The sequence below is a fragment of the Pseudoxanthomonas japonensis genome, assembly GCF_010093445.1.
GTDB classification, from domain to species: domain Bacteria; phylum Pseudomonadota; class Gammaproteobacteria; order Xanthomonadales; family Xanthomonadaceae; genus Pseudoxanthomonas_A; species Pseudoxanthomonas_A japonensis.
Window position 1 is genome coordinate 1 of record NZ_PDWW01000016.1, and the last position, 55,812, is coordinate 55,812.

At 67.3% G+C, this 55,812-nt stretch carries 52 protein-coding genes, 1 tRNA gene and 1 pseudogene (1 of these 54 only partly in view); 34 read left to right on the plus strand and 20 right to left on the minus strand.

What is annotated here, in order from left to right; all coding sequences use genetic code 11:
- The first annotated feature begins 215 nt into the window (after positions 1-215).
- The 4 genes from CSC78_RS11715 (at position 216) to CSC78_RS11730 (ending at position 4,214) form a co-directional block, all read left to right on the plus strand.
- Positions 216-950 (plus strand): SDR family oxidoreductase, encoded by a 735-nt coding sequence (locus tag CSC78_RS11715; RefSeq protein ID WP_162338040.1) that lies wholly within the window; start codon positions 216-218, stop codon positions 948-950.
- A gap of 77 nt (positions 951-1,027) precedes the next feature.
- Positions 1,028-2,062, plus strand: coding sequence for an aldo/keto reductase (locus tag CSC78_RS11720; RefSeq protein WP_162338041.1), 1,035 nt, complete (start codon positions 1,028-1,030; stop codon positions 2,060-2,062).
- Positions 2,063-2,251: 189 nt separating this feature from the next.
- A complete protein-coding gene (locus tag CSC78_RS11725; RefSeq protein ID WP_162338042.1) occupies positions 2,252-3,547 on the plus strand; it encodes a Xaa-Pro dipeptidase in 1,296 nt (431 codons plus the stop codon).
- 10 nt (positions 3,548-3,557) lie between these two features.
- A complete protein-coding gene (locus tag CSC78_RS11730; RefSeq protein WP_162338043.1) occupies positions 3,558-4,214 on the plus strand; it encodes a DsbA family oxidoreductase in 657 nt (218 codons plus the stop codon).
- Here CSC78_RS11730 and CSC78_RS11735 read toward each other — a convergent pair.
- The 3 genes from CSC78_RS11735 to CSC78_RS11745 all read right to left on the minus strand — a co-directional run bounded on the left by CSC78_RS11735 (position 4,204) and on the right by CSC78_RS11745 (position 5,787).
- Positions 4,204-4,734 carry a DUF1579 domain-containing protein gene (locus CSC78_RS11735; protein WP_202924169.1) on the minus strand — a complete coding sequence of 177 codons (531 nt, stop codon included), beginning with the start codon at positions 4,732-4,734 and terminating at the stop codon, positions 4,204-4,206. The two genes, CSC78_RS11730 and CSC78_RS11735, sit on opposite strands and share 11 nt — an antisense overlap.
- A 60-nt stretch (positions 4,735-4,794) precedes the next feature.
- Positions 4,795-5,007, minus strand: a complete 213-nt coding sequence (locus CSC78_RS11740) for a hypothetical protein (RefSeq protein ID WP_162338044.1) — start codon at positions 5,005-5,007, stop codon at positions 4,795-4,797.
- A 135-nt stretch (positions 5,008-5,142) separates the two neighbouring features.
- Positions 5,143-5,787, minus strand: a complete 645-nt coding sequence (locus CSC78_RS11745) for an arylesterase (protein ID WP_162338045.1) — start codon at positions 5,785-5,787, stop codon at positions 5,143-5,145.
- A gap of 88 nt (positions 5,788-5,875) precedes the next feature.
- Between CSC78_RS11745 and CSC78_RS11750 the strand changes: the two genes are divergently transcribed.
- The 4 genes from CSC78_RS11750 (at position 5,876) to CSC78_RS11765 (ending at position 12,449) form a co-directional block, all read left to right on the plus strand.
- Positions 5,876-6,592: an ABC transporter ATP-binding protein gene (locus CSC78_RS11750; RefSeq protein WP_162338109.1), complete on the plus strand. Its 717-nt coding sequence runs from the start codon at positions 5,876-5,878 to the stop codon at positions 6,590-6,592.
- Positions 6,589-9,090, plus strand: a complete 2,502-nt coding sequence (locus tag CSC78_RS11755; protein ID WP_162338046.1) for an ABC transporter permease — start codon at positions 6,589-6,591, stop codon at positions 9,088-9,090. The genes CSC78_RS11750 and CSC78_RS11755 overlap by 4 nt, the downstream gene beginning before the upstream one ends.
- Positions 9,091-9,309: 219 nt before the next feature.
- Positions 9,310-10,380, plus strand: coding sequence for a hypothetical protein (locus CSC78_RS11760; RefSeq protein ID WP_238391254.1), 1,071 nt, complete (start codon positions 9,310-9,312; stop codon positions 10,378-10,380).
- Positions 10,381-10,466: 86 nt separating this feature from the next.
- Complete coding sequence (locus CSC78_RS11765; RefSeq protein ID WP_162338047.1) at positions 10,467-12,449, plus strand: BCCT family transporter; 1,983 nt, start codon at positions 10,467-10,469, stop codon at positions 12,447-12,449.
- Positions 12,450-12,498: 49 nt separating this feature from the next.
- On the opposite strand, the gene CSC78_RS11770 is transcribed toward CSC78_RS11765, so the two are convergent.
- The 4 genes from CSC78_RS11770 to CSC78_RS19195 all read right to left on the minus strand — a co-directional run bounded on the left by CSC78_RS11770 (position 12,499) and on the right by CSC78_RS19195 (position 16,052).
- Positions 12,499-13,722 (minus strand): RtcB family protein, encoded by a 1,224-nt coding sequence (locus tag CSC78_RS11770; protein WP_162338048.1) that lies wholly within the window; start codon positions 13,720-13,722, stop codon positions 12,499-12,501.
- Positions 13,723-13,867: 145 nt separating this feature from the next.
- Positions 13,868-14,986: a slipin family protein gene (locus CSC78_RS11775; RefSeq protein WP_162338049.1), complete on the minus strand. Its 1,119-nt coding sequence runs from the start codon at positions 14,984-14,986 to the stop codon at positions 13,868-13,870.
- A 444-nt stretch (positions 14,987-15,430) separates the two neighbouring features.
- A tRNA-Ser gene (locus CSC78_RS11780) sits at positions 15,431-15,499 on the minus strand.
- A 430-nt stretch (positions 15,500-15,929) separates the two neighbouring features.
- Complete coding sequence (locus CSC78_RS19195) at positions 15,930-16,052, minus strand: ubiquitin family protein (RefSeq protein WP_274379358.1); 123 nt, start codon at positions 16,050-16,052, stop codon at positions 15,930-15,932.
- Positions 16,053-16,270: 218 nt separating this feature from the next.
- On the opposite strand from CSC78_RS19195, the gene CSC78_RS11785 reads away from it, so the two are divergent.
- From CSC78_RS11785 to CSC78_RS11800, 4 genes are all read left to right on the plus strand, one after another.
- A complete protein-coding gene (locus CSC78_RS11785; protein WP_162338050.1) occupies positions 16,271-17,284 on the plus strand; it encodes a class I SAM-dependent methyltransferase in 1,014 nt (337 codons plus the stop codon).
- Between the two features lie 4 nt (positions 17,285-17,288).
- Positions 17,289-17,996 (plus strand): pseudouridine synthase, encoded by a 708-nt coding sequence (locus CSC78_RS11790; RefSeq protein WP_162338051.1) that lies wholly within the window; start codon positions 17,289-17,291, stop codon positions 17,994-17,996.
- A complete protein-coding gene (locus CSC78_RS11795) occupies positions 17,993-18,682 on the plus strand; it encodes an HAD family hydrolase (RefSeq protein WP_162338052.1) in 690 nt (229 codons plus the stop codon). Before CSC78_RS11790 ends, CSC78_RS11795 begins: the two co-directional genes overlap by 4 nt.
- Before the next feature lie 95 nt (positions 18,683-18,777).
- The gene (locus CSC78_RS11800; protein ID WP_162338053.1) at positions 18,778-19,269 is read left to right on the plus strand and encodes an REP-associated tyrosine transposase; all 492 of its coding nucleotides are present in this window, start codon (positions 18,778-18,780) and stop codon (positions 19,267-19,269) included.
- A gap of 67 nt (positions 19,270-19,336) precedes the next feature.
- Here the strand turns inward: CSC78_RS11800 and CSC78_RS11805 are convergent, their stop codons facing one another.
- Genes CSC78_RS11805 through CSC78_RS11815 form a run of 3 tightly spaced genes read right to left on the minus strand, consistent with a single transcriptional unit; the run spans position 19,337 to position 21,105 of the window.
- A complete protein-coding gene (locus CSC78_RS11805; protein WP_162338054.1) occupies positions 19,337-19,900 on the minus strand; it encodes a DUF1415 domain-containing protein in 564 nt (187 codons plus the stop codon).
- Complete coding sequence (locus CSC78_RS11810) at positions 19,893-20,375, minus strand: YajQ family cyclic di-GMP-binding protein (protein ID WP_056880778.1); 483 nt, start codon at positions 20,373-20,375, stop codon at positions 19,893-19,895. The genes CSC78_RS11805 and CSC78_RS11810 overlap by 8 nt, the downstream gene beginning before the upstream one ends.
- 31 nt (positions 20,376-20,406) lie before the next feature.
- A complete protein-coding gene (locus CSC78_RS11815; protein ID WP_162338055.1) occupies positions 20,407-21,105 on the minus strand; it encodes a DUF2306 domain-containing protein in 699 nt (232 codons plus the stop codon).
- Positions 21,106-21,182: 77 nt separating this feature from the next.
- On the opposite strand from CSC78_RS11815, the gene CSC78_RS11820 reads away from it, so the two are divergent.
- Positions 21,183-22,067, plus strand: a complete 885-nt coding sequence (locus CSC78_RS11820; protein ID WP_162338056.1) for a DMT family transporter — start codon at positions 21,183-21,185, stop codon at positions 22,065-22,067.
- A gap of 24 nt (positions 22,068-22,091) precedes the next feature.
- Entirely contained in the window at positions 22,092-22,640 is a 549-nt protein-coding gene (locus CSC78_RS11825) for a DUF4175 domain-containing protein (RefSeq protein ID WP_162338057.1), read from the plus strand.
- Between the two features lie 118 nt (positions 22,641-22,758).
- Here the strand turns inward: CSC78_RS11825 and CSC78_RS11830 are convergent, their stop codons facing one another.
- A complete protein-coding gene (locus tag CSC78_RS11830; protein ID WP_162338058.1) occupies positions 22,759-23,394 on the minus strand; it encodes an OmpW/AlkL family protein in 636 nt (211 codons plus the stop codon).
- Between the two features lie 333 nt (positions 23,395-23,727).
- Here CSC78_RS11830 and CSC78_RS11835 point away from each other — a divergent pair, with 333 nt between their 5' ends.
- From CSC78_RS11835 to CSC78_RS11865, 8 genes and pseudogenes are all read left to right on the plus strand, one after another.
- On the plus strand, positions 23,728-24,177 hold the full coding sequence (locus tag CSC78_RS11835; protein WP_162338059.1) for a DUF1801 domain-containing protein: 450 nt from the start codon (positions 23,728-23,730) through the stop codon (positions 24,175-24,177).
- 5 nt (positions 24,178-24,182) lie between these two features.
- Positions 24,183-25,217, plus strand: a complete 1,035-nt coding sequence (locus CSC78_RS11840; protein WP_338015136.1) for a LacI family DNA-binding transcriptional regulator — start codon at positions 24,183-24,185, stop codon at positions 25,215-25,217.
- A 331-nt stretch (positions 25,218-25,548) separates the two neighbouring features.
- Positions 25,549-27,534, plus strand: a pseudogene (locus tag CSC78_RS19295) (glycoside hydrolase family 65 protein); the annotation flags it as partial.
- The gene (gene pgmB / locus CSC78_RS19300; protein WP_379609018.1) at positions 27,532-28,470 is read left to right on the plus strand and encodes a beta-phosphoglucomutase; all 939 of its coding nucleotides are present in this window, start codon (positions 27,532-27,534) and stop codon (positions 28,468-28,470) included. The pseudogene CSC78_RS19295 and the gene pgmB, both read left to right, overlap by 3 nt.
- A 74-nt stretch (positions 28,471-28,544) precedes the next feature.
- Entirely contained in the window at positions 28,545-30,947 is a 2,403-nt protein-coding gene (locus CSC78_RS11850; protein ID WP_162338060.1) for a TonB-dependent receptor, read from the plus strand.
- Between the two features lie 140 nt (positions 30,948-31,087).
- Complete coding sequence (locus tag CSC78_RS11855; RefSeq protein ID WP_238391256.1) at positions 31,088-32,329, plus strand: MFS transporter; 1,242 nt, start codon at positions 31,088-31,090, stop codon at positions 32,327-32,329.
- Positions 32,330-32,402: 73 nt separating this feature from the next.
- Positions 32,403-32,858 carry a DMT family transporter gene (locus CSC78_RS11860; protein ID WP_162338061.1) on the plus strand — a complete coding sequence of 152 codons (456 nt, stop codon included), beginning with the start codon at positions 32,403-32,405 and terminating at the stop codon, positions 32,856-32,858.
- Complete coding sequence (locus CSC78_RS11865) at positions 32,855-33,418, plus strand: DNA-deoxyinosine glycosylase (protein ID WP_162338114.1); 564 nt, start codon at positions 32,855-32,857, stop codon at positions 33,416-33,418. Before CSC78_RS11860 ends, CSC78_RS11865 begins: the two co-directional genes overlap by 4 nt.
- Here CSC78_RS11865 and CSC78_RS11870 read toward each other — a convergent pair.
- Entirely contained in the window at positions 33,380-34,138 is a 759-nt protein-coding gene (locus CSC78_RS11870; protein WP_162338062.1) for a hypothetical protein, read from the minus strand. The two genes, CSC78_RS11865 and CSC78_RS11870, sit on opposite strands and share 39 nt — an antisense overlap.
- Before the next feature lie 276 nt (positions 34,139-34,414).
- On the opposite strand from CSC78_RS11870, the gene CSC78_RS11875 reads away from it, so the two are divergent.
- Both CSC78_RS11875 and lpdA read left to right on the plus strand, forming a co-directional pair.
- Complete coding sequence (locus CSC78_RS11875) at positions 34,415-35,842, plus strand: dihydrolipoyllysine-residue acetyltransferase (RefSeq protein WP_162338063.1); 1,428 nt, start codon at positions 34,415-34,417, stop codon at positions 35,840-35,842.
- A gap of 13 nt (positions 35,843-35,855) precedes the next feature.
- Positions 35,856-37,997 (plus strand): dihydrolipoyl dehydrogenase, encoded by a 2,142-nt coding sequence (gene lpdA / locus CSC78_RS11880; protein WP_162338064.1) that lies wholly within the window; start codon positions 35,856-35,858, stop codon positions 37,995-37,997.
- A 70-nt stretch (positions 37,998-38,067) separates the two neighbouring features.
- Here the strand turns inward: lpdA and CSC78_RS11885 are convergent, their stop codons facing one another.
- On the minus strand, positions 38,068-38,271 hold the full coding sequence (locus tag CSC78_RS11885) for a DUF2061 domain-containing protein (protein ID WP_162338065.1): 204 nt from the start codon (positions 38,269-38,271) through the stop codon (positions 38,068-38,070).
- Positions 38,272-38,377: 106 nt separating this feature from the next.
- Positions 38,378-39,319, minus strand: coding sequence for a hypothetical protein (locus CSC78_RS11890; protein ID WP_162338066.1), 942 nt, complete (start codon positions 39,317-39,319; stop codon positions 38,378-38,380).
- 415 nt (positions 39,320-39,734) lie between these two features.
- Here CSC78_RS11890 and CSC78_RS11895 point away from each other — a divergent pair, with 415 nt between their 5' ends.
- The 9 genes from CSC78_RS11895 (at position 39,735) to CSC78_RS11935 (ending at position 47,061) form a co-directional block, all read left to right on the plus strand.
- Positions 39,735-40,106, plus strand: a complete 372-nt coding sequence (locus CSC78_RS11895) for a hypothetical protein (protein ID WP_162338067.1) — start codon at positions 39,735-39,737, stop codon at positions 40,104-40,106.
- A 24-nt stretch (positions 40,107-40,130) separates the two neighbouring features.
- A complete protein-coding gene (gene atpB / locus CSC78_RS11900) occupies positions 40,131-40,928 on the plus strand; it encodes a F0F1 ATP synthase subunit A (RefSeq protein WP_162338068.1) in 798 nt (265 codons plus the stop codon).
- A 66-nt stretch (positions 40,929-40,994) separates the two neighbouring features.
- The gene (gene atpE, locus CSC78_RS11905; protein ID WP_055939490.1) at positions 40,995-41,294 is read left to right on the plus strand and encodes a F0F1 ATP synthase subunit C; all 300 of its coding nucleotides are present in this window, start codon (positions 40,995-40,997) and stop codon (positions 41,292-41,294) included.
- A 105-nt stretch (positions 41,295-41,399) separates the two neighbouring features.
- On the plus strand, positions 41,400-41,870 hold the full coding sequence (locus tag CSC78_RS11910; protein ID WP_162338069.1) for a F0F1 ATP synthase subunit B: 471 nt from the start codon (positions 41,400-41,402) through the stop codon (positions 41,868-41,870).
- 17 nt (positions 41,871-41,887) lie between these two features.
- Positions 41,888-42,415 carry a F0F1 ATP synthase subunit delta gene (locus CSC78_RS11915; RefSeq protein WP_162338070.1) on the plus strand — a complete coding sequence of 176 codons (528 nt, stop codon included), beginning with the start codon at positions 41,888-41,890 and terminating at the stop codon, positions 42,413-42,415.
- Positions 42,416-42,461: 46 nt separating this feature from the next.
- Positions 42,462-44,009, plus strand: coding sequence for a F0F1 ATP synthase subunit alpha (gene atpA, locus CSC78_RS11920; RefSeq protein ID WP_162338071.1), 1,548 nt, complete (start codon positions 42,462-42,464; stop codon positions 44,007-44,009).
- A 115-nt stretch (positions 44,010-44,124) separates the two neighbouring features.
- On the plus strand, positions 44,125-44,988 hold the full coding sequence (atpG, locus tag CSC78_RS11925; RefSeq protein ID WP_162338072.1) for a F0F1 ATP synthase subunit gamma: 864 nt from the start codon (positions 44,125-44,127) through the stop codon (positions 44,986-44,988).
- 123 nt (positions 44,989-45,111) lie between these two features.
- Entirely contained in the window at positions 45,112-46,518 is a 1,407-nt protein-coding gene (gene atpD, locus CSC78_RS11930) for a F0F1 ATP synthase subunit beta (protein WP_055939504.1), read from the plus strand.
- A 120-nt stretch (positions 46,519-46,638) separates the two neighbouring features.
- Positions 46,639-47,061 carry a F0F1 ATP synthase subunit epsilon gene (locus CSC78_RS11935; protein ID WP_162338073.1) on the plus strand — a complete coding sequence of 141 codons (423 nt, stop codon included), beginning with the start codon at positions 46,639-46,641 and terminating at the stop codon, positions 47,059-47,061.
- Positions 47,062-47,206: 145 nt separating this feature from the next.
- Here CSC78_RS11935 and CSC78_RS11940 read toward each other — a convergent pair whose 3' ends face one another.
- Entirely contained in the window at positions 47,207-47,611 is a 405-nt protein-coding gene (locus tag CSC78_RS11940; RefSeq protein ID WP_162338074.1) for a GtrA family protein, read from the minus strand.
- Between the two features lie 120 nt (positions 47,612-47,731).
- Here CSC78_RS11940 and glmU point away from each other — a divergent pair, with 120 nt between their 5' ends.
- Positions 47,732-49,099, plus strand: a complete 1,368-nt coding sequence (gene glmU / locus CSC78_RS11945) for a bifunctional UDP-N-acetylglucosamine diphosphorylase/glucosamine-1-phosphate N-acetyltransferase GlmU (protein WP_162338075.1) — start codon at positions 47,732-47,734, stop codon at positions 49,097-49,099.
- A gap of 169 nt (positions 49,100-49,268) precedes the next feature.
- On the opposite strand, the gene CSC78_RS11950 is transcribed toward glmU, so the two are convergent.
- The 5 genes from CSC78_RS11950 to CSC78_RS11970 all read right to left on the minus strand — a co-directional run.
- Positions 49,269-50,597, minus strand: coding sequence for a sensor histidine kinase (locus CSC78_RS11950; RefSeq protein WP_162338076.1), 1,329 nt, complete (start codon positions 50,595-50,597; stop codon positions 49,269-49,271).
- Positions 50,594-51,931 (minus strand): sigma-54-dependent transcriptional regulator, encoded by a 1,338-nt coding sequence (locus CSC78_RS11955; protein WP_162338077.1) that lies wholly within the window; start codon positions 51,929-51,931, stop codon positions 50,594-50,596. The genes CSC78_RS11950 and CSC78_RS11955 overlap by 4 nt, the downstream gene beginning before the upstream one ends.
- Before the next feature lie 3 nt (positions 51,932-51,934).
- Positions 51,935-53,146 (minus strand): ABC transporter permease, encoded by a 1,212-nt coding sequence (locus CSC78_RS11960; protein ID WP_162338078.1) that lies wholly within the window; start codon positions 53,144-53,146, stop codon positions 51,935-51,937.
- 58 nt (positions 53,147-53,204) lie between these two features.
- Positions 53,205-54,428 carry an ABC transporter permease gene (locus CSC78_RS11965; RefSeq protein WP_162338079.1) on the minus strand — a complete coding sequence of 408 codons (1,224 nt, stop codon included), beginning with the start codon at positions 54,426-54,428 and terminating at the stop codon, positions 53,205-53,207.
- Positions 54,429-54,564: 136 nt separating this feature from the next.
- Positions 54,565-55,812, minus strand: partial view of an ABC transporter permease gene (locus CSC78_RS11970; protein WP_162338080.1) — the 3' portion only. 63 nt of this gene lie beyond the right edge of the window; only the last 1,248 of its 1,311 coding nucleotides appear in the window; its start codon lies off the right edge, out of view; it ends in the stop codon at positions 54,565-54,567.

Genomic DNA, 55,812 nt, shown 5'->3' on the forward strand with positions numbered 1-55,812 from the left:
GGGGAGTGTGGGGCATGGGGCCTGCCTGTGGAACGGGCGAAGAGGATGGAAACGAGTCTACGCAGCGGGCGCGCGGATGGAACGGCTTGCGGCTGGCCTTGGCAGGATCGGGCAAGGATCGACGAGGAACCGGATATCGAGGCCGCGGGCCCGGCGCCCAGACTGCGCTCCGTCCCGGCGCACCCCGCGCCGTGCTTCCCCCAACGAGGTGTCCCATGTCCGGAATCGAAGGAAAAGTCATCGCCATCACCGGTGCCAGCAGCGGCATCGGCGAAGCCGCCGCCCGCGAACTCGCCCGCCGCGGCGCGAAGGTCTTGCTCGGCGCACGCCGCACCGACCGGCTCGAGCAGCTGGTCGCCGGGATCGAAGCCGCCGGCGGTACCGCCCGCCAGCGTGCGCTCGACGTCACCCGTCTCGACGACGTGCAGGCCTTCGTCGACTTCGCCCGCAACGAGTTCGGCCGGCTCGACGTGATCGTCAACAATGCAGGCGTGATGCCGCTGTCGCCGCTGGCTGCACTGAAGATCGACGAATGGAACCAGATGATCGACGTCAACCTCCGCGGCGTGCTGCACGGCATCGCCGCCGCGCTGCCGGTGATGCAGGCCCAGGGCGGCGGCCAGATCATCAACGTCGCCTCCACCGCCGGCCATCGCGTGTGGCCCAGCGCTGCGGTGTACTGCGCCACCAAGCATGCCGTGATCGCGCTGTCAGAAGGCCTGCGGCAGGAGCACGACAACCTGCGTGTCACCGTGGTGTCGCCGGGCGTGACCACCAGCGAACTGGCGGAGACCACCAGCGATACCGGCATCAAGGCATGGCTCGAGGACTTCCGCCAGGTCGCGATTCCCGCCGAGGCGATCGCGCGCGCCATCGCCTACGCGGTGGAGCAACCCGACGACGTGGATGTGAGCGAAGTCATCGTACGACCGGCGGCGAGCGCGAACTAAGCGTTCCATCGCGAGGGGTTGCCGTCGCGACGACGGGGGAGTGCAATGGTGCACTCCCCCGTTTCAGGATCCCTCCCATGGAATACCGCTATCTCGGCGCATCCGGCTTCCGCGTGCCCGTCCTCTCCTTCGGCACCGGCACCTTCGGAGGACAGGGTGCGTTGTTCAGCGCATGGGGGAGCACCGACGTCGCCGAGGCACGCCGCCTGGTCGACGTCTGCCTCGATGCCGGCCTCAACATGTTCGACAGCGCCGACGTCTATTCGAAGGGCGCGGCCGAGGAGATCCTCGGCGAAGCCATCAAGGGCAAGCCACGCGATGCGCTGATCATTTCCACCAAGGCGACCTTCCGCTTCGGCGACGGCGAAAACCAGGTCGGTTCCTCGCGCCATCACCTGATCAATGCCGTCGATGCCGCGCTGAAGCGGCTCGGTACCGACTACATCGACCTGTTCCAGCTGCATGGCTTCGACGCGCGCCCGCCGGTGGAGGAAGTACTGTCCACGCTGGATACGCTGGTGAAGGCCGGCAAGATCCGCTACCTCGGCGTCTCCAACTTCTCCGGCTGGCACCTGATGAAGTCGCTCGCCGCCGCCGACCGCCATGGCTGGACGCGCTACGTCGCGCACCAGGCGTACTACTCGCTGGTCGGCCGCGACTATGAGCACGAACTGATGCCGCTCGCCGCCGACCAGGGCGTCGGCGCCGTGGTGTGGAGCCCGCTGGGCTGGGGCCGCCTGACCGGCAAGATCCGTCGCGGCCAGCCGCTGCCCGAGAACAGCCGCCTGCAGTCGCAGACCGCGCAGGACGCCGGCCCGCAGGTCGATATCGACTACCTGTACGACGTGGTCGATGCACTGGACGAGATCGCGCAGGAAACCGGCAAGTCGATCCCGCAGGTCGCGCTGAACTGGCTGCTGCAGCGGCCGACCGTCAGCACCGTGGTGATCGGTGCGCGCAACGAGGAACAGCTGAAGCAGAACCTGGGCGCGGTCGGCTGGAACCTGACCGCGGAGCAGGTGGCGAAGCTGGATGCTGCCAGCCAGCGTCCGAAACCGTATCCGTACTGGCACCAGGCCGGCTTCGCCTACCGCAATCCCGCCCCGGTCTGACGGTCGCGTCGCACGATCCGTCGGCCTCGTGATCCTGTAGGAGCGCCCCATGGGCGCGATGCGCTGGGTGAAATCGCGAGAACGGCATCGCGCCCAAGGGGCGCTCCTACAAAATCAGCTGTCGAGGCCGACCCTCCCAAGCGGGAGGAATTGCTAGAGTCACGTCTCCTTGTTAGTCCCGGAGTTCCGATGCGCCTGCACGCCCGTGTGGTGAATGTCCTCGCCGCCGTCCTGTCCGTCGCCTGCGCGCCCGCGTTCGCGGCGACGACCTACGTCAAGGCGGGCCGCCTGCTGGATGTGGAATCGGGTCGCGTGCTGACCGATCAGGCCATCGTCATCGAGGACACGCGCATCACCGCCATCGGCCCGGCCGCGAGCACGCCCGTACCGGCCGGCGCGACGGTGCACGACCTGTCGACGAAGACCGTGCTGCCCGGGTTGATGGATGCGCACGTGCACCTGCATGGCGATGCCGACCTGCAGGGCTATCGTCGCTTGGCGATCTCGCTGCCGGCCGCCGCCATCAAGGGTGCGAAGAACGCACGCACCACGCTGCTCGCCGGCTTCACCACCGTGCGCGTGCCGGGATCGCCGGGCTACGCGGACGTGGCGTTGCGCGATGCGATCGCGAACGGTGAAGTGGAAGGGCCGCGCATCCTGGCGGGAGGCATCGCCATCGGCATCACCGGCGGCCACTGCAGCGACAACAACCTGCTGCCGGCCGAATACAAGGCGGTGGGCGAGGGCGTGGCCGACGGCCCGTGGGCCGTGCGCCAGAAGGTGCGGCAGGACGTGAAGTTCGGCGCCGACTTCATCAAGACGTGCTCGACCGGCGGCGTGCTGTCCAAGGGCACCGAAGTCGGCGCGCCCCAGTATTCGCTGGAAGAACTGAAGGCCCTCGTCGACGAAGCGCATGCGCTTGGCCGCAAGGTCGCCTCGCACGCGCACGGCGCCACCGGCATCCGCAATGCGCTGCTGGCCGGCGTGGACTCCATCGAGCACGCCAGCTTCATCGACGACGACGGCATCGCGCTGGCGAAGAAGCACGGCGCCGTGCTGGTGATGGACATCTACAACACCGAATACATCCTGGGCGAAGGCGAGAAAGCCGGCTTCCTGCCCGAATCGCTGGAGAAGGAGCGCCGCGTCGGCGCCACCCAGCGCGAGAACTTCCGCAAGGCCCACCAGGCCGGCGCCATCATGGGCTTCGGCACCGATGGCGGCGTCTATCCGCATGGCCTCAATGCGCGCCAGTTCTCGCGCATGGTGCAGTTCGGCATGACCCCGCTGCAGGCGATCCGCTCAGCCACCGTCGTCAACGCGCGCCTGTTCGGCATCGACAAGGACGTGGGCGTGCTGAAACCGGGCTACTCGGCCGACCTGATCGCCGTCGACGGCGACCCGCTGCAGGATGTCGCCGTGCTGGAGAACGTCGGCTTCGTGATGAAGCAGGGCCGCGTCTACAAGAACACCGCGAAGGAATGAGGCGCAGCGCATGTCCAAGCCTGTGAAGATCGATTTCGTCTCCGACGTCGCCTGTCCCTGGTGCGCGATCGGCTTGGCGGCGCTGGAGCGCGCCATCGCCAGCGTGGGTGGCGACCTGCAGGTGGAGCTGCACTTCCAGCCGTTCGAACTGAACCCCGACATGGTCGCCCAGGGCGAGTCCATCGCGGACCACCTCGGTCGCAAGTACGGGCTAAGCGCGGAGCAGCTGGCGCAGAACGGCGAAGCGCTGCGACAGCGCGGCGAAGCGCTCGGGGTGCGCATCGATCTGCAGAAGCGCGACCGCATCTACAACACCTTCGATGCGCACCGCCTGCTGCACTGGGCGGGCGAGCTCGGCGCGGCGCAGCAGCAGGCGCTCAAGCGCGCGCTGCTGCAGGCCTACCATGGCGACGGGCGCAACGTGTCCGACCGCGACACGCTGGTGGAGATCGCCGCGGCGGTCGGCCTGGATGCCGGCGAAGCGCGGCGCATCCTGGAGACGGACACCTATGCCGCCCAGGTTCGCGAACGCGAGCACTTCTACCAGCAGCACGGCATCCGCGCGGTGCCGTCGGTGATCTTCAACGATCGCCACCTGGTGCAGGGCGGCCAGCCACCCGAGGTGTTCGAACAGGCGCTTCGGCAGCTGGCCGGGATCAGCGGCTGACCCGGGTGTAGCGCGTCTCCACCGCCCGCATCTCCTCGCCCTGCGGGGTGATGTTGAACATGGTGATGACCAGCGTGTCCGGGTCGCGCTGATCCAGCGTTGTGCGCCAGCCCCAGCGCGGGCCGCCCTGACCGTCGCCATAACTGCCGAGTACATCGGCGCAAGGGGCACGGCCGCTGCCGGTCGAGAACATGATGCTGGTGCCGGTGCCGAAGCTTTCCACCCAGGCGGATTCCCAGTTCCCTTCGTCCAGGTGGTAGCCGTAAATCACGACGCCCTCGACAGGTTCGTCGTTGTAGCGGGTTTCGTATTCGTGGATCAGGAAGCGTCCGCCCAGCACGCTGCGGATGCGCCCGCGCTGCGGCGCTTCGCAGGCCAGTGCGTCAGGCGAGAACCACAAGCGGAAGCGGCCTTCCCAGTCGCCAACCATCTGCGCGAGTTGCCGGTGCCGGCCGGTCGCCAGCGATGCTTCGAATGCCTGTTTGCCCATGGCGTCGGTCTCCCGGTAGTGGGTGGGCATCATGACATCCACCCAAGGACACGCGCGTGGAGGGGTTTCCGTGTCGGAGAGCCCGGCGGCTCAGCCGTGGCGCGCCAGCAGGATGGCCTCGTTGCTCGGCATCTCGACGACCACAGCGGTCTGTATGCCATGGTGCTGGTGCAGGGTGGCGGCCAGCAGCTTGGCGCTTTCGCGCGCATCGCCGAGGTTGTCGAACCAGTCGCGACCGTACTGGCCTTCGTAGAGTTGCCAGCCTTTGTCGTTGGCGGCGATGGTGAACAGCAGGCGGGGCATGACGGACTCCAGTCAACACGCCGGGCAGGGAACCGGCGTGGGAACTGTGCGCGAATGTGTCACCTATCACATTCGGCGGACGCCCCGGATGTGCGTAGGAAAAATCCTACGCGGCTGTAGGACTGGTCCGTGGCGTCAGCGCAGGAGGGGCTCGAGGGCCTTCCACACGTGGTCGCGCAGTTTGGGTTGCGCACTGGCGACCGGGTGCAGGTTGTCGGCCTGGTAGGCACTGCGGTCGAGCGCGATGGGTTCCAGCAGGAACGGGAGCAGGGCGATGTCGTACTGCTTGGCGAGTGCGCTGAAGTTCTGCTCGAACCCGCGCGTGTAGTCGGGTCCGTAGTTCGGCGGCATGCGCATGCCGATCAGCAGCACCTTCGCCTTGCCGGCCTGCGCGGCCTTGACCATCTTCTCGAGGTTGGCGCGCGTCTGCGCCAGCGGCAGCCCCCGCAGACCATCGTTGGCGCCGAGCGCGATGACGACCACCGCAGGCGTGTGCCGCTGCAGTTCCGCCGCGATGCGTGCCGCACCGCCGGCGGTGGTCTCGCCGCTGATGCTCGCGTTGACGACGCGCCAGCCCGGCTTCGTCTTGCCGATGCGGTCCCCGGTCAGCGATACCCAGCCCTGTGCCGGCGCGAGACCATAGGCGGCGGACAGCGAATCGCCCATCACCAGGATGGTGCGCGCCCCCTTCGCCGGCGCGGCCGATGCCGTCTGCGCTGCGACGGGCCGTGCGAACAACGCGACGAGCAGCAGCAGCGACAGGCTCGCCAGCCATTGCATGCATGCGCGACGGGCCCCATACCTGTTCAAATTAAGAAACATTTAATCCGTGCTCCCGATGATCCACAAAATGACCGACGAGACGATCATGGCCGACGCCAGCAGACTCCCCACTGAAGCCGCCACCCGCCACGCCGTCCTGGACGTGGAGGGGCTCGGCAAGCATGTTCCACTGCCCGATGGCGACCTGACGATACTCGAGGACATCGGCTTCCGCATCGAACACGGCGACACCGTCGCCATCGTCGGCGCCTCGGGCTCGGGCAAGAGCACGCTGCTGTCGCTGCTGGCCGGCCTCGACGTGCCCAGCACGGGCGCAGTGACGCTGGACGGGGAGCGCCTGTCCGACCTGGATGAAGACGGCCGGGCGCGCGTGCGTGGCGACAAGGTCGGATTCGTGTTCCAGAGCTTCCAGTTGCTGCCGTCGCTGACCGCGCTGGAGAACGTCATGCTGCCACTGGAGTTGCGTGGCGATACCGATGTCGAAGGGCCGGCGCGGCAGATCCTGGAGAAGGTTGGTCTCGGCCAGCGCCTCGGTCATTACCCGCGCCAGCTGTCCGGTGGCGAACAGCAGCGCGTCGCGCTGGCGCGCGCGTTCGTCACGCGGCCGTCGCTGCTGTTCGCGGACGAGCCGACAGGCAATCTCGACACGCATACCGGGCAGGCGATCATCGAACTGCTGTTCGCGCTGAACGCCGATGCCGGTACCACGCTGGTGCTGGTCACGCATGACGACCACCTCGCGGCAAGATGCCGGCGCCTCATCCGGCTGGATGCCGGTCGCCTGCAAGGCGCCGCCGCATGATGACGCTGGCGCTGGCATGGCGCCAGTTGCGGCGCGACCTCGCCGCGGGGGATGTGCGCATCCTGTTCGCGGCGCTGGTGCTGGCCGTCGTCGCGGTGACTTCGGTCGGCTTCGTCCCCGATCGCGCGGAACGTGCGCTGGCGATCGAGGCGAACCGCCTGCTCGGCGGCGACGTGGTCGTGCGCGGCGATGCGCCGCCGACCGATGCCTTGCGCACGCTGGCCGCGGCGCCGGGCCTGCGCGCGACCGAGACGCAGGAGTTGCAGAGCATGATCCGCGCAGGCGAATCGCTCTCGCTGGGCGACTTGCGTGCACTGGGCGACGGCTTCCCGCTGCGCGGCAGCTTCCGCGTGGTCGACCGCACCGGCGGCGTCGAACGCGATGCCGGTGGCATTCCCGCGCCGGGCACGCTGTGGATCAGCCAGGCGGGCGCGGAGACGTTGGGCGCCAGGCCGGGCGACGAGATCGGCATCGGTACGCGCACGCTGAAACTGGCGGCGCTGGTGACGCAGGAGCCGGATGCGGCGCTCGACTACTTCAACGTCGCGCCGAAGGTGTTCCTCAATCTCGCCGATCTGCCGTCCACCGGCCTGGTGCAGGAAGGCAGCCGCCTGCGCTACCGCCTGGTCGTCGCCGGCGATGCCGCGGCCGTCGAGACCTTCACAGCGGGGGTCAAGCCACAGCTGGCGCGCGGCCAGCGCATGGAGACCATCCAGGATGCGCGGCCGGAAGTCCGCTCGGCGCTGGATCGCGCCAGCCGCTTCCTCGGCCTCGCCGCGCTGGTGTCGGTCGTGCTGGCGGCCGTCGCGGTGGCGATGGCCGCGCGCCGGCACAGCGAGCGGCATCTGTCCGGCACCGCGGTGATGCGCTGCCTGGGCGCGCAGCAGCGCACGCTGGTCGGCATCCATGTCGGTGAGCTGGTGCTGCTCGGGCTCGCTGCCTGTACGGTCGGCGTGCTGATCGCGTTCGGCCTGCAATGGGGCATCGGCAGTTGGCTGCAGCGATCGCTGGAGATCGATATTCCGCCGGCGGGGCTGATGCCCGCGCTGCAGGGCTATGGCGTGGGCATGATCGTGCTGCTCGCCTTCGGCGCGCCGCCGGTGCTGGCGCTGCGTCGCGTACCGGCGTTGCGCGTGCTGCGCCGCGACCTCGACCGTACCGAGCCGAGTGCGTGGCTGGTGGCATTGACCGGTTTCATCGGCCTCGGCGCGCTGCTGTGGTGGAAGGCGGGCTCGCCGACGCTGGGCACGGCGATGCTGGTCGGCATCGCCGGCACGCTCGCGGTGCTCGCACTGCTGGCGTGGATGCTGATCCTGCTGGTGCGGCGCGTGCGCTCGCGCCTGCGCGGCAGCCTGCGCTACGGCCTGGCGAACGTCAGTCGTCGCGCGGGCACGTCGATCGCGCAGGTGTCGGCGCTGGGCCTGGGCCTGATGGCGCTGCTGCTGCTGACCTTCGTGCGCACCGACCTGCTCGACCGCTGGCAGCTCGCGCTGTCGGCGAATGCGCCGAACCGTTTCATCATCAACGTGCAGCCGGACCAGGTGGATCCGGTAAAGAGCTTCATGCAGGGCCGTGGCCTGTCGGCGGTCGATCTCTACCCGATGATCCGTGGCCGCCTGGTCGAGCTCAACGGCAAGCCCACCAGTGGCGCCGACTACGAGGACGCCGACGAGCGCACCCAGCGCCGGGCCGACCGCGAGTTCAACCTGTCGATGGCGGCGACGCTGCGCGACGACAACAAGGTGACCGCCGGCGAATTCTGGACAGGTCGCACGCCAGCGTCGCCGGAGCTGTCGGTGGAGGAAGGTTTCGCTGACGGGTTGGGATGGAAACTTGGCGACCAGGTGGCCTTCGACATCGCCGGGCAGCGTTTCGAGGGTCGCATCACCAGCCTGCGCAGCGTCGACTGGGAAAGCTTTCGGCCGAACTTCTTCGTCGTCGCGTCGCCGGGCGCACTCGATGGCTACTCGGCCAGCTACATCACCGCGGTCAGCGTGCCGACGGGCGATACCGCCTTCACCCGCGAACTGGTCAACCAGTTCCCCAATCTGTCGGTGATCGACGTCGAGGCCGTGCTGAAGCAGGTGCGCAGCACGGCCGAGCAGGTCTCACAGGTGGTGCAGGTGGTGTTCTGGTTCTCGCTCGCGGCTGGCCTGCTGGTGCTGATGGCGGCGGTGAGCGCCAGCCAGGACGAACGCCTGCTGGAAGGTGGCGTGATGCGCGTACTCGGCGGCAGCCGCCGCCAGTTGCGCCTGGCGCAGGCATCGGAGTTCGCGGCGATCGGCTTGCTGGCTGGCTTGGTCGCGGCGATCGCCGCGTCCGTGCTGTCGGGCGTGGTGGCCACCCAGGTGTTCGAGTTGCCGTGGAAGGCTAACTGGCAGCTGGCTGCCATCGGCGGTGGCCTCGGCATGCTGGCCGCGCTGGCTGCGGGTCTGTTCGCGACGAGAAAAGTGCTGGATGCGCCGCCGTCGGTGACGCTGCGCGAGTTGCAATCCTGATCGGTTTTCAGCGCAAGCGCGGGCAGTGATGGACGCGCGCATGTCGCGCTTTTGAATCGTCCATGAACTTGCGAAACCCCTGCCACGGGTGGCTATCGCTCAAAAAAGGCTTGTTTTCAGCGCTTTTGTGATTTGCCGCGACGCATCATTGTCTTTACCCTGAATCGAATGGATGAATTTCGAAGGGGGTGGGGCCGCGTGTTCTTGCGTAGTGTTTTGATGACGTGCATCACCGGCGCAGCCGCGTTCGCGATGGCCACCGCACAGGCGGAGGAAGCGGGCGACGGTATCGATCTGGGTGGCGCGGTCAGGTTCAACTACGGCTGGCTCGATTACGGACCATCGAGTGGATTCGATCCCGAACTCGTGCGGATCGATGCGAAAGGCCGCGACGGCGACGCCTTCTTTTCCCTGCAGTATCGCTGGTACGACGGCTTCGACGCCGTCCACCATGCGTATGCCGGGTGGTCGCTAGACGACGATTCCGACATCCGTGTCGGCGTGCAGCAGGTGCCGTTCGGGCTGTTGCCCTACGCCTCGCAGAGTTTCTGGTTCGGTTCGGGTTATTACCTCGGCATCGAGGACGACTACGACCTGGGCCTGGTGTGGCAGCGCGGCGATGCGCGGCACCAGTGGCACGCCGGCGTGTTCGCCGGGGACGAGTACGGAACGGGCGGTCGTCCGGGCCGCTATTCGTTCGATGTCGCGACCACCGCTGCGCATCCGTACCGCGAGCGCGAGCGGATCAACCTGCGTTACCAGCATGTCCGCGACGTCGCCGGCGGCGAGATGGCGCTGGGTGCTTCGCTGTTCTCCGGACGCATCGAGGATCGCGGCAGCGGCGGGCATCATGGCCACCAGGGTGCGGCACTGCACGGACAATGGCGTCACGATGCGTGGACCGTGCAGGCGCAATGGGCGCGCTACCGGTACGACGTGCCGGGTGACCGCGTGTCGCTGTCGGCGTTCCTGTTCCCGTTCGACATTGCAGCTGAGGCCGATGTGCCGAGCCTCAACGTGGCCTATGCCGTGCCACGCAGCGGCTGGTTCGATGGCATCACCTGCTACAACAACCTCAGTACCACTCAGCCCACTGGAGGGGCAGGTCTGAAGCCCTCGTGGCAGAACGTCACCGGCTGCAGCTTCGCCAAGGACAGGATGTTCACCTACGTGGACTGGATCGCCGGCCGCAACATGTGGTTCGTCGGTGGGCCCGGCGTGGGCATCGAAGCACCCGGTTCGGAGCGCTGGCGCTCGCGCCTCAACATCAATGTCGGCTTCTATTTCTAGCGCAGGCGCCGTGCAGGCGCATTCGACGACGTATCCCTGCCTGCCCGCGGTATGCTGCGGTCGGGCTCTCGAGAAGGAGCATCATCATGACGGATGAAGTCATGCCACCCCGCGCACCGCGTGCGCGCATCCTCCCCCAGGTCTTCTACCCCTCGGCGGCCCTCGTGCTGGCGCTGGTGGCGTTCTCGCTGCTCGCGCCCGAGACCGCCGAACGCTATTTCGGCGTCGCCAAGACGTGGGTCGCCCAGGATGCAGGCTGGTTCACCGTGCTGGCGGTGGCCGGATTCCTGGTCTTCATCGTCGGCGTGGCGGTGAGCGGTTTCGGCCGGCTCAAGCTGGGCCCCGACCACAGCCAGCCGGACTACAACTACGCCACCTGGTTCGCCATGCTGTTCGCCGCCGGCATGGGCATCGGCCTGATGTACTTCGGCGTGGCCGAGCCGATCATGCATTTCGCCGATCCGCCGGTGGGCGACGCGCAGACGGTCGCGGCCGCGCGCCAGGCCATGCGCATCACCTTCTTCCATTGGGGCATCCACGCGTGGGCCATCTACGCGGTGGTCGCGTTGTCGCTGGCCTACTTCGCCTACCGCCACGGTCTGCCGCTGCGTATCCGGTCCTCGCTGTATCCGCTGATCGGCGAACGCATCCATGGCCCCATCGGCCATGCGGTCGATACCTTCGCAGTGCTGGGCACGATCTTCGGCCTGGCCACGTCGCTCGGCCTGGGCGTCATCCAGATCAACTCCGGCCTGCACTATCTGTTCGATGCGCCCGTGGGGACCGGGGTGCAGATCGCGCTGATCGCGGTCATTACCCTGGTGGCCACGGTGTCGGCGTTCACCGGACTGGATCGCGGCGTCCGCCGTCTGTCCGAGGTGAACATGCTGCTGGCCGTGCTGCTGCTGGCGTTCATCCTGCTGATGGGACCCACCGTGCACCTGCTGCAGGCGTTCGTGCAGAACACGGGCATGTACATCTCCAGCGTGTTCGGCATGACGTTCAACCTGTATGCCTACGAGCCGTCGGGCTGGATCGGCGGCTGGACGCTGTTCTACTGGGGCTGGTGGATCGCGTGGTCGCCGTTCGTGGGCATGTTCATCGCGCGCATCTCGCGTGGGCGCACGATCCGCGAGTTCGTCGTCGGCGTGCTGCTGGTGCCGCTGGGCTTCACCTTCCTGTGGATGACCATCTACGGCAACAGCGCGCTGCACATGGTCATGACCGAAGGCAAGGAAACGCTGGTACAGGCAGTGGCCAACGACAGCTCCGTCGCCATCTACCAGTTCCTGGAGGGCCTGCCGCTGGCCGGCGTCACCTCCGCGGTAGCGACGCTGCTGGTCGTCATCTTCTTCGTGACGTCGGCCGATTCGGGTGCGCTGGTGATCGACATGCTGTCGTCGAAGGGCGAAGAAGAGTCGCCGGTCTGGCAGCGCATCTTCTGGGCGCTGCTGGTGGGGGTGATCGCCATTGCGCTGCTGGCGGCCGGTGGCCTGACCTCGCTGCAGGCCGGCACGATCGCGGCCGCGCTGCCGTTCACCGTGGTCATGATCCTGATGTGCTGGGGCATGGTGCGCGCGATGCGTCTGGACGTGACCAGGCGGCAGGTGCTGCGGAGCGCGCGCGCGGCGCCGTTGGCGCTGGCCGGCGCGGATTGGAAGGGGCGCCTGCGTACGCTGGTGCATCAGCCGCGGCAGGCGGAAGTGAAGGCGTTCCTGTTGGAGAGCGTGCGCCCGGCGCTGGCCGAGGTTGCCGCCGAACTGCAGGCGCAGGGACTGACCGCTGGTGTCGGCGGTGGCGAGGACGGCCGCGTCTGGTTGGAGGTCGGCCACGGCGAGGAAATGGATTTCTTCTATTCGGTGCGGCCACAGCCTTACCAGCCGCCCGCGTTCGTGCTGGACGATCCGCGTCGCCATCGCGATGACGCATCCATGTACTACAGGGCCGAAGTCCACCTGCGCGAAGGCGGGCAGGATTACGACGTGATGGGGTGGCGCAAGCAGGACATCATCCACGACGTCCTGGACCAGTACCACCGTCACCTGCAGTTCCTCGATACGGTGCGCTGAAAAAAAGCGGGCCATCCATCCGGATGGCCCGCCTGGCCGGGGTGGCGCTTCACCCCTTGATGCACACCACCTGACGCAGCGTGTGGACGACTTCCACCAGGTCGGACTGCGCGGCCATCACCGCGTCGATGTCCTTGTAGGCCGCTGGCGATTCGTCGATCACTCCCGCATCCTTGCGGCATTCGACATGCGCCGTCGCCTCGCGATGCTGCGACAGCGTGATCTGCTGGCGCGCGGCGGTACGGCTCATCACGCGGCCGGCGCCGTGGCTGCAGCTGTGGAAGCTGTCCGCATTGCCCCTGCCGCGCACGATGAAGCTCTTCGCGCCCATGCTGCCGGGAATGATCCCCAGCTCGCCGGCACGCGCGCTCACCGCACCCTTGCGGGTCACCAGCAGGTCCACGCCACCGTGCGTCTCCTTCTGCACGTAGTTGTGGTGGCAGTTGACCGCCATCTTCTCCAACTGGAACTTCGGCAGACGATGGCGCATCTCGGCCAGCACGCGCGACATCATCGCCTCGCGGTTCTCGCGGGCATAGTCCTGCGCCCACGACACCGCTTCCACGTAGTCGTCGAACAACGGCTCGCCTTCCATGAAGAAAGCCAGGTCCTTGTCCGGCAAGTGGAAGCCCAGCACACGGTGCGCCAGCTGCTCGCGCGCCCGCTCGATGAAGTAGGTGCCGATCAGGTTGCCGGTGCCGCGCGAGCCGCTGTGCAGCATCACCCAGACGGCATCGCTTTCGTCGAGGCAGAGCTCGATGAAGTGGTTGCCGCCGCCCAGCGTGCCGATCTGGCAGCCAAGCTTGTCGGTGCGCACCTTGCGGTGCTTCTGCTTGATCACTTCGAGGCGCTCGACCAGTCCGGACTGCGCGATGCGCGTGCCGATGCTGTCGGGCAGCTTCCAGTGCTCGCCGCCCCGGCCGTTGCCGACCGGGACGCTGCGCTCGATGCCGGAACGCAGTTGCGCCAGGCTGTCGGGCAGGTCCTTCGCGCGCAGCGTGGTCCGCACCGCGGCCATGCCGCAGCCGATGTCCACGCCGACCGCCGCCGGGATGATCGCGCCGCGGGTCGGGATGACCGAACCCACCGTCGCACCCTTGCCCAGGTGCACGTCGGGCATCACCGCGACCCACGGCCCGACGAACGGGATGGAGGCGATGTGCTGCAATTGCTCGTGGGCCTGCTGCTCCAGCGGCACGCCGCGCACCCAGCCCTTGATCGGCGTGGTGCTGCCTTCTGCGTGCAGCAGTTCGAATTGGGTTTGCATGTTCATGTGATGTCCTAGTCCTTAATCTTTGTAGGAGCGCCCCATGGGCGCGATGCTCCTGCTTTCGCTTCTTCCCTGAAAAGCATCGCGCCCCTGGGGCGCTCCTACAGAAAGCCTGTCGCGGCGGATCCGTCCACCGCACAGGGCCTTGCTACTTCAATGTCACCAATTGCTTCAGCACGCCATCCAGACCGCCGAACACGGTGAGCTTGTCGATCTTCTCGGTGACTTTTTCCAAGGCCTCCAATTCCTTCAGGCGCATCAGCACCGGGGACTCGTCGATCAGCTTCGCGGTGTTCAGCAGGGAACGCGTGGCGTTCGCCTCCTCGCGACGGCGGATCACGTTGGCTTGCGCCTGCTTCTCCGCCTGCACCACCGCGTTGAGGATCTCCTTCATCTCGCCCGGCAGGATCACGTCCTTCACGCCCACGCCCAGCACCTCCACGCCGAGGCCGGTCAACTGGCCACGCACGTGCGCGAAGATGTCGGCGTCCAGCGAGGCCTTGTCGCCCAGCAGCTCGTCCAGCGTCTTGGCGGAAACCGCCTTGCGCAGGCCGTACTGCAGTTCGCGGTAGACGACGTCGCCGACCTTGGCCACCTTGGTGCGCGCCGCCACCACGTCGGTGACGCGGGTGCTGGCGGCCAGGTTCACGCGCAGGCTGACCTTGTCGCGGGTCAACAGCTCCTGACCCGATACTTCGATCGTCTGCACGCGCAGGTCGACCACATCCACCGCCACGTTCTTCTGGAAATTCCAGAAGGCGTAGGCGCCGGGCGCGAGCGTGCGCTCGAGCTTGCCGTCGACGAACACCAGGCCGGCGGACTCCGCCGGTACGTCGGCCACCACCGCCAGCTTCGACAGCGTGCCCAGCTGGCGCAGGCGCCGCGCGACGGCAGCGTCCACCTCCAGCGACGCCAGCGTCACCGCCTGCACCTCGACCTTCACCAGGCCGATCCAGTACAGGCGCCGCGAGCCGGGCGGCAGCACGTCTTCCAGCTTGCCGTTCTTCAGCACCAGGCCTACCTGGTCCACCCCGATATCGGCGTGCACGAAGGTCTCGCCCAGGCGGTTGCCCAGGCCGACGATCAGTGCGTCGACGTCGTGGCCGGCGTATTCCGGCACGGCGATGTTGAAGGTGCGCACCTCGGTCCGACCCATCGGGTCGAACCAGCGGTACACGCCGGGTGCGAGCACGCGCTCGAACCGACGGTTGCGATACACCAGGCCGCGCTCGCCGTCACCGATCACGACCCTCTTGGTCCAGAACATGGCGTTGTTCTCCTTGTTGGCTCTGGTGGTTCGATCCTGTTGTGGAACACCGTCGCGGAGGATCGAATGCCGCAGCGGTGGGGTGTCAACGGCACGTGCCGTCGACGGAAGAAGGTGGAAACGCCCCTGGACGGAGGCGGTGCGGACAGCCGGCGCTGTCGGCGGAGGCGTCGCCACGTTGCAGCGATCCGGAGATCGCAGCGACCGTGGCGTGCCTCCGCGTCGAGGGCGCGGTGCCGGCACCGTCCCCGCTGCAGTGCGCTGCCTTCCTGCATTCCATCGCGGAAAGACGACGCACCGCACGGGGTGTTTCCTGGGAGGGACTTTCGTCCCGGTGTCATGACGTGAAAGGTCATGTGCCCTTGCGGGCGTTGGAGCGGGAATCGAACCCGCGACCGTCGGAGTTAACGTCCGATGCTCTTCCCATCTGAGCTATCCAGTGGTGGCGTGCCGGAATCGAACCGGCGACTTCGGGCAGCGCCCGCTGCTCTATCCAACTCGAGCTAACGCCTTCGAGGAACACCGTCTCCCACGCTTCGGCATACGCCACGGCAGCGCCGCGCGCACCGGACGGGACACGAGCCCGTACCGCTGTAGCGTGTTCGATCGATGCTCCGCATTGCCGGCTGTCGCCAACCGGCAATCCGTTCGGGCGCAGTGCACCCTTGTGGTGTCCATTCCCCGCGCCGCTCGCGTCGAAGCATCACAACGCAGCGCACATGCGCCGGTCGCAGCCGCGCCCCTGCCTCGGGGCGCACGCGTGCGCTACCCGGATGCTCCAGGGCGGAAAGAAACTTCCGTGGTGGAATGGAAAGAACCTGGTCGATGCATGCGCATCCTCCGCGAACGCTGGAAACAAAACGCCCCCGGGACGTGCGACCCGAGGGCGTTCGCGTTCCTCGGGAGATCGGGGTGACCGATCTCCCAGGGAGTCAGTCGGATGTCAGAAGCGCAGGCACCGCGCGCGTTCGCTATCGCGCAGATAGCCGCCGTTCGCGTGCAGCACCATGCCGCAGCGCGATGGCTGCAGGGCGGGCTTGCTGTCGAAGGAATGGGCGGGCTTCATGAGAAAATTCGCTTGGTGAAAAAACGGCCACGGGGCCGACGGGCGCGGACAATACGCCGCTTGTTTGCGAAGCGCAACACTTTTTTAATTTTATTTTCGATGGCCGACCGGCGGCACCGGAAGGAAGCACCAGTGGCTGCCGCTAGAATGACGCACCTCATCCCCTCGCGCCTCGCACCGTGGCCTCAAAATTTTCCGACCCCGCGCTCGACGCGCTGATGCTGCCCTTTGCGCAGGGCCAACTCGCCTGGCCTGACGGACCGGCGCTGTTCCTGCGCGCACGCGACGGCGCCGCGTTGCGTCAGTTCCCGCTGGCGCAGCTGGTGTGCGAACAGAGCTTCCGCCCCGATGCTGAACTGCTGGAGCGCGCGGGGCTGCGCGTGGTGGCCGATGCCGCCAACGATGGCGCGCGCTATCCGCTGGTGCTGGTGCTACCGCCGCGTCAGCGCGAGGAAGCGCGCGCGTTGCTGGCACGCGCGGTGCAACTCGTCGCGCCCGGCGGCATCGTCGTCGCGGCGATGACCAACAACGAAGGCGCGAAATCGGGCGAGGCGGATCTGAAGCAGCTCACGGGTATCGCGGGCAGCTTGACCAAGTTCCATTGCCGCACGTTCTGGACGCGGCCGCTCGGCGAGACCGTCGACAGCGCCTTGCTGGCGCAGTGGTCGTCGCTGGACGCGCCGCGCCGGATCGAGGGCGGACGCTTCCTCAGCCGTCCCGGCGTGTTTGCCTGGAATCGCATCGATCCGGCGTCCGCCTTGCTGGTCGAATGCCTGCCGACCGATATCGCCGGTCATGGCGCGGACCTCGGTGCCGGGTGGGGCTTCCTGTCGCTGTCGCTGCTCGAGCGTTGCCCGGGCATCACCGCGCTGGATCTCTACGAGGCCGAGGCACGCGCGCTTACGCTGGCGAAGGGCAATCTGGGCAGCGTCACATCGTCTGCGCGCCTCGATTTCCGCTGGCACGACGTCACGGCCGGCCTGCCGGAACGCTACGACTTCATCGTCAGCAATCCGCCGTTCCATACGCAGAGTCGCGCGGATCGTCCGGATATCGGCCAGCGCTTCATCACCGCTGCGGCCGCTGCACTGAAGCCGGGGGGGCGCCTGTGGCTGGTGGCCAACCGTCATCTGCCGTACGAGCAGACCTTGAACGACAGCTTCGGCGAGATACGCGTGGCCGGTGAACGCGACGGCTTCAAGGTGATCGCTGCAACGAAGGCAAGGCGGTGAGCGCATGAAGATCGTCAAGCACATCGCCAACCTCGGCTACGGCAGCCGCAAGCAGGTGCAGTGGATGTTCCGCGAAGGGCGCATCACCGATGCGGACGGCGAGGTACTGTATGCCGACGATCCGGTCGACCACGACAACATCCGGGTGGATGGCGAACCGCTGGATCCGGCGCCCGGCCTGGCGATCCTGCTGCACAAGCCGGTCGGCTACACCTGTTCGACCAAGGACACGGGACGCATCGTCTACGACCTGTTCCCGCAACGCTTCCGCGAGCGCTCGCCGGTGCTGTCCACGGTCGGCCGACTGGATCGCGAGACGAGTGGGTTGCTGCTGCTCACCGACGACGGCGGGCTGCTGCACCGGATCATCTCGCCGAAAGCCAATCTGCCCAAGGTATACGACGCGACCTTTGCGGAAGACCTGCGCGGAGACGAGGCTGCGCTCTTCGCCAGCGGGACGATGATGCTGGAGTCGGAGCAGACGGCGCTCGCACCGGCGCAGCTGCATGTGATCGATCCGCGCCATGCGCAGCTGACGCTCACCGAAGGCCGTTACCACCAGGTGCGCCGCATGTTCGCCGCGGTCGGCAACCATGTGCAGGCGCTGCATCGCAGTCGCGTGGGTGGCCTGACCCTGGACGGACTGCCGGAGGGGCAGTGGCGGATCCTCGATGAAGGCGATCTGCGCCGGTTGTTTGGAGCAGGCGAATGACAGCACGGGGACTGCCGTTCACGCCCGCGGCGGTGATCTTCGACATGGATGGGCTGATGCTGGACAGCGAGCGCGCCATCATCGGCTGTCTGGCCGAAGCGGCGCGCGAAGCCGGCCACGACCTGCCCGAGGTGCTGTGGCTGTCGATGGTGGGTCATAGCGAAGCCGTGTGCCGGCATCTGCTGGACGAAGCGGTCGGCGAGGCGCAACGCGAGCTCATCCTGCAGCGCTCGCATGTGCTGTACGACGCCGTCGTCGCGGCAGGCGTGCCGCACCGCCCCGGCATCATCGCGATGCTGGATTTCCTGCAGACGCGCGGCATTCCCCGTGCCGTCGCCACGTCCACCCGGCGTCCGCTGGCACTGAAGAAGCTCGCGGCCTCTGGCCTGCTGCCGCATTTCGATGCGGTATGCACCAGCAGCGATGTCGAACACCCCAAGCCCGCTCCCGACGTCTACCTGCTGGCTGCGCATTCGCTGGGCGTCGAACCGGCGCAGTGCCTGGTGCTGGAGGACTCCCCGACCGGCGTGCGCGCTGCACTGGCGGCCGGCATGTATCCGGTCCAGATTCCGGATCTGCTCGAGCCCGATGATGCGGCGCGAGCGCTGGGTCACGTCATCCTGCCGTCGCTGGATGATGCAAGGCAGCTGCTGGAGCAGCAGTTGGCCGCCGACAGCCTTTTGTAGGAGCGACGTAAGTCGCGACCGCACGGCAAAACCTCACGCGCTCGCGCGCCATGTCCTGATGCCCCCAAGTCCAATGACTTCACAAGCTGTGCGTCATGGAAGACTTGTCAAGCAAAAGGATTTCAGGACACGCAGCGCTCCGGCGCGGGCGTACCTCGGTCGAAGGGCAGGTATACCTGGTTACTTTCGTCGTGCGCGATCGCAGGCCGCTGTTCCTTGATCCGGCTATCGCTCACGAGACCGCGCGAGCGATCGCGGACAGGCGCCTCTGGTATCGATCACGGCTGCTGGCCTGGGTGCTGATGCCGGACCATTGGCATGGCCTGATTGAACTGGGGGCTCTGGAAACCCTTTCCGTCTGCGTGCAAAGGTTGAAGGCCAATACGTCCCGTGCTTTCCGAGCGGAGCGGGGGCATGGCGGTGTATGGGCACCCGGTTTCCATGACCGTGCGATGCGGTCTTGCGACGATCTCAAGATGGCGGCGCGCTATGTGGTCGCGAATCCGTTACGCGCAGGATTGGTCGACGCGATCGGGAAGTACCCTTACTGGGATGCGGTGTGGTTGGGCGATGCGTGCCTTGGGTAAGGCTCCCGAGCGCGGAAGGCGTGCGGTCGCGACTTACGTCGCTCCTACAGAAGGGCGCGTCGCTCTGCTACTCCACGAACAGCTTCGCCCAGCCCGCATGCCCCAGTGCATCCAGCGTCTTCACGTTGCGCTCGACGATCACCTCGGGGTCCGGGAACGCGTCCACCGCGCGGTCGATGCTGGCTTCGCGCAGCAGGTGCAGGGTGGGGTAGGGCGAACGGTTGGTGTAGTTGCTGATGTCGTCCGGCATGGTACCGGCGAACTGGTAGTCGGGATGGAAGCTGGCGACCTGGATCTCGCCCTGCAGGTCGAGCGCCTCGACCGCCGCATCGGCGTTGTCGAGGAAGTCGTTGTAGTCCAGGAAATCGGTCAGCACGTCCGGATGCACGATCAGCGTGGTGTCGACCTGCTCCGGATCGGTGTCGCGTAGCAGCACCAGTTCTTCCGCCAGTTCCTCCAGCAGCGCTTCCGGCGTGCTGGCGTCGCTCAGCACGAAGCGGACCTGCTGCTTCACGTACACCGCCTTGGCGAACGGACACAGGTTCAGGCCGATCACCGCGCGTTCCACCCAGCGGCGGGTGGCATCGAGCGGATCGGGCGTGTCGCCGGGCGTGGTCGGTGCGTCAGTCACGGAAGTTGTCGAACTGCAGCGGCAGCTCGAACTCGGTCTTCTTCAGCAGGGCGATGACGTCCTGCAGGTCGTCGCGCTTCTTGCCGGTGACGCGCAGCTTGTCGCCATTGATCTGCGCCTCGACCTTCAGCTTGGCGTCCTTGATGGTGGAGACGATCTTCTTGGCCAGCTTCTGCTCGATGCCCTGCTGGACGGTGATCTTCTGGCGCGCGCCGGCCAGGTTGGTTTCCACGTCGCCGAAGTCCAGGCAGCGGGCATCGATCTGCCGTGCGATCAGGCGCGCGCGCAGGATGTCGGTCATCTGCTTGAGCTGGAAATCGCTGGGCGCGGACTGGGTGATCAGCTTCTCTTCCAGCACGAACTTGGCGTCCACGCCCTTGAAGTCGAAGCGGGTGGACAGTTCGCGGTTGGCCTGGTCCACGGCATTGGTCAGCTCGTGCACGTTGACTTCGGAGACGACGTCGAAGGAGGGCATGGAGAAAATCCTGTAGCGGGGCCGCGGAATTCTACCGCGCGTCGGGAAGCGGCACCGCACCGGCCGAAGCGCGAGCGCGTGCGGATCGCCGCAGACCCGCAAGGCGGCGGACGGCTTCGCACACCAGCAGGGGGACGATCCAGCTGCACCAGAGCAGCGTCGCGATCAGGGCCGGCGATGGCGCGAGTCCGCCGGCGATGGCAAGGGGCAGCGACAGGCGGAAGATGATCGGTGCCAGCGTCACCGCGTAGTTGCGGACCATCCAGCGACGGTGCCGCTCCACCGCGCCGCGCAGGATGGCGGCCAGTCCGGTGAGCGCCGTGGTGAGCCAGGCCAGCGCGGTGGCAGCGAACGCGGCGCGGATGGCGAACGGGGCGGGCGAGGTGGCGATCAGTCCGATGGCGCCCGTCGCGGCGACCAGCATGCCCACCAGATAGATGCGGCCGGTCAGGCGATGCAGGCGTGGCTGGCGCAGGCGCCACTGGGTCAGGAACTGCACCGGTCCGAGCAGGACGGTGGTGAGGCCGCCGGCAAGATGCAGCCACAGCCAGCCCCGTCGCGTCATGAACATGCCGTACGCGGCCGAATCGAGATGCCGGTACTTGCCGTAGGCGGCAAGCAGGAACTCGACACTGGCGATCGCGAGCAGCAGCCACAGGCCGGCCCAGGCCAGGCGCAGGGCAAGACGGGAAGGTGGTGAGGCGTCGGTACGCGGAGCGATCCCTGTCATCGGCCTGCCTGCGCGGGTGGGTGCGCGCAGGGTAGCGCACGCCGGTGCCACGCGGTCTTCCAGGGCGATAATGGCCCATGTCCGTCGCCCGTCCCTCGCTCGCTTCCGCCGTCCTGCTGATGCTGGCGGCCGTACTGATGTTCGCCCTGATGGATGCCGGCCTGAAGCTGCTGTCGGCGCACTACCCGCCGCTGCAGGTGGCGGCCCTGCGCGGCCTGTCGTCGCTGCCGCTGGTGACGGTGTGGGTGCTGGCAACGGTGCCCGCGCGTTCGCTGTTGCGCGTGCATTGGCCGCTGCACCTGCTGCGTGGCGCGCTGGGCGTGGCGATGATGGCCGGCTTCGTCTACGGGCTGCGCACGATGCCGCTCTCCACCGCGTATGCGATCACGTTCGTCGCGCCGCTGCTGGTCACCGCGATGGCGGGACCCTTGCTGAAGGAGAAGGTCGGCGCCGCGCGGTGGACCGCGATCGGTATCGGACTGGTCGGCGTGCTGGTGATCCTGCGGCCGACTGGTGAGGGCATGCTGACCGGTGGCGGTCTGGCGATCCTGGTCGCGGCGATCTGCTATGCGTTGGGCGCGATTACCGTACGCATGCTGGCGCAGCGCGACAGCACGCAGGCGATGGTGTTCTGGTTCGTCGTGCTGCTGTCGCTGGGCGCGTGGTTGCTGGCACTGCCGGCGTGGAAGCCGCTGCAGTCGCAGCATCTGTGGATCATCGCCGGCGTCGGCGTGTCCGGTTCGCTGGCGCAGGTGGCGCTGACCGAAGCCTTCCGCCGTGGCGAGGCGTCGCTGATCGCGCCGCTGGAGTACACCGCGCTGCTGTGGGGCGTGCTGCTGGACGTGGCGTTGTGGTCGGTACTGCCGGACGGCGTCACCTGGATCGGAGCGGGCATCATCGTGGCGAGCGGGCTCTACCTGTTGAGGCGCGAAAAGGTCCACGTGGAAGCCGAGCATCCTTGACGCGCATTGCGGCATGATGCGGGCATGCCGATCGTCCTCGTCCTGCTGTTCGTCTTCCTGTTGCTCGCCCTGTGGGTGGTGCTGCTGCCGCTCTCGCTTTGGCAGCGCTACCGCTACGGCCGCGCACGCCGCATGGCGCGACGCTGGCTGCTGACGCTCAATGCCTGGAGCCTGCTGGTGTCGGTCGCCATCTTCGTCGCGGTCAGCGCCTTCGGCCTGTTCTGGTGGCCGGACAGCCTGGTCGGCGCGGGCGTCGGGTTGCTGGCGGGCAGCGTGCTCGGTCTGCTCGGCGTCTGGCTGACGCGCTGGGAGGTGGCGCCGCAGGGCGTTTTCTACCAGCCCAACGCCTGGCTGGCGCTGCTGCTGGTCGCCATTGTCGCCGGCCGCATCGTGCTGGGCATGGTGCAGATGGTGCAGTACTGGCGCTCGGATGCCGCACCGGCGACGCACGCGTTGCTGAGCGGGCACGGCAGCCTGCTGGCGGTGGCGGGTCTGTTGCTGGGCTACTACCTGGTCTATGCGTGGTGCGTGAAGTGGCGCGTCGCCCGCCTGGAGCGGTTGCGCGGGCACTAGCTCGTCGCATGGTCGGTGTCGCGTCCGGCGCATTCCTGCGCAGCGGAGCGAGCTCCGCTCTACAAAGAGGCGGCGGGCCAGGAGGCCCGCCGCCGTATCGACGCGTTGGAGCGATGGATCAGAAGCGCGCGCCGATACCCACACCCACGACCCACGGGTCGATCGTCAGTTCTTCACCGGTGCCCTGGCCGCCGACGCGCACACCGGCGTCGCCCTTCATGTAGCGCGCATCGGCGCGGGCGAACCAGGTCTGGTTGATGTTGAAGTCCATGCCGGCGGTGGCCATGGCGCCCTTGGCGGTCTCCAGGCCCACGTGCGCACCGTCACCGCCGATGCTCTCGTTGCTGAAGTTGGACTCGTAGTAGCCCAGGCCCACGAACGGACGCATCACCTTGTCGGGCGCGCCGAAGTGGTACTGCCCGCTCAGCGCGATCGGTTGCTGGTCGACCGTGCCGATCTTGCCCGGGCCGTCGGCCTTCACGCGATGGTTGAACTTGTCGGCCGCACCCCACAGCTCCACGGCGATGTTGGGCGTGGCATACCAGCTGGCGCTGATGACCGGCGCCACATCCCCGTCGATCTTCAGGCCGGGTGCCGGATCGCGATCCGGCTTGAGGATGGCGGCGCCGCCGACCACGGCAAAGCGCTTGTCGTACGCGGAAGAGCCGGCGTCGCTGGACGCATCCTGTGCGAAGGCCGCGGGGGCGGCGGCAAGCGCGGCAAGGGCAATCGTGAGGGTTCGAATGGATTTCATGCAGGAATCTCCTGTGTTGTTTTCTTATGGTCCCGTCCCGTGATGCGTTGTGATGCGACATCGCCGTCAGGGCGAGCGCACCGTAACCACCCACGCATGAACGCCTCCCACGTCGCGACGTGAACGAAAAGGGAATCCGCGTCACCTTCGCGCCTGATCCGTCCGTATTTCACTGTGCTTGCATGTTGCTGACCGCATCGCTCTTCATCCTTCGCCGCGCACGTTTCGTTCGGCCCGCGACTCGCAGGACAGCGCGCGCCTGTCGACGGGCGGGTGCCGCCATGACGTTGCCCGCCGTGTTGCGCTACTGTGGCGGCCCGAGGGGAGGGCGCCATGGCCACCAGTACCGCCAAGACGGTCGACGAGTACCTGCAATCGCTGCCAGACGCGCGCCGCGCCGTGGTGTCGGCAGTACGCGAACTGGTCAACCGGCACCTGCCCGGCGGCTATGTCGAAACGATGAGCTGGGGGATGATCTGCTGGGAGATCCCGCTGTCGCGCTATCCGACCACCTACAACAAGCAGCCGCTGTCGTACGTCGCGCTGGCCGCGCAGAAGCAGTACTACGCGCTCTACCTGACCACGTGCCATGACAACTCCGCGCAGGACGTCGTGCTGCGCAATGCCTATGCCGATGCCGGCAAGCGGCTGGACATGGGCAAGAGCTGCCTGCGCTTCAAGGCGCTGGAGGACCTGCTGCCCGACGTGATCGGTGCGGTGATCGCTTCCACGCCGGTGGACGCGTACATCGCACACTACGAAGCCAGCCGCGCACGGAAGTGACCCGCATGCCTCCCGCCAAACGCAAGCTGCGCAGCAGGCGCGCCGTGACGGAACTGCCATCGCCCGGTGGCCACCTGACGATGGCGGACCTGGCGAAAGTGGCCGGCGTCTCCGCGATCACCGTCTCGCGCGCGCTGCGCGACAGTCCGCTGGTCAATGCGGAAACGCGCGAACGTGTGCGCCAGGTCGCGCAGCAGTACGGCTACGCGTTCAACGTCAGTGCCCGCAACCTCAAGCTCCGGCGCAGCATGACGGTGGCGGTGGTGGTGGAAATGAAGCCGACCGTCGAACGGCAGATGTCCGGGCCGTATCCGCTCGACCTGCTGGGCGGCATCACCCAGGAGCTCACGTCGACCGGCTACAGCGTGCTGCTGACGTCGCTGCAGGGCGGTGCATTGCCGAACGTGCAGGCGGCGGACGGCGTGATCCTGCTTGGCCAGGGCGCGCACGAGGACGCCATGCATGAAGTGCAGCGCTGGGGGCGGCCGATGGTCGTCTGGGGCGCGGTGAGCCGGCACGAATCGCAGATCGTGGTGGGCAGCGACAACCGGCGCGGCGGCGCGCTCGCCGCGGAGCGTTTCATCGCGCTCGGCCGGCGGCGCCCCGCCTTCCTCGGCGATCCGGCGCACGGTGAGTTCGCGGAACGGCTGGAAGGTTTCGCGGGTGCGCTGGCGCGGCACGACATCATGCCGCTGACGCCGACCGTCGGCAGTTTCACCGTCGGTGCCGGCGCGGAAGCCGTGCATGCGCTGCTGGACGCGAATCCGCAGGTCGACGCCCTGTTCGCCGCCAGCGACCTGCTGGCCATCGGCGCGATCCGCGCGCTGATAGAGCGCGGCCGCCGCGTGCCGGAGGACGTCTCGGTGATCGGCTACGACGACACCCCGCTGGGGGCCACCTATGTGCCGCCGCTCACGTCGGTGCACCAGAACTTCATCGATGCCGGCGTGCTGCTGGCGCGCAAGGTCCGCGCCCTGATCGAGGGCGAAGCGGCCACCTCCGAGACCCTGCCGACCCACCTGGTGGTCCGCGCCACCTGAGCGCAGGACGCTGCTGCATTGCAGCGTCCATCCGGTGGACATCCGCACCGGCAACGCGTGCCGCGATTCCACGTAACCATTTGATTCCGAAAATGATATCGGCGCATGGCACGCGCACGCAGAGGCTGCTCGACTCACTGTAGCGGTTGCCTGATATCGATAACTTGACATCGATAACAATGACTCCTAGCGTCGCCCCGCCATGGCGCCTGCCGTGGTGACCAGTGCAACGGGAGTCGGGATGTCGGTGGAACAGCAACGGGCGGCGGTGATGCGGACGGGCGAGGCCAACGGAGGCCGCACCGATCCGTGGCGACTCACCCAGCACGGCTTCGACGCCACCCGCGCCGCCCGCGACGAAACCCTGTTCGCGCTGGCCAACGGAACCCTGGGCGTCCGTGGGGCACTGGAAGAAGGCGACAGCACCAGCGACGGTACCTTCCTGTCGAGCGTGTTCGAACAGAACCCGATCCATTACCACGAGCGGTTCCCCGGCTTCACCCGCAGCACCGATACGCGCGTGCCGGTGGCCGAGGGCAAGCACATCCGCCTGCGCCTGGGCGACCAGCCGCTGCGGCTGGCGGAGGCCGACTGGCTCGATTTCGAACGCACCCTGGACCTCGCGGCCGGCGCGCTGGACCGTCGCCTGCGCCTGAAGACAGCGGAGGGGCATACGCTCGAGATCACCGCGCGCCGCGTGGTGCCGCTCGCCGAGCGCGCGCTGCTGGCGATCCGCTTCGAAGTGGCCTCCATCGACTACGAGGGCCCGCTGACGCTGGTCTCGTCCATCGAGACGGGACGCCAGGCGATCGAGCAGGGCGACGACCCCCGCATCGGCGTGCACGGCGGCAAGGACCTGCTGGTGTCGGACGAACACGCCGATGCCGACGGGGCCCAGCTCACCCAGCGCACGCACCACAGCGGCGTGGCACTGGTCTGCGCGCAGCGGCATCGCCTCTCGCCCGGTCTCATCTTCGAAGGCGCGGGGACCGGAACCGGCCGCGTCGAGCAGCGTTTCGTCGCCACGCTGACGCCGGGCGCGTCGGTGGTGATCGAGAAGTTCGTCGCTTACGACGATGGCAATGGCACCGCGGCCGACGGCGTCGATGCCGTGCTGGTGCGCGCGCTTGCGGCGGGTTTCGATGCCGTCGCCGTGGCACAGGCCGGCGCGATGCAGGCCTTCTGGCAGCACGCCGGTTTGTCGGTGGACGGCGATCCCGCCGCCGAGCTCGCGCTGCGCTTCAACCTGTTCCATCTGCTGCAGTCGGCCGGTCGCGACGGCATCACCGGCACGGCGGCCAAAGGCATCACCGGTGAGGGCTACGAGGGCCATTGCTTCTGGGATACCGAAGCCTTCGTGCTGCCGGTGATGGCGTTCACTGCGCCGGACGTGGCGCGCGCGATGCTGATGTACCGCTACCGCACGCTGAACGGCGCACGCGACACCGCGCGTGCGATGAACCATCCGCGTGGCGCGCTGTATCCATGGCGCACCATCGCCGGCCGCGAATGTTCCGCGCACTACCCCAGCGGTTCGGCGGCGTACCACATCAACGCCGCCATCGCGTACGGGATCGGGCTTTATCTCGACGCCAGCGATGATCTCGACTTCCTCAGCGAGGCTGGCGCCGAGATTCTTTTCGAGACCGCGCGCATCTGGCCGCAGGCCGGGCACTTCAATCCGCGGCGGGGCGGTGCGTTCTGCATCCATGAAGTGACCGGACCGGACGAGTACACCACGCTGGTCAACAACAACTGGTACACCAACCGCATGGCGCAGCGGCACCTGCAGCGTGCCGTGGAAGCCTGGTCGCGGTTGTCCGCCGAACGGCCGCAGGCGCTGGACGCGCTCGCGTCGCGCATCGGCCTGGACGCCGACGAAGTGGCCCTGTGGCAGCGCGCGGCCGACGCCATGTACCTGCCCGTTGACGACGCGCTGGGCATCCATCCGCAGGACGATGACTTCCTGGGCAAGCCGCGCTGGCCGTTTCCGAAGCGCGAAGGCGCGCACCGTCCGCTGCTGCTCGACTACCACCCGCTCACGCTGTACCGCCACCAGGTCTGCAAGCAGGCCGACGTGGTGATGGCGCTGGTGCTGGCGGGCGACGGCATCGACGCCGGCAGCAAGCGCCGCGACTTCGACTATTACGAGGCGGTCACCACCCACGATTCCACGCTGTCGGCGCCGGTGTTCGGCATCCTCGCCAGTGAGGTCGGGCAGGACGAGAAGGCGTGGCGCTATTTCGACGCCAGCCTGCGCGTGGACCTGGACGACCTGCACGGCAATACCGACCACGGCGTGCACATGGCCGCGATGGCCGGCAGCTGGCTTGGCCTGGTGCAGGGCTTCGGCGGCCTGCGCGTGGCGGCGGGCCGGCTGCAGTTCGCGCCCACGCTGCCGGCGGCGTGGAAGGGATACAGCTTCAACCTGCGCTGGCGCGGCTGTGCGCTGCGGGTGGACGTGGACGCGCGCGGCGTGCGCTACCGGCTGGACGAGGGCGACGCGCTCGCGTTCCGCCATGCCGGCAGCGAGGTGGTGCTGGCGCGGGGGCGCGAAGCCCTGTTGCCGCTGGCCGTGCCGGCGCCGCCGAAGGCCGTGTTCCCGCGCCCCTGCGATGCGCTGGTCTTCGACCTGGATGGCGTGCTGACCGACACCGCGCACACGCATTACCGTGCGTGGAAGCGGCTCGCCGACGGGATCGGCGTGCCGTTCGACCTGCAGGTCAACGAACGGCTGAAAGGCGTGGACCGGATGGCGTCGCTGGAGATCATCCTCGAGCGCGCGTCGCGCGCGTATTCCTCCGAGGAGAAGCGTGCGCTGGCCGACACCAAGAACGGTTACTACGTGCAGGAGATCGCCAACGTCGGGCCGCAGGACCTGTTCGATGGCGTGCGCGAGGTGCTGGACGCCGCACGCGCGGCCGGACTGAAGCTCGGTCTGGCCTCGGCCAGCCGCAATGCACCAGCGCTGCTGGACAAGCTGGGCATCGCCGACCGGTTCGATTACATCGCCGACGCGGGCCGCATCGTGCGTGCGAAACCCGATCCGGCCATCTTCCTGGATGTCGCGGCCGCGCTCGGTGTACCCGCGCACCGCTGCATCGGCGTGGAAGACGCCGCCGCCGGCATCGAGGCCATCCACGCCGCCGGCATGGCGGCGGTAGGCATCGGCGATGCGCGCGCGTTGCGCCATGCCGATGCCGTGATACCCCGCATCGCCGACTTCGATCTGAGGACGTTCGTTTCGCCTTGACCGTACGTGGCCACAGAAGCCGCGGCGGCAGCCTGTCACTACAACAACAAACGCACTACGTGGAGGGAGAGACCATGAAACACACCAAGCATCCGATGCGCTACGCCCTGTCGGCCGCCATCGCGCTGGCGCTCGCGCCGACGCTGGCCGCCGCCCAGGACGCCGCTCCCGCGGCCGCAAAGGACGACGCGACCACGCTGGACGCCGTCGTCGTCAGCGGTACCGCCAAATTCAAGGGCCTGCGCAAGCGCGACGCCAGCTTCTCGATCAGCACGGCCACGCCCGAGCAGATCCAGGAAACCGCGCCCACCAGCACCGCCGACCTGCTGAAGATCGTGCCGGGCGTGTGGGCGGAGGCCAGCGGCGGCGGTACCGGCGCCAACGTCTTCGTGCGCGGCATGCCCTCCGAAGGCGATGCGCCGTTCTTCACGCTGCAGCTCGATGGCTCGCCGATCTTCCCGCCGCCGACGCTGTCGTTCCTCGAGAACACCACGCTGTTCCGCATCGACGACACCATCGCCCGCGTCGAAGGCCTGCGTGGCGGTCCCAGCCCGATCTACTCGAACGGCCAGCCGGGCGTCACCGTCAACTTCATCCAGAAGAAGGGCGAAGACACGCCGGAAGGCCTGGTGCGCATGACGCTGGGCACCGACAGCCTGCGGCGGGTCGATTTCTACAGCGGTGGTCCGCTCAGCGCCGACAGCGGCTGGTACTACAGCGTGGGCGGCTTCTACCGCGAGACCGATGGCGTGCGCCAGACCGGGTTCCCGGTGGAGAAGGGCGGCCAGCTGAGTGCGACACTGACCAAACGCTGGGCCGAAGGCGAGTTCAACCTCTATGCGCGCCACACCGACGACCAGAACACCTTCTACACCGCGGTGCCGCTGGTCTCGCGCAACGACGGCAAGGACATTTCCAGCTTCCCCGGCCTGGACGCCACCACCGGCACGCTGGTCGGCGACGACTTCCGCCGGGTGACGCTGCCCACCGGCGTGGGCAACCAGACGATGACGCGCGACCTGGCCGACGGCCGTGGCGTGGACATCGACGTGTTCGGCGGGTCGCTGGACTGGTACGTCGGCAACTGGACGATCAGCGACAAGTTCAACTACCTCAAGGGCGACGCGCCGACCACCGCGCTGTTCACCGGCGCCAACCCGCAGACGCTGTCGTCGTACATCACCGACACCTACGGCGCAGGCGTGACCGGCACCGGCACGTTCGTCAATGGCGGCGGCGTGGTCGACCCGAACCAGCAGGTGCTGACCGCGGGCCTCTGGGTGGTGGAGAAGGAGATCAGCTCGTTCACCAACGACCTGCGCTTCAGCGTCGACCTGACCGACCGCAATTCGCTGACCTTCGGCGTGTACTACGCGGACTACTCCTCCAAGGACCGCTGGTGGCTGGGCAACAACATGCTGCTGACGGCGCAGGACAACGCACGCCGGGTGAACCTGGCGCTGTCCAACGGCCAGGTCGCCACGCGCGACGGTTTCGTCGGCACCGCGTTCTACAACATCCGCGGCGACTACGACGGGCAGAACACCGCCTTCTTCATCGCCGACGAGTGGACCGTCAACGACCGCATCCGCCTGGATGCCGGCGTGCGCTACGAGCGACAGGAAGTGAACGGCACCGTCTGGGATCCGGTCACGGTCGATCTGGACGGCGATCAGAACACCCTGTACGACAACACCACTTCGGTTTCCACCACGCCGCGCAGCATCGACCAGAACGACAGCGACGTGTCGTGGACGGCGGGCCTGAACTACACGCTCAACGACAGCGTCAGCCTGTTCGGCCGGGTCAACTCGGGCTTCACCTTCCCGCAGTTCGACAACCTGCGCGATGGCGCCAACAACAAGACCGAGATCGACCAGTACGAGCTGGGCCTGAAGGCGGGCGGCGCGACGTACGAGATGTACCTGACCGCGTTCTTCAACGATTTCACCGGCCTGCGTTACCAGGCCTTCGACAACAACGGCAACAACGTCGTGATCATCGGTGACTCGAAGGCGCGCGGCCTGGAGTTCGAAGGCGCGTGGCGTCCGGCGGGCGGGTTCGAGCTGGCGTGGAACGCGACCTGGCTGCGGGCGAAGTACGGCGACTTCGCCGACTACGACGGCAACCAGGTGGTACGGCAGCCGAAGTTCCGCGCACGGCTGACGCCCAGCTACTACTGGTCGATGCCGTGGGGCGACCTGAAGGCGTTCGCCACCTACACGCACGTGGGCGACCGTTACTCCGATCCCGCCAACGGCCAGGTGCTGCCGAAGTACGACACCTGGGACATCGGTGCCAGCGCGCATGTGGGCGATCACTGGGAGTTCACTTTCTCCGGGCGCAACGTCACCGACGAGATCGCGCTGACCGAGGGCAACGCGCGCGTGCTGGGCAATGCGACTAGTGGGGGCGTGTTCATGGGGCGCCCGCTGGAAGGCACGTCGTACCAGGCCTCCGTCGCCTACCGCTGGTAAGGCACTGCGGCCCACGCCTGCGTGGGCCGTCGTCCGCCGTCGCGCCGTCTCTCCCGGCGCGGTGGCGGATACTCTTTCGATAAGGAGGGAGGCACCGCAGGACGGTGCCGCCCTCTCCCGCGATCCGACCGGAACCGTCCATGACGCGCACCCGCATGATCCTGGCGATGATCCTGACCTACATGATCTTCGCCATGCTGTTGAATTCCGTGGGCACGGTGATCCTGCAGTCCATCCAGGGCTTCGGCATCGGCAAGACCGACGCCAGCCTGCTGGAGGCGTTCAAGGACCTGCCGATCGCGATCACCTCGTTCCTGATCGCCTCGTTCCTGCCGCGGCTCGGCTACCGGCGCGCGATGATGCTCGGCCTGCTGCTGGTCGCCGCCGCCTGCGCGGCGATGCCGTTGCTGCAGGCGTTCTGGGCGACCAAGCTGCTGTTCGCCACGGTCGGCGTGGCGTTCGCGCTGGTGAAGGTGTCGGTCTACTCCAGCATCGGCCTGCTGACCGAGGACGCGAAGGCGCATGCCGCGCTGACCAGTACGGTGGAAGGCTGGTTCATGGTCGGCATCCTCGGCAGCGCCTGGCTGTTCGCGGCCTTCATCAATGCCGAGGCGCCGGGCGATCCGGTGTGGCTGGATGTCTACTGGGTGCTGGCCGCGATGTGCATCGCCGTGGTAGTGCTGCTGGCGACCTGCACGCTGGACGAGCGCGCGGCGCAGGACGGCCATGCCGCGGGTGAGTCCTTCATCGACATGTTCCGCCTGCTGGCGCTGCCGCTGGTGGTGGTGTTCCTGGTGTCGGCGTTCCTCTACGTGCTGATGGAACAGGCCATCAATACCTGGCTGCCGACGTTCAACCGCGAGATCCTGCACCTGCCCACCACGCTCAGCGTGCAGGCGGCCAGCATCTTCGCCGGCTCGCTGGCGCTGGGCAGGCTGGGCGGGGGCGTGCTGCTGCGGCGCATTCCGTGGTTCTGGCTGTTGTCGGCGTGCGTGGTGGCGATGGCGGTGCTGGTGCTGCTGGCGCTGCCGCTGGCGGCCAACGTGCAGGCGCGCGACGGCATGACCTGGTGGAACGCGCCGGCGGCGGCGTACGTGTTCCCGATGATCGGCCTGCTGATGGCGCCGATCTATCCGGCGATCAACTCGGTGGTGCTCAGCGCGCTGCCGAAGGCGCGGCATGCGGCGATGACCGGGCTGATCGTGGTGTTCTCCGCGCTGGGTGGCACCACGGGTTCGTACGTGACGGGGCAGCTGTTCGCGCACTTCGACGGCGCGCGCGCGTTCTACCTGCTGCTGGCGCCGATGGCGATGCTGCTGGTGTCCATGGCGCTGCTGCACCGCGCGGTATCCAGACGGCAGGCTCTCCCACACCCTGCGTGACGCCGCCGCGTTGACGTCGCGGGGAGGGCGGTCTGGCGTATCGTGCGACCTCCCGATCTGGACGAGAGAACGCATGAACGCGACCGGCGTGGCCCTGGCCCTCTTCATCGGCATGCTGTTGCCGTTGCAGGCGTTGATCAATGCGTCGCTGGGCAAGCAGACCTTCGGTCCGGTGTTCGCCTCGCTGGCATCGTTCATGGTCGGCACGCTGGTGCTGCTGGCCTGGTGGCTGCTGACGCGACCGGTGTTCGTGCCCGCGGCGCTCGCGAAAGTGCCGTGGTGGGCATGGGCCGGCGGTGTGATCGGTGCGGTGTTCGTCGCGTCGGCGACCCTACTGGTGCCGCGGTTGGGCGCCGCGTCGCTGATCTGCCTGGTGGTGGCAGGACAGCTGGTCGGTTCGGTCGTGCTGGACCATTTCGGCGTGTTGCATGCGCGACAGCCGGTAGATGCACTGCGCGTGGTCGGCCTGCTGATGGTCGTGGCGGGCGCACTGCTGGTGGTGAAGCCTTGGCAGCCTGCGGGCGGCTGAGCGTGGACGATCTGCTGACCGGGCTGCCGCCGGTGGTCGCGCCCGATTGTCGCGTGCTGGTGCTGGGGTCGATGCCGGGTGCGGCGTCGCTGCAGGCAGCGCGCTACTACGCCCATCCGCGCAACCGCTTCTGGCCGGTGATGGTCGCACTGGCCGATGTGCCGGCCCATGCGCCTTACGAGGCGCGGCTGGCCGCGCTGCAGCGTGCCGGCATCGGACTGTGGGACGTCATCGGCGAATGCCGGCGCGCGGGAAGCCTGGACAGCGCGATCGTGCGCGGCAGCGAGCGGCCCAATCCGGTGGCGGCGCTCGTCCGCGGACTCGACGGCCTGCGCGGCATCGCCCTCAATGGCGGCACGGCGGCGTCGCTGTTCCGGCGGCACGTCCAGCCTCAGCTGGACGACACATTGCGGGAGCGCGTGCGGATCGTCGCGCTGCCCTCGACCAGCCCGGCCCATGCCGCGATGGACCTGGCGCGGCTGCGCGACGCCTGGGCGGTGCTACGGCCGCTGTTGCCCGCCTCAGCCGTGAACGGGTCGCGCCGCAGGGCGCAGACGTAGCCAGAGGGTCTGCGCCGCCAGCACGATCGCCAAGCCCGCAGCGACCACCGCCGCAGTTCCGCTGCCAGCGACCGTCCAGTTCGCCTGCTTCACGTAGACCGCGGCCAGCGCCCACAGCGCCGCCGCCGCGAACGGCAGGTTGCCGCGCATCCGCTGGTTGGCGAGCAACAGCAGGACGGCCGCACCAGCGAACAGGGCCAGCGTCCACCGCAACATCGTTTCCGTCGACAACAGCCGGTAAGCCACGATGACCTGCGCGGTATTGAGGAAGGCCGCGAGCGAGAGCCAGCCGGCGTGCAGCGACAACGGCGCCCAAGCCCAAACGGTGAGGCCCGGCGTGTCGGCGCGTGCTGCCGACAGGATGATCGCGCACGCGAGCAGGCAGGCCAGCGCCGCCCAGATGATCAGCAGGGCCAGCAAGAACAGTTCCATCGAGAACACCGGCATCCACACCGCCGTCAGGGCGAAGCCAGCTGCGGCCAGGGGACGGATGCGATCGAGCGAAGCGGCCCGGACGTTCTTCGCGAACGCCTGCCAGATACCGAACGCGACGTCCCACAGGAAGATCAGTCCCCAGATGGCGAATGCGTATCCGGCGGCGACGATCAGCGTGGGATAGCGATCCGACAGGGCGCCATTGGTGGGCCCGAACACGCCCTGTTGGGACAGCCAGGACACGGCAGGCATGGCGAGCGACAACAACAGGACGAGCCAGCGCATGGGAATCTCCGTGGAGGAATGGGCCGCGATGCTAGGTGCGGGCCCGTGAACACCGGATCCAGATACGTGCGGATGCGTTCGCCGGATGAACAATGCGGGTGCGTATTGCCAGAAGGCACATTGCGCGGCCGTCCGACCAAAGCGATACCACTGCATGCCATGCAGGGTGCAATGTCCCGGAGAGGACAGCAATTAACACCAATGAACGGTTGGCGCATCGCGCCACTGCGGACACAATAGGGGTTCCCCTCTTCACGCCCGCACCGGAGTAACGCCATGTCCGACATCAAGGAAGCCAAAGTCCCCGATATCGGTGACTACGACGGCGTACCGGTGATCGAGATCCTCGTCGCGGTCGGCGACACGGTGAAGAAGGACCAGGGCCTGGTCACGCTGGAGTCCGACAAGGCGACGATGGAAGTGCCGTCGCCGTTCGCCGGCGTGGTGAAGGAGATCAAGGTCAAGCTGGGCGACGAGATCGCTGAAGGCGCTGTCGTCGCGCTGATCGAGAGCAGCGAAGGTGCCGCCGAGGCGAAGCCCGCCGCCGCACCCGCGCCGACCGCCGCCGCCGAGACCGGCGCCAAGGTCGAGCCGGTCGCCGTGGCGCCTACGCCGGACAAGCTGGCGCAACGCGAGATCGCGCAGGAGCGCGCCGCACCGGCCGTGGCGCCCGCCGCCTCGCGCGTGCTGGACGACAAGCCTGGCATCGATCCGGAAGCCTCGCCGCCGCGCACCCCGCCGGTGGAATTCAACGCCGATCGCGTGCTGCCCGAGAAGGTCGCCTACGCCAGTCCCGCCGTGCGCCTGTTCGCCCGCGAGCTGGGCGTCGACCTGAACCAAGTCACCGGCAGCGAGCGTGGCGGCCGCATCAGCAAGGAGGACGTGCAGAAGTACGTCAAGGGCGTGCTCGCCGGTGGCGTGGCCGCGCCTGCCGCCGCAGGTGCGCCGGCCGCGGCCGGTGGCGGCCTCAACCTGCTGCCGTGGCCGAAGGTGGACTTCAGCAAGTTCGGCGAGACCGAAGTCGTCCAGCTGTCGCGCATCAAGAAGATTTCCGGCGCCAACCTAGCGCGCAACTGGGCGATGATCCCGCACGTCACCCAGCACGACCACGCCGACATCACCGACCTGGAAGCGCTGCGCGTGGCGCTGAACAAGGAGAACGAGAAGGCCGGCATCAAGCTGACCATGCTCGCCTTCCTGATGAAGGCCAGCGTCTCGGCGCTGAAGAAGTTCCCCGACTTCAATGCCTCGCTCGACGCCAGCGGCGAGAACCTCACGCTGAAGAAGTATTTCCACGTCGGCTTCGCCGCGGACACGCCGAATGGCCTGGTCGTGCCGGTGATCCGCGACGTCGACAAGAAGGGCGTCAACGAGATCGCGCAGGAAAGCGGCGAGCTGGCCAAGAAGGCGCGCGAAGGCAAGCTCGGCCCGGCCGAGATGTCGGGCGGTTGCTTCTCGATCTCCTCGCTGGGCGGCATCGGCGGCGTGGCGTTCACGCCCATCGTCAATGCGCCGGAAGTCGCCATCCTCGGCGTGTCCAAGTCGTCGATCCAGCCGGTGTGGGACGGCAAGCAGTTCCAGCCGCGCCTGATGCTGCCGCTGTCGCTGAGCTACGACCACCGCGTGATCGACGGCGCCGCCGCCGCGCGCTTCACCGCCTATCTCGCCCAGCTGCTCGGCGACATGCGCCGCGTGCTGCTGTAAGGAGACCGAGACCATGGCGAACACGATTGAAGTCAAAGTCCCCGACATCGGCGATTACAGCGATGTGCCGGTCATCGAGATCCTCGTCGCCGTCGGCGACACGGTGAAGAAGGACCAGGGCCTGGTCACGCTGGAATCGGACAAGGCCACGCTGGAAGTGCCCTCGTCGGCCGCCGGCGTGGTGAAGGAACTCAAGGTCAAGCTGGGTGATGCGCTGTCGGAAGGCAGCGTGGTCGCTGTGCTGGAAGTGGAGGGCGCTGCGGCGTCCGCCCCCGCACCGGCGGCGCCTGCGGCACCCGCCGCACCACCGCCGGCACCGACCGCCGCGCCTGCACCCGTGGCCGCTGCGCCGGCCGCAGCACCCGCGGCCTCCGGCGGTGGCCTGATCGAGGCCAAGGTGCCCGATATCGGCGATTACGACGGCGTGCCGGTCATCGAGATCCTGGTCGCCGTCGGCGACACGGTGAAGAAGGACCAGGGCCTGGTCACGCTGGAATCGGACAAGGCGACGATGGAAGTGCCGTCGCCCGCCGCCGGCGTGGTGAAGGAGATCAAGGTCAAGCTCGGCGACTCGCTCGCCGAAGGCAGCCTGGTCGCGATCCTGGAAGGCGAGGGTGCCGCTGCGGCGCCCGCCAAGGCCGCCCCGGTGGCGCCGTCCCCGGCCGCGCCCGCCGCACCGGCGACCTCCGCGCCGAAGCCGGCGCTGGGCACCGGCAAGGCCGCCGACATCGAATGCCGCATCGCCGTGATCGGTTCCGGTCCGGGTGGTTACACGGCCGCGTTCCGCGCCGCCGACCTCGGCCTCGACACGGTGCTGATCGAGCGCTACGAAACCCTGGGCGGCGTCTGCCTCAACGTGGGCTGCATCCCGTCGAAGGCGCTGCTGCATGCGGCTGCGCTGATCGAGGAAGCCTCGCACTCCGACGACATCGGCATCAGCTTCGGCAAGCCGAAGATCGACCTCGACAAGCTGCGCGGCTTCAAGCAGGACAAGGTGGTCGGCCAGTTCACCAAGGGCCTGGCCGGCATGGCCAAGCAGCGCAAGGTGCGCACGGTGACCGGCGTCGCGAAGTTCGTTTCGCCGAATGAGCTGGAGATCGCCGGCAGCGACGGCAAGACGCAGCTGCTGCGCTTCGAGCAGTGCATCATCGCCGCCGGTTCGCAAGCGGTGAAGCTGCCGAACTTCCCGTGGGACGACCCGCGCGTGATGGATTCCACCGACGCGCTGCAGCTGGCCGAGGTGCCGAAGAAGCTGCTCGTCGTCGGCGGCGGCATCATCGGCCTGGAAATGGCGACCGTGTACCGCGCGCTGGGCGCGGAGGTCACGGTGGTCGAGTTCATGGACCAGCTGATGCCGGGCGCCGACAAGGACCTGGTGAAGCCGCTCGCCGACCGCCTGAAGAAGCAGGGCGTGGCCGTGCACCTGAAGACCAAGGCCGCCAAGGTCGAGGCGTCGAAGAAGGGCATCACCGTCGGCTTCGAGAGCGCGACCGAAGGGCAGACGCCGGAACTCGAATCCGGCACGTTCGATCGCGTGCTGGTGGCCGTGGGTCGTTCCCCCAACGGCGGCAAGCTGGATGCCGGCAAGGCCGGCGTCAACGTCACCGACCGCGGCTTCATCCCGGTCGATGCGCAGATGCGCACCAACGTGCCGCACATCTTCGCCATCGGCGACCTGGTCGGCCAGCCGATGCTGGCGCACAAGGCGACGCACGAAGGCAAGCTGGCCGCCGAAGTGGCGGCCGGCGAGAAGAAGGAGTGGGTGGCGCGGGTGATTCCGTCGGTGGCCTACACCGATCCCGAGATCGCCTGGGTCGGCGTGACCGAAACCGAAGCCAAGGCCAAGGGCCTGAAGATCGGCGTGGGCAAGTTCCCGTGGGTCGCCTCCGCACGCGCGGTCGGCATCGGCCGTGGCGAGGGCTCGACCAAGCTGATCTTCGACGAACACACCCATCGCATCATCGGTGCCGGCATCGTCGGCGTGCACGCCGGCGACCTGATCAGCGAGCTGGCGCTGGCGATCGAGATGGGCGCGGAAGCGGCCGACATCGGGGCGACCATCCATCCGCACCCGACGCTCAGCGAGTCGGTGGCGATGGCGGCCGAGGTCTACGAAGGCACCATCACCGACCTGTACATCCCGAAAAAGAAGTAAGCGCCGGCGGGACGGTGGAGACGGAAAGGCCGCGCGTGAGCGCGGCCTTTTCTTTGGATCGGGCGATGCCTCAGGCAGGCAGCGGTGTCGCCTTCGCGGCCCTGCGCGCCTCGATCTGCTTCCACACCTTCTCATGGAAGTGGAAGACCACCGTGTTGCTGGCCGGTTCGATCAGCGCGAGCGCGCCGCCCACCAGCAGGCTGCCGGTGAACAGGTAGCCCAGGGTGAAGGCCACCGCGAAGTGAAGGATGGCGAAGCTGAGGGTCTTGTTCACGGCGGGGCTCCAGATGAGAACAGGTCTCAAGTATGGGCGCCCCGTCCGTGCCGTCCAATGAAACGTTCCGCTTGTATCGATAATCAAAACCTATCGATCAACTGCATCAGAACCGGAACGTCACGCCCGCCATCGGGCCATGGACCTTGAACTGGCCCGTCAGCTTGCCCGTCACGTCAACGTTGCCAACGCCGGACTCGGCGGGCGCCTCGAACGAACCCCGGTAGTCGTCGCTGAGCTTCAGGCGGAACCAGTCATAGCCCACGTGAATGCCCAGGCGTTCGGTGACCAGATACTCGACGATCAGGCCGCCGCGCTCGAAATGGCCGCGCTCGTCGACGAAGTCGCCCCAACGGGTATCCAGATACTGGGCCTGCGCCTCCACGCGCAGGCGCTCGGTCGGCGCCCAGCTGACCCGCGTGTGCAGGTTGGGTGACGTGCCGTCCTTCTTCCAGCGGAACGACTCCCACTGCGGATCGATCTCGCCGGTACCGGTGCTGGTGCCCGTGCCACGGGCTTCCAGTACGGCGTGCGTGACGCCGGCGCCCAGGCCCCACTGGAACCGCGGCGTGTCGACGACCGCGAATTCGTAGTTGAGGCTGGCCAGTTCGAAGCTGAGGCGCCCGTCGATGTCCACGGCCGGGATTTCCACCGGCTCGCCGGGGATCTCGACCTCGTCGAAGACGTTGCCCGGATCGATCCAGTCGCCGTCGAAGTTCCACGACTGGTTGCGCCGGTAGTCGTAGTAGTTCAGGCGCAGCGACTGGCGCGGGGTCATGTTGAAGGCGAACTCGCCGCGTGGCCGCCAGCGGCCGTCCGAGTCGATGCCGCCGGACGCGGCCAGGTCTTCCGTCTGCTCACCATCGGTGGCTACGCCGGTACCGGCGAGCCGGATGTTGGCTTCCGGATTGAAGGCCGACAGGCGGATTTCGAAGCGGGCGTCGTCGCTGAAATCCTGCGCGGCAGCGCCGGTGGCGAGCAGTGCCAACGGCAGGCAGGCAAGCAGGGATGCGAGGGTGGGGATGTGGCGGGGGCAGGGCCGGTTCATGGGCGCTCCATGCGTCGAGGGGGAGCACTACCTTCATCGCGGACCGGTCGTCGTCAGGTGAATGGGATGAACGACCCGGCGAATCGTCGTCTTCGAACCCTGCAAAAAAGTGAAGCCCCGGGGGCAGCCGGGGCTTCGTGGAAGGCCTGTGGCGGAGCATCGGACGAGGAAGTTGAGCAGCAGGCCTTGCAAGGACTGACAGGGAGTTTCCGGCAAAGTTCCGGAAAACGTCCGGGAAAATTCTGAACAGGGGAAACGGTTACACGCAGGCGCCGCAAGGGCTCCGGCCTGATCGTGCCCGCGGACCGGCTTTCGACCTTTGGCGGTTGTCCCGGAAATTGTCCCGCTGCTATAATTTTGCGGCTCGGCGAGGCGCATCACTGCCTCTTACCCGCCAATTCCGTAGGGCTTTCGTGTGCTGAATTCCGTCGCTGCGGGTCGGCGGCTGGTGTTGCGCGCCGCTGTCTGGCAGACGGGGGCGGTACTGCTGGTCGCGCTGCTGTTCCTGCCCTGGGGCCTGCCCCGGGCGGTTGCGGCGGTCGTCGGAGGGTTGGCGATCGTGGTCGGCGCGCTGCTGGCGGCCTGGATGGCCTTCGGCGGTGGTGTGCTCGGGGCCGTCTCGGCGGTGCTGAGGCTGGTCGCGGGCATGGTGGTGAAGTGGGTCGTGGTGATCGGTGTGCTGGTCGTTGGCGCGGGGCTGTACAAGCTGCCTCCGCTGCCTCTCCTGGCGGGCGTGATCACCGGACTGGTGGCACAGGTGCTGGTCGCGACCGGCAAGCAGCGATAACCCAACTAGAAAGGTTTCCGACTCATGGCGGGCGAGGCTCTTACTCCCACCAGCTACATCCAGCACCACCTGAAGAACCTCACGGCCCAGGTGGGCGGTGACGGTCCGTTCTGGACGATCAACGTCGATACCTTCGTGACCGCCGTGCTGATGGGCCTGGTCATCGTGTTCGCCTTCTGGATGGCCACGCGCAAGGCGACCGCCGGCGTGCCGGGCAAGTGGCAGGCCTTCGTCGAGATCATGCTCGAGTTCGTCGACAAGCAGGCCCGCGACACCTACCACGGGACCAGCAAGCTGGTGACGCCCATCGCGATCACCATCTTCTTCTGGATCCTGATGATGAACCTGCTGAAGATGATCCCGGCAGACTTCATCGCCAAGCCGCTCGAACTGATGGGCGTGCACTACTGGAAGCCGGTCCCCACCGCCGACGTCAACGCGACGCTTGGCATGTCGATCAGCGTGTTCTTCCTGATGCTGGTGTTCGCGTTCCGTTCCAAGGGCCTGGGCGGTTTCGCCAAGGAATTCCTGACGGCGCCGTTCGGCAAGTGGATGATGCCGTTCAACCTGATCCTCAACATCGTCGAATGGGTCAGCAAGCCCATTTCGCTGGCGATGCGACTGTTCGGCAACATGTTCGGCGGCGAGATCGTCTTCCTGCTGATCTGGGTGCTGGGCGGCGCGGGCATCGTGGGCATGCTCGGCGGCGCCGCGTTCGGCCTCGGCTGGATGCTGTTCCACCTGCTGGTCATCCCGCTGCAGGCCTTCATCTTCATGATGCTGTCGATCGTCTACCTCAGTTTGTCGGAAGACAGCCACTAACGTTTCCGCTTCACCGTTTCGCTTCGTACCATCCACCTTTCAAGCACTTAAGTTCCGGAGATCACCATGGAAAGCATCCTCACCAACCTCGCCCAGGTCCAGGCTTCGACCGCCCTCGCCATCGGCATCATGATCGGCCTGGCCGCGCTGGGCGCGGGTCTGGGTCTGGCCATCATGGCCGGCAAGTTCCTGGAATCGGCTGCCCGCCAGCCGGAACTGATCCCGGTCCTGCAGGTGCGTATGTTCATCACCGCCGGCCTGATCGACGCCGCGTTCATCATCTCGGTCGCCGTCGGCCTGCTGTTCGCCTTCGCCAGCCCGTTCATCACGATCTTCACCGAACAGCTGGCCAAGCTGGCGGGCTGATCCGTCGCGTGCACGCCTGACCCCGGGCCTCGGCCCGCGGTCAGTCACCAGGCGTAGCTGGGCCGGCGCATCGTGCGCGGGCCCTTCATCACCGGCAGGTTTACGATGAATATCAATCTCACTCTGTTCGCCCAGGCGCTGGCCTTCGCTGGCCTGATCTGGATCATTGCGACAAAGATCTGGCCGCCGCTGCTGGCTGCCATCGAAGAACGCCAGCAGAAGATCGCTGAAGGTCTGGCCGCGGCCGACCGCAGCCAGAAGGATCTGGCGCAGGCCCAGGAAAAGGTCAACGAGGCGTTGAAGGAAGCCCGCGTCAAGGCCAACGAGATCATCGACCAGGCCCACGCGCGCGCCAACCAGATCGTCGATGCGGCCAAGAACGAAGCGATCACCGAAGCCAACCGCCAGAAAGAACTGGCGCAGGCCGAGATCGACGCCGCCGCCACGCGTGCCCGCGAGGACCTGCGCAAGCAGGTGTCCGCGCTGGCCGTCAGCGGTGCCGAGAAGCTGTTGAAGCGCGAGATCGACGCCAACGCCCACAAGGCGCTGCTCGACGAACTCGCCGCCGAAATCTGATCCGGACGATCCGATCGATGAGCCAGGCCCTGACTGTCGCCCGCCCCTACGCCCGCGCCGCCTTTGCGACGGCGCGCGACGAAGGCAACTTCGCCGCCTGGTCGCAGGCGCTGGGTTTCGCCGCGCATGCCGCGGCGGACCCGCGCGTGGCCGCGCTGCTGCCGAACCCGCAGCTGCTGCCCGCCGACGCCGTGTCGCTGCTGTCGCCCGACGGCGCCAGTGAGGCGTTCACCCGCTTCCTGGGCGTCCTGGCCGATGCACGCCGCCTGCCGCAGTTGCCGGAAATCGCCGGGCTGTTCGAAGAGCTGCGCGCCGACGCCGAGCATGTCGTGAAAGCGAAGGTCACGTCCGCCGCGGACTTGCCCGCCGGCGAGCTTGACGTGATCAAGGCCGCGCTGAAGAAGCGCTTCGGCCGCGAGGTCGAGGTCGAGACCTCGGTCGACGCATCGCTGATCGGCGGCGCCGTGATCGATGCGGGCAGCGTGGTGATCGACGGCTCGCTGAAAGGCAAGCTGGCGCGCCTGCAGTCCGCGCTGACGCACTGAATTCCCATTGAACCGCCGCGCGCAAGCCGGCACACAGGACTTACCCATGGCTACCACGCTCAACCCCTCTGAAATCAGCGACCTGATCAAGACCCGTATCGAGAAGGTCAAGCTGGCCGCGGAGTCGCGCAACGAAGGCACGGTCACCTCGGTGTCCGACGGCATCGTGCGCATCTTCGGCCTGGCCGACGTCATGCAGGGCGAAATGATCGAGCTGCCCAACAGCACCTACGCACTGGCGCTGAATCTGGAGCGCGACTCGGTGGGCGCCGTGGTCCTGGGCGATTACGAGCACCTGCGCGAAGGCGACGTGGCCAAGACCACCGGCCGCATCCTGGAAGTGCCGGTCGGTCCGGAAATGCTCGGCCGCGTCGTGAACGCGCTGGGCGAGCCGATCGACGGCAAGGGCCCGCTGGGCACCTCGCTGACCGCGCCGGTGGAGCGCGTGGCCCCGGGCGTCATCTGGCGCAAGTCGGTCGACCAGCCGGTGCAGACCGGTTACAAGTCGGTCGACGCCATGATCCCGATCGGCCGCGGCCAGCGCGAGCTGATCATCGGCGACCGCCAGACCGGCAAGACCGCGATGGCGATCGACGCCGTGATCAACCAGAAGGGCACCGGCATCAAGTGCGTCTACGTCGCGATCGGCCAGAAGGCCTCGACCGTGGCCAACATCGTGCGCAAGCTGGAAGAGAACGGCGCGCTGGCCCACACCGTGGTCGTCGCCGCCACCGCTTCCGAATCGGCCGCGATGCAGTACATCAGCGCCTACTCCGGCTGCACCATGGGCGAGTACTTCATGGACCGCGGCCAGGACGCCCTGATCGTGTATGACGACCTGTCCAAGCAGGCCGTGGCCTACCGCCAGATCTCGCTGCTGCTGAAGCGTCCGCCGGGCCGCGAAGCCTACCCGGGTGACGTGTTCTACCTGCACTCCCGCCTGCTCGAGCGCGCCGCGCGCGTGTCCGAGGAGTACGTCGAGAAGTTCACCGAAGGCAAGGTCACCGGCAAGACCGGTTCGCTGACCGCGCTGCCGATCATCGAAACGCAGGCCGGCGACGTGTCCGCGTTCGTGCCGACCAACGTGATCTCGATCACCGACGGCCAGATCTTCCTGGAAACCGACCTGTTCAACGCAGGCATCCGCCCGGCCGTGAACGCCGGTATCTCGGTGTCGCGCGTCGGTGGCGCCGCCCAGACCAAGATCATCAAGAAGCTGTCGGGCGGCATCCGCATCTCGCTCGCCCAGTACCGTGAGCTTGCCGCGTTCGCGCAGTTCGCCTCGGACCTGGACGAAGCCACCCGCAAGCAGCTGGAGCGCGGCCAGCGCGTCACCGAGCTGATGAAGCAGAAGCAGTACGCGCCGATGTCCATCGCCCTGCAGGCGCTGTCCATCTACGCCGTCAACGAGGGTTACCTGGATGACGTGCCGGTCGGCAAGATCCTGGCGTTCGAAGACGCGCTGCACGCGCACTTCACCAACACCCAGGGCGCGCTGGTCGACACGATCAACAGCACGGGCAACTGGAACGACGAGATCGAAGGCGCCTTCAAGAAGGGCATCGCCGAGTTCAAGCAGACCGGTACTTGGTAAGAGCCGGGATTCGGGAATAGGGAATAGGGAATCGTAGAAGCGAAAACGGGTCGGCTCTGTCGATTCCCGATTCTCTCCTCCCGATTCCCCCAGCGAGCACAGCGAGCGAGTAGACATGGCAGGCGGACGCGAAATCAAAACCAAGATCAAGAGCGTGCAGAACACCCGCAAGGTGACGCGCGCGCTCGAGATGGTCTCGGCCTCCAAGATCCGCAAGGCCCAGGACCGCATGAAGACCTCGCGCCCGTACGCGCGCGCGATGAAGCAGGTGATCGGCCACCTGGCCCAGGCCAACACCGACTACCAGCATCCCTTCATGGTGGAGCGCCAGGACGTCAAGCGCGTCGGCTTCATCATCGTGTCGTCCGACCGCGGCCTGGCCGGCGGCCTTAACAACAACCTGTTCCGCAAGATGCTCGGCGAGATCCGCCAGTGGAACGAGAAGGGCGTCGAGGTCGACGTGGTCACCATCGGCCAGAAGGCCTCGGTGTACTTCCGCCGGGTCAAGGTCAACATGCTGGCCAGCGTCTCGCACCTGGGCGACGCGCCCAAGCTCGACCAGCTGATCGGCGTGATCAAGGTGATGCTGGACGCCTACACCGAAGGCAAGCTGGACCGCGTGTTCGTCGTCTACAACGACTTCGTCAACACGATGACCCAGCGCGCCGCGTTCGACCAGCTGCTGCCGCTGCCCGCGTCGGAGACGCAGGTCGCGCACCACGACTGGGACTACATCTACGAACCCGATGCCGAGACCGTGCTCGACCACGTGATCACGCGCTACATCGAGTCGCTGGTGTACCAGGCCGTGCTGGAGAACATCGCGTCCGAACATGCGGCGCGCATGGTGGCCATGAAGGCCGCCAGCGACAACGCCAACAAGCTCATCGGTACCCTGCAGCTGGTCTACAACAAGGCCCGCCAGGCGGCGATCACCCAGGAAATCTCCGAAATCGTCGGCGGCGCGGCCGCTGTGTAGCCGGGAATGGAGAATCGGAAATAGGGAATAGTCAAAGCCAGCGGCTCCTGATCTTCCCATTCCCGATTCTCGATTCCCCATTCCCGACAAAAGAATCGAACAGACATTAGTGGAGTTACCCAAATGAGTCAGGGCAAGATCGTTCAGATCATCGGCGCGGTGGTTGACGTCGAATTCGCGCGCAACGAAGTGCCGAAGGTGTACGACGCGCTGAAGGTGGAGAACACCGCCATCACGCTCGAAGTGCAGCAGCAGCTTGGCGACGGCGTCGTGCGCACCATCGCCCTCGGTTCCACCGACGGCCTGAAGCGCAACCTGATCGCCGTGAACACCGACAAGGCCATCTCGGTGCCGGTCGGCGCGGGCACGCTGGGCCGCATCATGGACGTGCTGGGCAACCCGATCGACGAAGCCGGCCCGGTGCAGGCGTCCGACCATTGGGAAATCCACCGCTCGGCCCCGTCGTACGAGGACCAGTCCTCGGCCAACGACCTGCTGGAAACCGGCATCAAGGTCATCGACCTGATGTGCCCGTTCGCCAAGGGCGGCAAGGTCGGCCTGTTCGGCGGCGCCGGCGTCGGCAAGACCGTCAACATGATGGAACTGATCAACAACATCGCCAAGGCGCACTCGGGTCTGTCCGTGTTCGCCGGCGTGGGCGAGCGTACCCGCGAGGGCAACGACTTCTACCACGAGATGAAGGACTCCAACGTCCTCGACAAGGTCGCGATGGTGTACGGCCAGATGAACGAGCCGCCGGGCAACCGCCTGCGCGTCGCGCTGACCGGCCTGACCATGGCCGAGTACTTCCGCGACGAGAAGGACGCGTCGGGCAAGGGCAAGGACGTGCTGCTGTTCGTCGACAACATCTACCGCTACACGCTGGCCGGTACCGAAGTGTCGGCGCTGCTGGGCCGCATGCCGTCGGCCGTGGGCTATCAGCCGACGCTGGCCGAGGAAATGGGCGTCCTGCAGGAGCGCATCACCTCGACCAAGACCGGTTCGATCACCTCGATCCAGGCCGTCTACGTCCCCGCGGACGACCTGACCGACCCGTCGCCGGCCACCACGTTCGCCCACCTGGACGCCACCGTCGTGCTGAGCCGTAACATCGCCTCGCTGGGTATCTACCCGGCCGTGGATCCGCTCGACTCGACCAGCCGCCAGCTGGATCCGAACGTCATCGGCCACGAGCACTACGACACCGCGCGCCGCGTGCAGTCGACGCTGCAGAAGTACAAGGAACTGAAGGACATCATCGCCATCCTCGGCATGGACGAGCTGTCCGAAGAAGACAAGCAGGCCGTGTCGCGCGCCCGCAAGATCGAGCGCTTCTTCAGCCAGCCGTTCCACGTGGCGGAAGTGTTCACCGGCTCGCCGGGCAAGTACGTCTCGCTGAAGGACACGATCCGCGGCTTCAAGGCGATCGTCGACGGCGAGTACGACCACCTGCCGGAACAGGCGTTCTACATGGTCGGCGGCATCGAAGAAGCGGTCGAGAAGGCCAAGAAGCTCGCCGAGAAGGCGTAAGCGCAGGGATTAGTGATTCGTGATTCGTAGGGGCGGCGATAGAGGGTTGGCAGGGCTTGATGCTCTTGCCACTCACGAATCACCCATCACGAATCACCTTCCGAACGCAGTGAGGAATACATGAGCACCATCCGTTGCGACATCGTCAGCGCCGAGCAGGAGATCTTCCACGGTGAAGCCACCCTGGTCGTCGCCACCGGCGAGCTGGGCGAGCTCGGCATCGCGCCGAAGCACGCGCCGCTGATCACCCGCCTGAAGCCGGGCAAGGTGGTGGTGACGCTGGCCAATGGCGAGCAGCTGGACTTCGCCATCTCCGGCGGCATCCTGGAAGTGCAGCCGCAGGTCGTCACCGTGCTGGCCGACACCGCGATCCGCGCGCAGGACATCGACGAAGCCTCGGTCCGCAAGGCCAAGGAAGAAGCCGAGCGCATCCTGTCCAAGCAGGATCCGAAGATGAGCATCGAGGAAGCCCAGGCCCAGCTGGCCATGAGCATCGCCCAGCTGAGCGCGCTCGAGCGCCTGCGCAAGAACCTCAAGCACTGAGTTTCATCGCCCTCGCTTCATCGGAACGCCGGCCTTGTGCCGGCGTTTCCGTTTGCAGCGTGCGCCGCGCGCACGACGCACGGCACGGATCACGCGACGTTGTCCGCATCACGCGATGCCCGCATCGTGAGGTCGTGCGTACCCCTCAGCGGTAGACCACGTGCCGCCACAGGAAAAACGCCACCACCGCGAGCGCGCCTTCCACCAGTGGCTTGGCCAGCCAGGCATGCGCCAGTCCCAGTGTCCCGGCGACCCAGGCGACCGCGAGCGTGCTGATCACGGTCAGCGGAATCCAGACCAGCAGGAACCTCGCGAAGCGGCGCCAGCCGAGTCGCGCGCTCCCGGCCTGCGCGAATGTCACCCGCCCGTTCAACCAGAAACCCAGCAACGCACCGCCGACGCGGCCAGCGAGGTTGGCAGGTGCCGTCGGCATCCCGAGTGCGGTCAGTGCGACGAACAGCGCCCAGTCGACCAGCAACTGCACCGCACCGACGACGAGGAAACTGCCGCCCTGGCGGAACAGTGGATGGCGGGAGAGCGAGCGCAGCATGGCGCCATGGTACCCGCCAGCGACGTGGGGAATGGCAGGTACGGCGCGCGGATTGCGTTGATGGGGTAATTGTTACCATGTCGCGCATCCTCTCAGGCGACACCATCCAGGAACCCACGCATGAAGCCACTCCACGTCGTCATCCTCGCCGCCGGTGAAGGCAAGCGCATGAAGTCCGCGCTGCCCAAGGTGCTGCAGCCCATCGCCGGGCGGCCGATGCTGGGGCACGTGATCAATGCGGCGCGTGCGCTGTCGCCGGCCGGCGTGCACGTGGTCTACGGCCACGGTGGCGATCAGGTGCAGGCGGCGTTCGCCGACCAGGGCGATCTGCACTGGGCACACCAGGCGCAGCAGCTCGGTACCGGCCATGCGGTGGCACAGGCGATGCCGGAGATTCCCGACGGTGCACGCGTGCTGGTCCTTTACGGCGATGTGCCGCTCACCCGCAGCGAGACGCTGCAGCGGCTGCTGGACGCGCCGGGTCGCCTGGCCGTGCTGGTCGCCGAACCGGTCGATCCCGCCGGCTACGGCCGGATCGTGCGAGACGAGGCAGGCCGCGTGGCCGCCATCGTCGAACACAAGGACGCCGACGAGGAGCAGCGCCGCATCCGCACCATCAACACCGGCATCATCGCCGCCGACAGCAGCGCGCTGAAGGGCTGGCTGGCGCGGCTGTCCAACGACAACGCGCAGGGCGAGTACTACCTGACCGACGTGTTCGCGATGGCAGCGGAGGAATTCAATCCTGCGGAAATGGTACTGGTGGGCGAGCCCATCGAAGCCGAAGGCGCCAACGATCCCTGGCAGCTGTCGCAGCTCGAGCGCGCCTACCAACTGCGCGCCGCGCGCGCGCTGTGCACGCAGGGCGCTCGCCTGATCGATCCCGCGCGGTTCGACCAGCGCGGCACGGTGAAGGTCGGCCGCGACGTACAGATCGACGTGGACGTGGTACTGGAAGGCGAGGTGGAACTGGGCGATGGCGTCGTCGTCGGTCCGTTCTGCCGCCTCAAGGATGTGAAGCTCGGTGCCGGCACGCAGGTGCGTGCGCACTGCGATCTCGAAGGTGTCGTCAGCGAAGGCGCCGCCCTGATCGGTCCGTATGCGCGCCTGCGTCCCGGCACGCAGCTCGCCGACGGCGTGCACGTCGGCAACTTCGTCGAGACCAAGAATGCGCGTATCGGTGTCGGCAGCAAGGCCAACCACCTGACCTATCTCGGCGATACCGTGATCGGCAGCGGCACCAACATCGGTGCCGGCACCATCACCTGCAACTACGACGGCGTGAACAAGTTCGTCACGACGATCGGCGACCGCGTGTTCGTCGGCTCCAACTCCTCGCTGGTCGCACCGGTGACGCTGGCCGATGGCGCGACCATCGGTGCGGGTTCGGTGATCTCGAAGAACGCGCCCGCCGATCAGCTCACCGTCGCGCGCGCGCGCCAGGTCAGCATCGAAGGCTGGCAGCGACCGGTAAAGAAGCCGAAATGACGTAGGGCGGGCTCAAGCCCGCCATCTGCGAAGCCCATCGAAGAAAGCGGCATCGCGGCGGCCAGCCCTCACCCCTTGCCCTCTCCCGGAGGGAGAGGGGGAGTAGGTGCCATGCGGGTCCGGCTTCGGGTGCGGAGGCGTGTCGGCGAGGCCCCGACTTCGGGAGAGGTCAGTTTTCGGGCAGCTGGATCGACACGCACAGCCCGCCACCTTCGCGGTTGTGCAGCGACAGCCGGCCGCCATGGGCCTCGATGATCTCGCGGGTCAGTGCCAGGCCCAGTCCGGTGCCGTTGCGCTTGGTGGAATAGAACGGCACCAGCGCGTTCTGCAGCACCGCATCGTTCATGCCGGTGCCGCGGTCCATCACTTCGATGCGCAGCCAGTCCGGCAGACGGGTCAGCCGCACCGAGACACCCTCGGCCGTGCCGCCGGCCTCGTGCGCGTTCTTGAGCAGGTTGAGCACGGCCTGCTCCAGCTGGGCGATGTCGATACGGCCGTCGATCTCCGTCTCCGTCATCACCAGGTCGAACGCGATCTGTCGCTGCAGCCCCTCGAAGAAGGCACGCCAGTGCACCGTCTGCAGTTGTGGCGACGGCAGCTTGGCGAAGCGCGCGTAGCCGCGGATGAAGCCTTCCAGGTGGCGCGCGCGGTCTTCGATGGTGCCGAAGACCTCTTCCAGCCGGTCGTGGCGTCCGCGACGCACGAGTTCCGCGCCCGAATGCGCGAGCGAGGCCACCGGCGCCAGCGAGTTGTTGAGTTCGTGGCTGATGACGCGGATGACCTTCTTCCACGTCATCACTTCCTGCCGCCGCAGCTCGCTGGTCAGCAGGCGCAGCAGCAGCAGCTCGTGCGGGCGTCCGTTGAGACGGAAATTGCGCCGGGCGAGGTGGTAGACCTGCTCCTCGCCGTCTTCTTCCTCGTTGCCGATGGCAAACAGACTGTCGCCCCCGCGCGCAAGCGCTTCGCGCATCTCGACCGGTGCGGAACCGATCAACCCATCGTAGTCCTGGCCTTCCAGCTTCCAGCCGCTGTGCAGCAGCTTGCGCGCCGCCACGTTGGCGAAGATGACGCGGCGTACGCCGTCGCCGCCGGGGGCGATCAACAGCATGGCGACCGGGGTGTTCTGGACCATGGTGTCGAGCAGCAATTCGCGCTGCACCAGGCTCAGGCGCTGTTCGCGCAGCACCTCGCCGAGCGCGGCGTGCGACTTCACCAGTTCCGCGAGGTCGTCGTTGCCTTGCCAGTGGATGCCGAAGTTGTATTCGCCGTCGCGGTAACTGTTGACGCTGCCGGCCAGGGCGCGGAACAGCGAGTAGGTGCTGCGCAGCCCCCGGCGGATCGCCCACATCGCCAGCGGCAACACCACGATGGCCGACACGATCACCGCTTCACCCGCGTCGCCCAGCCAGCGCGACAGCACGAGCGGCAACACCAGCGCCAGCACCAGCAGCGGCAGCAGCCAGGACAGCACGCGGCCGGCGAGCGAGCGGCGGATCATGGGGCCTTGATGCCGAAGCGTTCCATGCGCCGGTACAGCGCCTGCCGGCTCATGCCGAGATCGGCGGCGGCCTGCGCGATGACGCCACCCGCCCGCGCGATGGCGGCTTCGATGTCGGCACGCTCCGGTTCCGCCGCGATCACGGTGCGCACCGGGGCGGGACGCGGCAGGTTGAGGTCGGCGGCTTCGATGCGATCGCCCATCGCCAGCAGGCCGGCACGCTGGATGACGTTGCGCAGCTCGCGCACGTTGCCCGGCCAGGCGTGTCGCAGCAACGCGGCACGCGCACTTTCGCTCAGCGGCTTTTCGGGGGGACGGAAGCGCTCGGCCAGCGGCAGGATGTCGCCGGGACGCTCCGCCAATGGCGGCAACGCGAGTTCGATCGCGTTGAGGCGGTAATAGAGGTCTTCGCGGAAGCTGCCGTCGCGGATCATCGCGGGCAGGTCGGCGTTGGTCGCGCTGATCACGCGCACGGTCACGTGGCGTTCGCGGTTGGAGCCGAGGCGCTCGAAGCGGCCGGTTTCCAGTACGCGCAGCAGCTTCATCTGCCCGGTCAGCGGCAGGTTGCCGATCTCGTCGAGGAACAGCGTTCCGCCATCGGCCGCCTCGAACTTGCCCTCGCGCGCCTTGTTGGCGCCGGTATACGCACCGGCGTCCGCGCCGAACAGTTCCGCTTCGATCAGTTCCGACGGCAATGCGCCGCAGTTGAGCGTGACGAAGGCGCCGGACTTCACGCTGGAATTGGCCTGGATGATCTCGGCGATCTTTTCCTTGCCCGCACCGTTCGGGCCGGTGATCAGCACCGGCAGGTCGGAGCGCGCGACCTGGCAGGCGAGCGCGACCACGCGCTCGCTGGCCGGATCCTCGAACACCAGGTTGCGCAGGTCGTACTTGCTGGAGAGCTGGTCGCGACCACGACGCTCGCGGCTGCGGCGGCGCTCGAGTTCGCTTCGGGCCTCGGCCAGTTCCAGCAGCGTGTTGACCGTGGCGAGCAGCTTGCGGTCGTCCCACGGTTTGGCGACGTAATCGGCGGCTCCGGCCTTGACCAGGTTCACCGCGACCTCGAGATGCGTCCACGCAGTCAGCAGGATCACCGGCATGTCCGGCCACTGCGCACGGATGTCGGCGAACAGCTGCTCGCCTTCCGCGCCCGACGTGGTGTCCTGGGTGAAGTTCATGTCCTGGATCACCAGGTCGACGTGCTGCTCACGCAACAGGGCGAGGCCGGCGTCGGGCGACTCCGCATGCAGCGTGTCGATGTCGTGCAGCGAGAACAGGACTTCCAGCGCGGTACTGACGGCGCGGTTGTCGTCGATGACGAGGATGGTAGGCATGCGCTATAGCCTAACCGAAGGACTGCGGCTGACGAGGTGCGGCGGGATGCGCCGCGTCAGCCGGACGGGACAGGTGGCAGCAAGTTGCACGACGAGGACCGTCCCGACCACAACGGCCGCGCATGTCCCGAAGGACGGCAGCGGGAGCGTCCATGCGGGCATAAGACGAGCAAGCAGTGCCGCGACCGCCATGCCGATCGCGCAGGCGATCACGGCGAGCATCAGGTACTCCCTACGCAGGCGATGCGCCAGCTGCGTGTCGGTGGCGCCGAATGCACGGCGCAGGCTGATTTCCTGCTGGTGATCCAGCATCCAGCGATGGCCACCGAGCCCCAGCATGGCCAGCGTCGACAGCCACCAGGCCACGCAGACGGCGAGCGATGTCCACGCATGCCGCGTGGGGCCCGATAAGGCCTGCGCACGCAGTGCCGCCAGGCTGGCGGGGGCAGCGATCACGACGTCGGGGTAGGCTGCTGCGAGAGCGGCACGGATGCGCGCCGACACTGCATTTGCATCGCCCGTATGACGGATGAGGAAGTGCGCTTCGCTGGCCCGGGTCATGCGCACCGGCAGGATTACGGCCGTGCCATCACGGCGATGCGCGGTAGCGGGCAACGGAATCCGAGGCAGCACGCCGACGACATGCAGTCGCTTGCCCGGCAACAGCTGCAGCGAGCGTCCCAGCGGTTCGGCATGGGCGAAGAGCGTTTCGGCGAAGGCGGCGGAGATGATGGCCGGGGCGGGATCGGCGTGCAGGCGATGCTGGTCGCCCGTGTAGTCCTGGTACTCCGCGTGGGCGAAGCGCCGGCCATGCGGCTCATCCATACCGAGCGTGGCCATGAAGTCCTCGTCCGCCAGGTAGAGGGAGACGAGATGGCGGTGCCCGCGGTCACCGGACTTCCACGCATGCACGCTCCAGGCGCTGGTGCCATAGGGAGACTGGTTGCCCGCAGCGGCGGCCCGCACGCCGGCCACGCCACGCAGTGTCCGCAACACCGCCCTGGTGCCGGGATCCTGCCCCTGGGCCGGTTGCATCCAGGGGATGACCAGCACGTCGGCCGCGTCGATGCCGTCCGCTGCCGTCGCTTGCTCGTACATGCGCAGCATCGCCTGTCCCGCATACAGGCACAGCATCACGCCGATGGCGATCTGCAGCACGAGCCACCACGCGCCTGCGTGGGAGCGACCCAACAGCAAGAAGGAGGAGGATGGCATCGGGGTTTCCGATCAGCCGTGCACGCCGGTCGGCGTGCACGGTGTGGGGGCCGCGGGATCAGGCCGTACGCGTCGCCACCGCCGGCGGTACCGACGCGGCCCGGCGTGCCGGTCCGTACACGGCGACCTGGCCCAGCAGCCACAGCAACACGGCGCCGACCGGCAGGTAAAGCAGCGGCAGGCGCGGCAGTTCGTACTTGCCCATCAACAGCTGGTTGATGCCGTAGGCCAGGATCATGCCGATGACGATGCCGATGGTGGCCAGCAGGAAGTTCTCGGTCTGGAAGTAGCGCAGGATCTGGCCCTTGGTCGCGCCCAGCGCCCGGCGGATGCCGATCTGCTTGGTGCGCTGTTGCACCCAGAAGCTGGCCAGGCCGACGATGCCCAGCGCGGTGACGACGAGCAGCGAGACGATCACGGTCAGCAGCAGCCAGGCCATCGCACGGTCGCCGCGGTAGTAGTTGCTCATGATCTCGGTGAAGGTGCCCTCGCGCAGCACCAGGCGGCGCGCACTGTTCTTCTCCAGCGTAGCGACCGCGGCCTTCTGCACTTCCGCGCGGCGCGCGGCATCCGTGCGCAGCACGAACGTGCCCAGCGTCACGTCCTTCACCGGAAAGATCATCGTGTAGCCCGTTTCCGCCGGGCCGCCGTTGTCGTTGGTGCGGATCAGCCGATCAACCACGCCGACCACGCGGTGCGGCACGTTGTCGGCGTTCCAGGCGTAGATGTTCTTGCCGATCGCGCTTTCACCGGGGAACAGCTTGTTCGCCAGTTCGCGACTCAGGATCACCGCCGGCATGACGACCTTGGCGTTCTGCTTGTTCATCTCCGTCCAGTTGGAATACTCGTCCGCGGTGAAATCGCGGCCCTCGGCCAATCTCAGGCCCAGGGTGTCGATGACGGATTCGCCGAGGTAGACGTTCGCCAGCGCACTGGGACGTTCCTGTTGCGGTGCGAGCTGGATGGAGCTGTTCCAGGAGGAGTTGTCGAACGGCACGTGGTTGATGCTGCTGGCGGCCTTGACGCCGGGCAGTGCGCGCAGGCTGGCGACGTCCTGCTTCACCAATGCGTCCGCGTCGGGGTTCTCGCCGAGGTCGCCCATGCTGATGCGCACGATCTCCTCGTTGGCCAGGCCGGTGGGGCGATCGATGCGCTCCAGCCGCTGGGTGATCAGGAAGACCGCGTTGCAGATGATGGCGCACGAGAGCGCCACTTCCAGCACGATCAGCGCGGCCGCCGTCTTGTGGCGGGCCAAGGTGGAAAGGATGGGGCGGATGTCCATGGTGGGCCTCTGGGGTTTCAGCCCCTTCCCCCGCGCGCGGGGGAAGGTCGGGATGGGGGTTGTGCGGAGTGGCGGTGCCGTCGTTCTGAAGCGGCCCCCACCCCAAACCTCCCCCGCAGGCGGGGGAGGGAGCACGTCACTGCGACTTCAGCTGGATCGCGGGCGTCACCTGCATCGCCCGCCAGGCGGGCAGCATCCCGGCGAGCAGGCTGGCGACGATCGCCAGCGCGAAGGTGGCCAGCAGCATCTTCAGGTCCATGTGGGCCAGGTCGGCGTAGCCCGCCGGCTGCTGGCGGACCGCCAGCAGGCCGAGCCAGGCCAGGATCAGGCCGAGGACGCCACCGACCAGCCCGACGGTGCCGGCTTCCACCAGGCACTGCGCGAAGATGGCCTTGCGTGTCGCGCCGAGGGCACGACGCACGCCGATCTGCGAGGCGCGGCCGAGGAACTTCGCCAACAGCAGGCCGACCGTGTTGAGCAGGCAGACGGCCAGGAAGCCGAACGCCAGCCACACCTGCAGGCGCACGTCGCCGGGCACCGCGCCCTGCTTGTCGAGCCACTGCATCACGCTGTGCAGGTCGACGTTGGTGGGGCGCTCGAAGCGGCCCGCCGCGCGCTGCTGGTCGGAGTAGTTCGCCAGGTACTGCTTGTAGGCGTCGACCTTGGCCGGCGTGCCCAGTTCCACCCAGTACTGCAGCCACGAGCACGGGGCGTTCGGTCCGCGCGAGCCTTCTTCTTCCCCACTGGAGTCGCCCCAGCAGTTCATGTTGCCCTGCGTGCTCATGTTCAGCGTACGCGACGTCCAGAACGGCACGAACAGCTGCTCCACTTCTGTGAAGCGGTCCTGCGTCATGTCGTAGAACTTCGGTGCAGGGCGCCATTCCTCCAGCACGCCGATGATGCGGAAGGTCGCGCCGGAGGCTGTCAGGTCGCGGCCCACGCTGTTGGCGCCGCCGAACAGTTTGTCGTTCAGCGCCTTGGAGATGACGGCGACGCGCGCACGCGACTCGTCGTCCACCGCCGACCAGCCGTTGCCGTAACGGAACGGCACGTCGAACATCGGGAAGAAGTCCGCCGTGGTGTAGCGCGCATCGACGCGGAACGGCTCGATCTTGCCGTCTTTCGACTCCACCGACGTCGAGCCGCCGGTCATCAGCGCCTGGCGGTCGCCCTTCTTGTCTTTCAGCAGGCGCTCGGCGTCGTAGCGGGTGAACTGGTCTTCCGGCTCTTCGCCGGGCGTGAATCCGTTCATCGAACGGGGATCCACGCGCGGGTAGAACAGCTTGTCGCTCTTCTGCGGGATCGGGTCGCCGGACAGCACGTAGAACACGGTCAGCGTGGTCATGCTGGCGCCGATGCCGAGTGCGATGGCCAGCACCATCAG

Bases quoted from the DNA above. Each gene is read 5' to 3' on its own strand.
- CSC78_RS11795 (WP_162338052.1), top strand. From the start codon at position 17,993: ATGACAGCACGGGGACTGCCGTTCACGCCCGCGGCGGTGATCTTCGAC.
- CSC78_RS11870 (WP_162338062.1), bottom strand. From the start codon at position 34,138: ATGCGCTGGCTCGTCCTGTTGTTGTCGCTCGCCATGCCTGCCGTGTCC.
- CSC78_RS11725 (WP_162338042.1), top strand. From the start codon at position 2,252: ATGCGCCTGCACGCCCGTGTGGTGAATGTCCTCGCCGCCGTCCTGTCC.
- CSC78_RS11915 (WP_162338070.1), top strand. From the start codon at position 41,888: ATGAGCCAGGCCCTGACTGTCGCCCGCCCCTACGCCCGCGCCGCCTTT.
- CSC78_RS11770 (WP_162338048.1), bottom strand. From the start codon at position 13,722: ATGAACATGCAAACCCAATTCGAACTGCTGCACGCAGAAGGCAGCACC.
- CSC78_RS11835 (WP_162338059.1), top strand. From the start codon at position 23,728: ATGGCCACCAGTACCGCCAAGACGGTCGACGAGTACCTGCAATCGCTG.
- CSC78_RS11935 (WP_162338073.1), top strand. From the start codon at position 46,639: ATGAGCACCATCCGTTGCGACATCGTCAGCGCCGAGCAGGAGATCTTC.
- glmU (WP_162338075.1), top strand. From the start codon at position 47,732: ATGAAGCCACTCCACGTCGTCATCCTCGCCGCCGGTGAAGGCAAGCGC.
- CSC78_RS11740 (WP_162338044.1), bottom strand. From the start codon at position 5,007: ATGCCCCGCCTGCTGTTCACCATCGCCGCCAACGACAAAGGCTGGCAA.
- CSC78_RS11720 (WP_162338041.1), top strand. From the start codon at position 1,028: ATGGAATACCGCTATCTCGGCGCATCCGGCTTCCGCGTGCCCGTCCTC.
- CSC78_RS11785 (WP_162338050.1), top strand. From the start codon at position 16,271: ATGCTGCCCTTTGCGCAGGGCCAACTCGCCTGGCCTGACGGACCGGCG.
- atpE (WP_055939490.1), top strand. From the start codon at position 40,995: ATGGAAAGCATCCTCACCAACCTCGCCCAGGTCCAGGCTTCGACCGCC.
- CSC78_RS11800 (WP_162338053.1), top strand. From the start codon at position 18,778: ATGGAAGACTTGTCAAGCAAAAGGATTTCAGGACACGCAGCGCTCCGG.
- CSC78_RS11855 (WP_238391256.1), top strand. From the start codon at position 31,088: ATGACGCGCACCCGCATGATCCTGGCGATGATCCTGACCTACATGATC.
- CSC78_RS11750 (WP_162338109.1), top strand. From the start codon at position 5,876: ATGGCCGACGCCAGCAGACTCCCCACTGAAGCCGCCACCCGCCACGCC.
- lpdA (WP_162338064.1), top strand. From the start codon at position 35,856: ATGGCGAACACGATTGAAGTCAAAGTCCCCGACATCGGCGATTACAGC.
- CSC78_RS11850 (WP_162338060.1), top strand. From the start codon at position 28,545: ATGAAACACACCAAGCATCCGATGCGCTACGCCCTGTCGGCCGCCATC.
- atpA (WP_162338071.1), top strand. From the start codon at position 42,462: ATGGCTACCACGCTCAACCCCTCTGAAATCAGCGACCTGATCAAGACC.
- CSC78_RS11860 (WP_162338061.1), top strand. From the start codon at position 32,403: ATGAACGCGACCGGCGTGGCCCTGGCCCTCTTCATCGGCATGCTGTTG.
- CSC78_RS11940 (WP_162338074.1), bottom strand. From the start codon at position 47,611: ATGCTGCGCTCGCTCTCCCGCCATCCACTGTTCCGCCAGGGCGGCAGT.
- CSC78_RS11950 (WP_162338076.1), bottom strand. From the start codon at position 50,597: ATGATCCGCCGCTCGCTCGCCGGCCGCGTGCTGTCCTGGCTGCTGCCG.
- CSC78_RS11840 (WP_338015136.1), top strand. From the start codon at position 24,183: ATGCCTCCCGCCAAACGCAAGCTGCGCAGCAGGCGCGCCGTGACGGAA.
- CSC78_RS11790 (WP_162338051.1), top strand. From the start codon at position 17,289: ATGAAGATCGTCAAGCACATCGCCAACCTCGGCTACGGCAGCCGCAAG.
- CSC78_RS11960 (WP_162338078.1), bottom strand. From the start codon at position 53,146: ATGCCATCCTCCTCCTTCTTGCTGTTGGGTCGCTCCCACGCAGGCGCG.
- CSC78_RS11735 (WP_202924169.1), bottom strand. From the start codon at position 4,734: ATGCCCACCCACTACCGGGAGACCGACGCCATGGGCAAACAGGCATTC.
- CSC78_RS11755 (WP_162338046.1), top strand. From the start codon at position 6,589: ATGATGACGCTGGCGCTGGCATGGCGCCAGTTGCGGCGCGACCTCGCC.
- CSC78_RS11965 (WP_162338079.1), bottom strand. From the start codon at position 54,428: ATGGACATCCGCCCCATCCTTTCCACCTTGGCCCGCCACAAGACGGCG.
- CSC78_RS11910 (WP_162338069.1), top strand. From the start codon at position 41,400: ATGAATATCAATCTCACTCTGTTCGCCCAGGCGCTGGCCTTCGCTGGC.
- CSC78_RS11760 (WP_238391254.1), top strand. From the start codon at position 9,310: ATGACGTGCATCACCGGCGCAGCCGCGTTCGCGATGGCCACCGCACAG.
- CSC78_RS11875 (WP_162338063.1), top strand. From the start codon at position 34,415: ATGTCCGACATCAAGGAAGCCAAAGTCCCCGATATCGGTGACTACGAC.
- CSC78_RS11730 (WP_162338043.1), top strand. From the start codon at position 3,558: ATGTCCAAGCCTGTGAAGATCGATTTCGTCTCCGACGTCGCCTGTCCC.
- CSC78_RS11890 (WP_162338066.1), bottom strand. From the start codon at position 39,319: ATGAACCGGCCCTGCCCCCGCCACATCCCCACCCTCGCATCCCTGCTT.
- CSC78_RS11810 (WP_056880778.1), bottom strand. From the start codon at position 20,375: ATGCCCTCCTTCGACGTCGTCTCCGAAGTCAACGTGCACGAGCTGACC.
- CSC78_RS11715 (WP_162338040.1), top strand. From the start codon at position 216: ATGTCCGGAATCGAAGGAAAAGTCATCGCCATCACCGGTGCCAGCAGC.
- CSC78_RS11775 (WP_162338049.1), bottom strand. From the start codon at position 14,986: ATGTTCTGGACCAAGAGGGTCGTGATCGGTGACGGCGAGCGCGGCCTG.
- CSC78_RS11955 (WP_162338077.1), bottom strand. From the start codon at position 51,931: ATGCCTACCATCCTCGTCATCGACGACAACCGCGCCGTCAGTACCGCG.
- CSC78_RS11815 (WP_162338055.1), bottom strand. From the start codon at position 21,105: ATGACAGGGATCGCTCCGCGTACCGACGCCTCACCACCTTCCCGTCTT.
- atpD (WP_055939504.1), top strand. From the start codon at position 45,112: ATGAGTCAGGGCAAGATCGTTCAGATCATCGGCGCGGTGGTTGACGTC.
- CSC78_RS11765 (WP_162338047.1), top strand. From the start codon at position 10,467: ATGACGGATGAAGTCATGCCACCCCGCGCACCGCGTGCGCGCATCCTC.
- atpB (WP_162338068.1), top strand. From the start codon at position 40,131: ATGGCGGGCGAGGCTCTTACTCCCACCAGCTACATCCAGCACCACCTG.
- CSC78_RS11825 (WP_162338057.1), top strand. From the start codon at position 22,092: ATGCCGATCGTCCTCGTCCTGCTGTTCGTCTTCCTGTTGCTCGCCCTG.
- CSC78_RS19195 (WP_274379358.1), bottom strand. From the start codon at position 16,052: ATGAAGCCCGCCCATTCCTTCGACAGCAAGCCCGCCCTGCAGCCATCG.
- CSC78_RS11745 (WP_162338045.1), bottom strand. From the start codon at position 5,787: ATGCAATGGCTGGCGAGCCTGTCGCTGCTGCTGCTCGTCGCGTTGTTC.
- pgmB (WP_379609018.1), top strand. From the start codon at position 27,532: ATGGCCGGCAGCTGGCTTGGCCTGGTGCAGGGCTTCGGCGGCCTGCGC.
- atpG (WP_162338072.1), top strand. From the start codon at position 44,125: ATGGCAGGCGGACGCGAAATCAAAACCAAGATCAAGAGCGTGCAGAAC.
- CSC78_RS11830 (WP_162338058.1), bottom strand. From the start codon at position 23,394: ATGAAATCCATTCGAACCCTCACGATTGCCCTTGCCGCGCTTGCCGCC.
- CSC78_RS11820 (WP_162338056.1), top strand. From the start codon at position 21,183: ATGTCCGTCGCCCGTCCCTCGCTCGCTTCCGCCGTCCTGCTGATGCTG.